General features: G+C 71.7%; 51 protein-coding genes (2 of these 51 running past the window's edge). 28 read left to right on the forward strand and 23 right to left on the reverse strand.

What is annotated here, in order from left to right; all coding sequences use genetic code 11:
• On the reverse strand, positions 1-171 hold the beginning of the coding sequence (locus tag PCA76_RS10190; RefSeq protein ID WP_272616920.1) for a DUF4331 family protein. 852 nt of this gene lie to the left of the window's left edge; the window shows 171 of its 1023 coding nt (coding positions 1-171); its start codon is at positions 169-171; the stop codon falls past the left edge of the window.
• Between the two features lie 175 nt (positions 172-346).
• The gene (locus PCA76_RS10195) at positions 347-1606 is read right to left on the reverse strand and encodes a family 16 glycosylhydrolase (protein ID WP_272616922.1); all 1260 of its coding nucleotides are present in this window, start codon (positions 1604-1606) and stop codon (positions 347-349) included.
• Positions 1607-1963: 357 nt separating this feature from the next.
• On the opposite strand from PCA76_RS10195, the gene PCA76_RS10200 reads away from it, so the two are divergent.
• Positions 1964-2362, forward strand: coding sequence for a hypothetical protein (locus PCA76_RS10200; protein ID WP_272616924.1), 399 nt, complete (start codon positions 1964-1966; stop codon positions 2360-2362).
• 121 nt (positions 2363-2483) lie between these two features.
• Here the strand turns inward: PCA76_RS10200 and PCA76_RS10205 are convergent, their stop codons facing one another.
• From PCA76_RS10205 to PCA76_RS10220, 4 genes are all read right to left on the reverse strand, one after another.
• The gene (locus PCA76_RS10205; RefSeq protein WP_272616926.1) at positions 2484-3950 is read right to left on the reverse strand and encodes an aminotransferase class V-fold PLP-dependent enzyme; all 1467 of its coding nucleotides are present in this window, start codon (positions 3948-3950) and stop codon (positions 2484-2486) included.
• Positions 3940-5625, reverse strand: coding sequence for an ATP-binding cassette domain-containing protein (locus PCA76_RS10210; RefSeq protein ID WP_272616928.1), 1686 nt, complete (start codon positions 5623-5625; stop codon positions 3940-3942). Before PCA76_RS10210 ends, PCA76_RS10205 begins: the two co-directional genes overlap by 11 nt.
• Before the next feature lie 203 nt (positions 5626-5828).
• Positions 5829-6659 (reverse strand): alpha/beta fold hydrolase, encoded by an 831-nt coding sequence (locus PCA76_RS10215; protein WP_272616930.1) that lies wholly within the window; start codon positions 6657-6659, stop codon positions 5829-5831.
• On the reverse strand, positions 6656-7240 hold the full coding sequence (locus PCA76_RS10220) for a TetR/AcrR family transcriptional regulator (protein WP_272616931.1): 585 nt from the start codon (positions 7238-7240) through the stop codon (positions 6656-6658). Before PCA76_RS10220 ends, PCA76_RS10215 begins: the two co-directional genes overlap by 4 nt.
• Positions 7241-7378: 138 nt before the next feature.
• Between PCA76_RS10220 and PCA76_RS10225 the strand changes: the two genes are divergently transcribed.
• On the forward strand, positions 7379-8545 hold the full coding sequence (locus PCA76_RS10225) for a glutathione-independent formaldehyde dehydrogenase (RefSeq protein WP_272616932.1): 1167 nt from the start codon (positions 7379-7381) through the stop codon (positions 8543-8545).
• Between the two features lie 63 nt (positions 8546-8608).
• On the opposite strand, the gene PCA76_RS10230 is transcribed toward PCA76_RS10225, so the two are convergent.
• A complete protein-coding gene (locus PCA76_RS10230; RefSeq protein ID WP_272616934.1) occupies positions 8609-9031 on the reverse strand; it encodes an acyl-CoA thioesterase in 423 nt (140 codons plus the stop codon).
• A gap of 252 nt (positions 9032-9283) precedes the next feature.
• Between PCA76_RS10230 and mmsA the strand changes: the two genes are divergently transcribed.
• The 9 genes from mmsA to PCA76_RS10275 all read left to right on the forward strand — a co-directional run bounded on the left by mmsA (position 9284) and on the right by PCA76_RS10275 (position 22102).
• The gene (gene mmsA, locus PCA76_RS10235; RefSeq protein ID WP_272616936.1) at positions 9284-10831 is read left to right on the forward strand and encodes a multiple monosaccharide ABC transporter ATP-binding protein; all 1548 of its coding nucleotides are present in this window, start codon (positions 9284-9286) and stop codon (positions 10829-10831) included.
• Positions 10828-12126 (forward strand): multiple monosaccharide ABC transporter permease, encoded by a 1299-nt coding sequence (gene mmsB / locus PCA76_RS10240; RefSeq protein ID WP_272616938.1) that lies wholly within the window; start codon positions 10828-10830, stop codon positions 12124-12126. The genes mmsA and mmsB overlap by 4 nt, the downstream gene beginning before the upstream one ends.
• Before the next feature lie 50 nt (positions 12127-12176).
• Positions 12177-13280 (forward strand): substrate-binding domain-containing protein, encoded by a 1104-nt coding sequence (locus PCA76_RS10245; RefSeq protein WP_272616940.1) that lies wholly within the window; start codon positions 12177-12179, stop codon positions 13278-13280.
• Positions 13281-13383: 103 nt separating this feature from the next.
• Entirely contained in the window at positions 13384-14646 is a 1263-nt protein-coding gene (locus PCA76_RS10250) for an ROK family transcriptional regulator (RefSeq protein WP_442930215.1), read from the forward strand.
• Positions 14647-14811: 165 nt separating this feature from the next.
• The gene (locus PCA76_RS10255; protein ID WP_272616942.1) at positions 14812-15816 is read left to right on the forward strand and encodes an ATP-binding cassette domain-containing protein; all 1005 of its coding nucleotides are present in this window, start codon (positions 14812-14814) and stop codon (positions 15814-15816) included.
• A gap of 5 nt (positions 15817-15821) precedes the next feature.
• Positions 15822-16646: an ABC transporter permease gene (locus tag PCA76_RS10260; RefSeq protein ID WP_442930251.1), complete on the forward strand. Its 825-nt coding sequence runs from the start codon at positions 15822-15824 to the stop codon at positions 16644-16646.
• An 80-nt stretch (positions 16647-16726) separates the two neighbouring features.
• The gene (locus PCA76_RS10265) at positions 16727-19507 is read left to right on the forward strand and encodes a DEAD/DEAH box helicase (RefSeq protein WP_272616944.1); all 2781 of its coding nucleotides are present in this window, start codon (positions 16727-16729) and stop codon (positions 19505-19507) included.
• A gap of 11 nt (positions 19508-19518) precedes the next feature.
• Positions 19519-20616 carry an SWIM zinc finger family protein gene (locus tag PCA76_RS10270; protein ID WP_272616946.1) on the forward strand — a complete coding sequence of 366 codons (1098 nt, stop codon included), beginning with the start codon at positions 19519-19521 and terminating at the stop codon, positions 20614-20616.
• Between the two features lie 397 nt (positions 20617-21013).
• The gene (locus PCA76_RS10275) at positions 21014-22102 is read left to right on the forward strand and encodes a DNA glycosylase AlkZ-like family protein (protein ID WP_272616949.1); all 1089 of its coding nucleotides are present in this window, start codon (positions 21014-21016) and stop codon (positions 22100-22102) included.
• Between the two features lie 46 nt (positions 22103-22148).
• On the opposite strand, the gene PCA76_RS10280 is transcribed toward PCA76_RS10275, so the two are convergent.
• From PCA76_RS10280 to PCA76_RS10290, 3 genes are read right to left on the reverse strand one after another with little or no spacing between them, the layout of a single operon-like run.
• Positions 22149-23138, reverse strand: coding sequence for a transporter (locus PCA76_RS10280; RefSeq protein WP_272616951.1), 990 nt, complete (start codon positions 23136-23138; stop codon positions 22149-22151).
• Positions 23135-24025: an ABC transporter ATP-binding protein gene (locus PCA76_RS10285; RefSeq protein ID WP_272616953.1), complete on the reverse strand. Its 891-nt coding sequence runs from the start codon at positions 24023-24025 to the stop codon at positions 23135-23137. The genes PCA76_RS10280 and PCA76_RS10285 overlap by 4 nt, the downstream gene beginning before the upstream one ends.
• Positions 24026-24045: 20 nt before the next feature.
• Entirely contained in the window at positions 24046-24453 is a 408-nt protein-coding gene (locus tag PCA76_RS10290) for a GntR family transcriptional regulator (RefSeq protein WP_272616955.1), read from the reverse strand.
• A gap of 219 nt (positions 24454-24672) precedes the next feature.
• Here PCA76_RS10290 and PCA76_RS10295 point away from each other — a divergent pair, with 219 nt between their 5' ends.
• Positions 24673-25941, forward strand: a complete 1269-nt coding sequence (locus PCA76_RS10295; RefSeq protein ID WP_272616957.1) for an Nramp family divalent metal transporter — start codon at positions 24673-24675, stop codon at positions 25939-25941.
• 77 nt (positions 25942-26018) lie between these two features.
• On the opposite strand, the gene PCA76_RS10300 is transcribed toward PCA76_RS10295, so the two are convergent.
• Positions 26019-26291: a hypothetical protein gene (locus PCA76_RS10300; RefSeq protein WP_272616959.1), complete on the reverse strand. Its 273-nt coding sequence runs from the start codon at positions 26289-26291 to the stop codon at positions 26019-26021.
• A gap of 273 nt (positions 26292-26564) precedes the next feature.
• Here PCA76_RS10300 and PCA76_RS10305 point away from each other — a divergent pair, with 273 nt between their 5' ends.
• Positions 26565-27677, forward strand: coding sequence for a lectin (locus PCA76_RS10305; protein WP_272616961.1), 1113 nt, complete (start codon positions 26565-26567; stop codon positions 27675-27677).
• Here PCA76_RS10305 and PCA76_RS10310 read toward each other — a convergent pair.
• On the reverse strand, positions 27663-28616 hold the full coding sequence (locus tag PCA76_RS10310; RefSeq protein WP_272616963.1) for a hypothetical protein: 954 nt from the start codon (positions 28614-28616) through the stop codon (positions 27663-27665). The two genes, PCA76_RS10305 and PCA76_RS10310, sit on opposite strands and share 15 nt — an antisense overlap.
• A gap of 146 nt (positions 28617-28762) precedes the next feature.
• On the opposite strand from PCA76_RS10310, the gene PCA76_RS10315 reads away from it, so the two are divergent.
• The 4 genes from PCA76_RS10315 (at position 28763) to PCA76_RS10330 (ending at position 32788) form a co-directional block, all read left to right on the forward strand.
• On the forward strand, positions 28763-29875 hold the full coding sequence (locus PCA76_RS10315) for a hypothetical protein (protein WP_272616965.1): 1113 nt from the start codon (positions 28763-28765) through the stop codon (positions 29873-29875).
• Between the two features lie 30 nt (positions 29876-29905).
• Positions 29906-30955 carry a nitronate monooxygenase gene (locus tag PCA76_RS10320; RefSeq protein WP_272616967.1) on the forward strand — a complete coding sequence of 350 codons (1050 nt, stop codon included), beginning with the start codon at positions 29906-29908 and terminating at the stop codon, positions 30953-30955.
• Between the two features lie 67 nt (positions 30956-31022).
• The gene (locus PCA76_RS10325; protein ID WP_272616969.1) at positions 31023-32117 is read left to right on the forward strand and encodes a cellulose binding domain-containing protein; all 1095 of its coding nucleotides are present in this window, start codon (positions 31023-31025) and stop codon (positions 32115-32117) included.
• Positions 32118-32131: 14 nt separating this feature from the next.
• On the forward strand, positions 32132-32788 hold the full coding sequence (locus tag PCA76_RS10330) for a CG0192-related protein (protein ID WP_272616971.1): 657 nt from the start codon (positions 32132-32134) through the stop codon (positions 32786-32788).
• Positions 32789-32846: 58 nt separating this feature from the next.
• Here the strand turns inward: PCA76_RS10330 and PCA76_RS10335 are convergent, their stop codons facing one another.
• Positions 32847-34883 carry a glycosyl hydrolase family 28-related protein gene (locus PCA76_RS10335; RefSeq protein WP_272616973.1) on the reverse strand — a complete coding sequence of 679 codons (2037 nt, stop codon included), beginning with the start codon at positions 34881-34883 and terminating at the stop codon, positions 32847-32849.
• 219 nt (positions 34884-35102) lie between these two features.
• Between PCA76_RS10335 and PCA76_RS10340 the strand changes: the two genes are divergently transcribed.
• The 3 genes from PCA76_RS10340 to PCA76_RS10350 all read left to right on the forward strand — a co-directional run bounded on the left by PCA76_RS10340 (position 35103) and on the right by PCA76_RS10350 (position 37229).
• A complete protein-coding gene (locus PCA76_RS10340; protein WP_272616975.1) occupies positions 35103-36200 on the forward strand; it encodes an NYN domain-containing protein in 1098 nt (365 codons plus the stop codon).
• Positions 36201-36469: 269 nt separating this feature from the next.
• Positions 36470-36691 carry a hypothetical protein gene (locus tag PCA76_RS10345; protein ID WP_030335934.1) on the forward strand — a complete coding sequence of 74 codons (222 nt, stop codon included), beginning with the start codon at positions 36470-36472 and terminating at the stop codon, positions 36689-36691.
• 367 nt (positions 36692-37058) lie between these two features.
• Positions 37059-37229 carry a hypothetical protein gene (locus PCA76_RS10350; RefSeq protein WP_272616982.1) on the forward strand — a complete coding sequence of 57 codons (171 nt, stop codon included), beginning with the start codon at positions 37059-37061 and terminating at the stop codon, positions 37227-37229.
• 167 nt (positions 37230-37396) lie between these two features.
• Here PCA76_RS10350 and PCA76_RS10355 read toward each other — a convergent pair whose 3' ends face one another.
• The 3 genes from PCA76_RS10355 to PCA76_RS10365 form a co-directional block, all read right to left on the reverse strand.
• A complete protein-coding gene (locus tag PCA76_RS10355) occupies positions 37397-38458 on the reverse strand; it encodes a Gfo/Idh/MocA family oxidoreductase (protein WP_272616984.1) in 1062 nt (353 codons plus the stop codon).
• 101 nt (positions 38459-38559) lie between these two features.
• On the reverse strand, positions 38560-39225 hold the full coding sequence (locus PCA76_RS10360) for a response regulator transcription factor (protein ID WP_272616986.1): 666 nt from the start codon (positions 39223-39225) through the stop codon (positions 38560-38562).
• Positions 39213-40502: a sensor histidine kinase gene (locus PCA76_RS10365; protein ID WP_272616988.1), complete on the reverse strand. Its 1290-nt coding sequence runs from the start codon at positions 40500-40502 to the stop codon at positions 39213-39215. Before PCA76_RS10365 ends, PCA76_RS10360 begins: the two co-directional genes overlap by 13 nt.
• A gap of 201 nt (positions 40503-40703) precedes the next feature.
• On the opposite strand from PCA76_RS10365, the gene PCA76_RS10370 reads away from it, so the two are divergent.
• From PCA76_RS10370 to PCA76_RS10385, 4 genes are all read left to right on the forward strand, one after another.
• On the forward strand, positions 40704-41399 hold the full coding sequence (locus tag PCA76_RS10370) for an SDR family NAD(P)-dependent oxidoreductase (RefSeq protein ID WP_272616990.1): 696 nt from the start codon (positions 40704-40706) through the stop codon (positions 41397-41399).
• Complete coding sequence (locus PCA76_RS10375; RefSeq protein WP_272616992.1) at positions 41393-43027, forward strand: MFS transporter; 1635 nt, start codon at positions 41393-41395, stop codon at positions 43025-43027. The genes PCA76_RS10370 and PCA76_RS10375 overlap by 7 nt, the downstream gene beginning before the upstream one ends.
• A gap of 153 nt (positions 43028-43180) precedes the next feature.
• Positions 43181-43558: a hypothetical protein gene (locus PCA76_RS10380; RefSeq protein WP_272616995.1), complete on the forward strand. Its 378-nt coding sequence runs from the start codon at positions 43181-43183 to the stop codon at positions 43556-43558.
• 78 nt (positions 43559-43636) lie between these two features.
• The gene (locus tag PCA76_RS10385; RefSeq protein ID WP_272616997.1) at positions 43637-44431 is read left to right on the forward strand and encodes a TetR/AcrR family transcriptional regulator; all 795 of its coding nucleotides are present in this window, start codon (positions 43637-43639) and stop codon (positions 44429-44431) included.
• Here PCA76_RS10385 and PCA76_RS10390 read toward each other — a convergent pair.
• Positions 44415-44762: a cupin domain-containing protein gene (locus PCA76_RS10390; RefSeq protein ID WP_272616999.1), complete on the reverse strand. Its 348-nt coding sequence runs from the start codon at positions 44760-44762 to the stop codon at positions 44415-44417. The two genes, PCA76_RS10385 and PCA76_RS10390, sit on opposite strands and share 17 nt — an antisense overlap.
• A gap of 210 nt (positions 44763-44972) precedes the next feature.
• On the opposite strand from PCA76_RS10390, the gene PCA76_RS10395 reads away from it, so the two are divergent.
• Complete coding sequence (locus PCA76_RS10395) at positions 44973-46154, forward strand: low temperature requirement protein A (RefSeq protein WP_272617002.1); 1182 nt, start codon at positions 44973-44975, stop codon at positions 46152-46154.
• Positions 46147-48315, forward strand: a complete 2169-nt coding sequence (locus PCA76_RS10400) for a hypothetical protein (protein ID WP_272617004.1) — start codon at positions 46147-46149, stop codon at positions 48313-48315. Before PCA76_RS10395 ends, PCA76_RS10400 begins: the two co-directional genes overlap by 8 nt.
• A 41-nt stretch (positions 48316-48356) precedes the next feature.
• On the opposite strand, the gene PCA76_RS10405 is transcribed toward PCA76_RS10400, so the two are convergent.
• The 3 genes from PCA76_RS10405 to PCA76_RS10415 form a co-directional block, all read right to left on the reverse strand.
• The gene (locus tag PCA76_RS10405) at positions 48357-48752 is read right to left on the reverse strand and encodes a hypothetical protein (protein WP_272617006.1); all 396 of its coding nucleotides are present in this window, start codon (positions 48750-48752) and stop codon (positions 48357-48359) included.
• Positions 48749-49198, reverse strand: a complete 450-nt coding sequence (locus PCA76_RS10410; RefSeq protein WP_272617008.1) for a hypothetical protein — start codon at positions 49196-49198, stop codon at positions 48749-48751. Before PCA76_RS10410 ends, PCA76_RS10405 begins: the two co-directional genes overlap by 4 nt.
• A 371-nt stretch (positions 49199-49569) precedes the next feature.
• Positions 49570-50448: an alpha/beta fold hydrolase gene (locus tag PCA76_RS10415; RefSeq protein ID WP_272617010.1), complete on the reverse strand. Its 879-nt coding sequence runs from the start codon at positions 50446-50448 to the stop codon at positions 49570-49572.
• Between the two features lie 137 nt (positions 50449-50585).
• Here PCA76_RS10415 and PCA76_RS10420 point away from each other — a divergent pair, with 137 nt between their 5' ends.
• Together PCA76_RS10420 and PCA76_RS10425 are read left to right on the forward strand one after the other, a co-directional pair.
• The gene (locus PCA76_RS10420) at positions 50586-53903 is read left to right on the forward strand and encodes a BTAD domain-containing putative transcriptional regulator (RefSeq protein ID WP_272617012.1); all 3318 of its coding nucleotides are present in this window, start codon (positions 50586-50588) and stop codon (positions 53901-53903) included.
• Between the two features lie 113 nt (positions 53904-54016).
• On the forward strand, positions 54017-55591 hold the full coding sequence (locus tag PCA76_RS10425; protein WP_272617014.1) for a Na+/H+ antiporter: 1575 nt from the start codon (positions 54017-54019) through the stop codon (positions 55589-55591).
• Between the two features lie 20 nt (positions 55592-55611).
• Here PCA76_RS10425 and PCA76_RS10430 read toward each other — a convergent pair whose 3' ends face one another.
• The 3 genes in view from PCA76_RS10430 to PCA76_RS10440 are tightly spaced (at most 39 nt apart) and all read right to left on the reverse strand, a layout consistent with a single transcriptional unit that may run on beyond the window.
• Complete coding sequence (locus PCA76_RS10430; protein ID WP_272617016.1) at positions 55612-56355, reverse strand: amino acid ABC transporter ATP-binding protein; 744 nt, start codon at positions 56353-56355, stop codon at positions 55612-55614.
• Positions 56352-57134, reverse strand: coding sequence for an amino acid ABC transporter permease (locus PCA76_RS10435; RefSeq protein ID WP_272617018.1), 783 nt, complete (start codon positions 57132-57134; stop codon positions 56352-56354). Before PCA76_RS10435 ends, PCA76_RS10430 begins: the two co-directional genes overlap by 4 nt.
• A 39-nt stretch (positions 57135-57173) precedes the next feature.
• On the reverse strand, positions 57174-57240 hold the 3' portion of the coding sequence (locus PCA76_RS10440; RefSeq protein WP_272617020.1) for an ABC transporter substrate-binding protein. The gene runs 794 nt beyond the window's last position; the window shows 67 of its 861 coding nt (coding positions 795-861); the start codon falls outside the window, past its right edge; it ends in the stop codon at positions 57174-57176.

The following is a 57240-nucleotide window of genomic DNA, read 5'->3' on the forward strand; positions in this document are numbered from 1 at the left end:
GATCTCGTAGCGCGCCTCGGCGTGGAAGCCGCGCTTGATGTCGGCCTTGGTCACCGAGCTGTTGACGTCCATCACGAACACCGTGGCGCGGTCGCCGTTGAAGACGTACAGGTCGTCGATGTAGAGCTGGCCGCCCTGGGCGGCCAGGGGGGTGTCGAGGTGGTGCGACATGAGTTCACTCCCGGAAATGCCGGATCTCTGGATGAATCCGAACATAGCCGGGCAAAAGCCCGCTCTCCGTGCCATCGGCCGAATCCGGCTCGCCTGCGCTGGCGGAGAACCAGCGGCACGCGGGGGTGGGCCGCCCGAGGCTTCTCGGACGGCCCACCCGCTCATGCCAGCGTCGTCAGATGCGCGACCACTTCTGGTTGGCCGCGCCAATGCAGTCCCACAGGTGCAGCTTGCCGCCGTTGTTGGGGTTGGCTTCCCGGACGTCCACGCACTTGTTGGCGTTGAGGTTTACCAGGTCGCCGGCCCCGTTGAGGGTGAAGCGCTGTGCCGGATTGCCATTGCAGGTGACCAGGTTGACCTCGGTGCCGTTCGCGGTGCCGGCCCAGGCGGGGTCCATGCACTTGCCCATCGCGCGGACGGTTCCGTCCGAGGCGAAGGTCCAGGCCTGCGCGGCGGTGGTGTTGCAGTCCCAGATCTGCAGCTTGGCGCCGTCGACCGGGTTGGCGCTGGGGATGTCGATGCAGCGACCGCTCTGCGTGCCCCTGATCCGGCTGGTGCCGGGAGCCGGGTCGCCCCCACCACCCGGGGTGTAGCCGGACACCCGCACGTAGTCGACGAGCATCTGCTGCGGGAACTGGGTGGAGCCGTCCGGGTAGCCGGGCCAGTTACCGCCGACCGCCACGTTGAGGATCATGAAGAAGGGATGGTCGAACACCCAGCGGTTGCCGCCGAGCCGGGCGGGATCGACCCGGTGGTACTGCACCCCGTCCACGTACCAGGTGATCACGTTGGGTTCCCAGTCCACCCGGTAGGTGTGGAAGCCGTCGGCGAGCGGCCCGCCGAGGGTGCGGCTGCCGGTGATGCCTCCGCCGCCGGAATAGCCGGGCCCGTGCACGGTGCCGTAGACGGTGTTGGGCTCCTTGCCGACGTTCTCCATGATATCGATCTCGCCGGCGTCGGGCCACCCGCCGCCGGTGCCGAGCATCCAGAACGCCGGCCAGATGCCCTGACCGCGCGGGATCTTGATCCGGGACTCGAACCGGCCGTACGTCTGGGTGAAGGTGGATGCCGTCAGCAGCCGCGCGGACGTGTACTCGCAGCGTCCGTAGTGGCACTGGTAGTTGGCGGGGTTGTCCCGGCGGGCGGTGATGACCAGGTTGCCCTGGCCGTCGTGGACGGCGTTGCTGGTGCTGTTCGTGTAGTACTGCCGCTCGTTGTTGCCCCAGCCGCTGCCGCCGATGTCGAACCGCCATTTGTTCTGGTCGACGGGCGTGCCGGCGGGGGAGTTGAATTCGTCCTGCCAGCTGATCGCGCCGATGTCGGCCTCGGCCCGGTCGGGGTGCGTTGGGAGGACGAGCGCCGCGGCGGTCGCGACGAGGGCGACCGCCGCGAGGGCGAGGGGGCGAAAGCGGAGGCGGGGGCGGGTTGTGAACACGTGAAGCTCCTCAGCAGGGGGGTGGCGGAGGCTGCGCGACGGAAGGTGCGGAGAGTCAGAGAGCGCTCTCCGTAACGAAGTATGTCGATATAAGGTCTTTCTGTCAAGAGTGTTTCCAATTCCCGCACCCCCCTCGTCACGCTCCGTGCAGTCGAGGCTCCGAGATGGACGCGACGGCCGTGGGGGCGAGCTCGTCGGACGTGGCCAGCGCCGCGCGGGCGAGCACCCGATAGCGGTCGAATCGACCCTTCCTATTGCCGTGGGGCGTCCACCCGGGACAGGATGGCGAGGCGTGCAGGAAACGTCCTCGTAACCTGCGCGCTGCTGGTCTCTGTCACAAGGAAGTGGGAGTCAGTCATGAGCGACGCGTCGGCGGCACTGGGTGTGCGCCTCTACCCGGACCTGGTCGAGCGGGGTGGTCTGGCCCCCGCGCTCCTCGAAACCGCTACCCGCCACGGGCTCGACGTCGGTCGGGTGACCGCCCCCGAGCAGGGTCGGAGCCGGTTCACCTGTGCCGAGCTGCACTCCGACCAGGGCGTGGTCTGCGTGGGGCTGGGATCACAGGCCCGCTACTTCATGATCGACCTTCGGATCGCGGGCGAGGTCCTCGCGCGGGGCGACGTCATGGACCTGGTGCAGGTCGCCCAGGTGGCCGCGGCCTGGCAGGCCGGGATGACGATCGCCGAGCTCACCGCTCGGTTCCCGTTCATGGAGGAGATCAAGCACCGCTCGGCGCCGGTGGCCCAGGTCAGCTAGCCGCAGGTCCCGGCGGGAATGGCTGTGGCCGTCCAGCGGATGGTCGCCGATCTGCACGCGGCCACGTCCTGAACATCCTCACTCACCCCCAGGCGTGACGGACGCACGACGACTGGGCAGATCAGCAGCGCTGCCGGGGTGGCAGAGGTGCGCCGGTGCCGACGCCACGGTTCAAATAGGTCGACTGGACGAAGGCGACGAGGCGTTCCGCGTCGGTCGCCGTGGAGGCCAGCCCGAAGGACACGCGGACCGCACCACCCGTCGGCAGCCGCAGCGCCGCGAGGTACTGGTCGATCGTGTCGACCCGCGCCAGCAGTCGCCGTCGGATCGAAGCCCGGCTGATCTCGAAGGCGCCCTCCGCCGCGCCCGGGTTGCAGAAGCAACCGGTACGCAGAGCGAAGCCCGCCGCCGCGGACTCCCGCGCGACGAGCCGCTCGTCGACCACGGTGCCGTCCGGGTGGCGGAGGTTGAACGTCACCGTGCCGCCGCGCCCGGCGCCCGTCGTCGGCCCGTACACCTGGACCAGCGGTCGGCCGCTGTCGTGCCGCAGCGTGGTCAACCGCTCCAGCAGCCATTCGGTGAGCAGGCCGACCCGGGAGTGGACGAGGTCCACGCCGATCGAGTCCAGCCAACGCAGCCCGAACTCCACGTCCGGGATGCTCAGGAAGTTGAGCGTGCCGTCCTCGAACGCCGACTCGTCGTCCATCGACCGGTGCCAGTCGCCCTGCACGCTGACCGCCCGGATCGTGCCGCCGGCGAACCAGGGACGGCGCAGCCGGGCCAACGCGTCACGGCGGGCCAGCAGCGCGCCGACCCCAGTGGGGTAACCGAAGAGCTTGTACCAGCTCAGGCACACGAACTCCGGCCGGACGACGCTGAGGTCCAACCGGTTCGTCGGCGCGAAGGCGGCAGCGTCGAGCAGCACGTCGTATCCGCGCTGGTGGGCCAGCTCCACCCAGGTCAGCGGGTGCTGCACGCCAGAGAAGTTGCTCTGCGCCGGGTAGGCGAACAGGCCGCGACGACCCGTCCGACCCCACCACCCCGTCAGCCCGCCCCGGCCGGCGTCGAGCACCGTGACCAGGTCCGACTCGGCGACCCGTAGCTCCGGCCCACTCAGCGGTACGTAGCGTGCGGACGCGCCGGACCTCCGGGCGTACTCGCGGATGCCGTTGACCGAGTTGTGGTTGTCCCAGGTCAGCACGAACGGCGAGGCCCGGCCGAAGTCGTACGCCTCGCCGACCAGTCGGCAGGCGCCGCTGGCGTTGGGAGTGAAGACGACCGCGTACTCGGCCGGGTCCGCGTGGAAGAAGTCGAGCACCGCGTGGCGCGCCGACTCCACCAGCGAACCAGCCGCCGCACTGGTGGGGTTCTCCGAGTGTGGGTTGCTGTACATGCCGGCGAGCAGCCGGTCGTGATGTTCGCGCACCTGGGCCTGTGCGGCAACCCCGGCCCCGGCGTAGTCGAGGTACACCTGCCCGTCCCGGTCGAGGTGTCGGTACTCGGTGGCGCGCAGGTCGTCGATCCGGGCGGTCGCGGTGTATCCCGGCAGCGCCGTGGGGGAGGTGTGCGGGGCCGGCTCAGGTCGCACCATGGGAGTCCCGCCGCACCAGCACCGCCCAGGTGGCGCCCAGGAAGAGCACCACGAAGCCGCCGAGCACCAGCCAGTTCACCCACACCGGCCGGGAGAAGGTGTCGCCGTACGTGGCCAGCAGCGGCGGGCCGAGCGGGGAACCGCCATCGCGCCAGAGCCGTTCCACCCCGGCGGTGTGCCCCAGGCCCTCGAACGCCCACCGGTTCGACATCGCGTAGCTGAGCCACTGCCCGCCGACCGCCATGGCCGGCACCGGCAGGATCGCGCCGACGAACAACACCTGCGGGAAGCAGAGCATCGGCAGCATGAGCGTCGCTTGGGCCGCGTCGGACACGGCCGCGGAACACAACAGGCCGAGGGCGAGCGCTGCCGCCGAGGAGAGCAGCAAGGTCGCGTACACGGCGGCGAACTCGGGACCATCGACCGGAGGCAGCCTGTCGATTCCGCGCAACACCCCGAGCAGGGCCAGGTCCACCAGGGCCAGCAGCGGCAGCAGCACCGCGACCTTTCCCATCAGGTACGGCACCAGCCGGACGCCCGCAAGCCGCTCCCGACGCAGGATCGGTAGCTCGGTGCAGATCTGCAGTAACCCGTAGGTCAGCCCGAAGAAGAAGCCGCCGAACGCGATCCAGAACAGGATCATCACGGTAACCGTCGGGCTCGGTCGTGTCGGCTCGAACGCCCCTGGACGAAACAGCAGTGCGAACATGCCGAGCACCATCAGCGGCGAGCCCAGCAGGATCGCCAGGGTCAGCCGATTGCGGACGACGATCTCCGCGTTGCGCGCGGTGAGGACGGCCCACTGGCGCAGCCGACCGACCTGACCGGGCACCGGCGCGGTGATGTCACCATCGTCGATGGTACGTGCCGTCGGGCCGGCGTCGCGCTGCGCGGAGAAGCGATCGGGCCACTCGGCCGGATGCGTCGCCTCGTCCAGCCGCAGGTGCACCTCGACGAGGGACCGCAGGCCGAAGAATTCCCGGGCGGCGGCAGGCGTACCGGTGAAGGCCAAACGGCCCTGGCGGGTCAGCACGACGACCCGGTCGCAGCGGTCCACGTCGGTGATCTGATGGGTGGTGAGCACGACGGTGGTCCCCGCGTCGGCGAGCGTGCGCAGCACCCGGAGCAACTCCACCGCGATCGCCGGGTCCAGCCCGGAGGTGGGCTCGTCCAGGAAGAACACACCGGGCCGGGTGAGCAACTCGACGGCGATGCTGGCGCGTTTGCGCTCACCGCCGCTGAGCAGGCCCACCGGCACCGCGGCCCGTTCGGTGAGCCGCAGCTCGGCGAGCACCTCCGCGACCCGCGCACTGACCTCGATCGACCCGGTCGCGGAGGGGAGGCGCAGTCGGGCGGCGTACCGCAGGGTGCGGGCCAGAGGCAACTCCCGGTGGATGATGTCGTCCTGCGGGACGAAACCGATCGCGCCAGCTCCGGCGATGCCGTCGTACGTCACGGCGCCCACCGTCGGTCGCCGTACCCCGGCGAGTATCTCCAGCAGGGTGGTCTTACCGGCGCCGCTGGCGCCGATGATCGCCACCAGTTCGCCCGGTGCGATGGCCAGCGAGATGGCGTCCAGGATCTGGCGACCGCCCCGCACACTCTGGCCCAGACCATTGGCAGCGATGCCGACGCTGGCACGTGAGGGAGACGTGGTCTGCTCGGTCGTCATGTCGAAGGCCCGATCCGGTCGGTGAGGGGTCCGCCTGAATATCGTGCCTCGCCGATGTTACTGACCACGGGGTCGCGGTGGCGATCTCAGACCCGCAGAAGCTGGGCCTGACCATCGAGCCTGGCCGGGTGCACTCGATGGGCTGACCGCCCAGGCTGTCGGCATCCAGGTCGGCGACGCCGTCGAAAACTCGGCGAGTTCGGCTACGCCGAGACCTCGGCGAAGAACTGCCGCAGAGCGTCGGCGACCAGGGTTGGTGCCGTCATGGTCACGAAATGCGACTGGCCCGGCCAGACGACGTGGCGTGCCGCCCGAATCGTCGTGGCGAGGGTGTTCATCGTCGTGGGCATCGGCTCCCACGTGTCGGCACCGGCCAGCAGGAGCGTTGGTACGGAGATCGAGGACCACCGGGCGACGTCTGTGCTGTCCCCGGCGAGGGCCTCGAGATCGTGCAGCCAGCCGATCGCCGAACGCCGCGCCTCGACCGGGTCGGGCGTCCGGTCGCCCGCCGCGGCGGCGAATGCGGCGACGATCTCCGCCGGAACCCGTGTCACGTCGTTCAACACCGCTGCCATCGCCTCGGCGTCGTCGCGCGCGAAGGCGGACCGGTACCTGCCGAGCAGGGGTGCGATCTCCGGTCCGGCCGCGAAGAGCGGGGGCTCGAAGATGGCCAGCGAGCGTATGTTGCGCGGATCAGCCGACGTGGTGTGCAACGCCAGGGTCGCACCGTAGGAAGCTCCAACGAGGTGGACCGGCTTGGCCGAGGGCCGGCGCGCCGCCGCGATGACGGCAGTCATGTCGGCGGTCTCGTCCTCGAAGGACTTGGTGCCGGGCGGGACGTCGCTGGGACCGTATCCGCGCCGGGCGGGCATCCAGACCTCGTGGTCGCGGGCGAGGTGATCCGCGACGCTGGCCCAGGAATGCAGCCCACCACCCGATCCGTGCACGAGGACGACGGGGTCGCCGACACCCAGGCGCCGGACCACCAGGCGGGTCCCGTCGGCCGACTCGACGTATTGATCGTGGCTGCTCACGTCTGCTCCCGTGTTCCGGTCGGCCAGTTGCTCAGAGTGGTGTGCACCGCGTCGAGGATCGAGCGCCACGACGCGTCGACATCGCGGGGATGCCCGAAACCGTCCACGGCTTCGAGACTCGCGAAGCCGTGGAAGGTGCTGCGGACGAATCGCATCGCGTCGGTCAGTGCCGGCTCGTCGAGCCCATACCCGCGCAGCATCGCGTAGCTCAGCTCGATCAGGCGCAGGTGCCCCGCCGAGTTCGTGCCGACTTCGGGTGGCAACTGGAGTTGGGTCGCGGCGTACTGCCCCGGGTGCTGGACGGCGAAGGCGCGCCAGGCGTCAGCGAACCCGACGAGGGCCTGGTGGCCTGCTCGACCAGCCACGGCGATCGCGAGTTGATCGGCGAACGCCGCCGCCGCCTGGACCGCGACGTGCTCGATCAACGCTTCGCGACTGCGGACGTGCACGTACAGCGCGGCGTCCGTGACCCCGAAGTGCCGGGCGACGGCGGCAACGGTCAACCGCGACAAGCCGACCGAGTCCGCCAGTTCGGCTGCGGCGGCCGAAACGCGCGCACGTGTCAAACCCTGCCGTGGCATACCGATCCTTTGACTCACTAGGATTTAACTTAGGGACCCTAAGATACCACCGCCGCGAGCGTGGTCTGCCGACCCGGGGGCATGAACGGCCCAGTCGGGGGAAGACCGGCCGTTCCGCCGCCGAACAGGAGAGCCCGGATGAGAGCCGTCGTCTACGCGGGCGTTCGGACCGTCGCAGTCCGGGAGGTGCCCGACGCGACGCTGGAGGCGGAGACCGACGCGATCGTGCGGATCACCTCCACCGCCCTGTGCGGCACCGACCTGCACATGTACGACGGAAGGACCGTGGCCGAACCCGGGCTGGTGCTCGGCCACGAACCGCTGGGTGTGGTGCAGGAGGTGGGCAGCGCGGTGCAGACCGTGCAGCCCGGCACCCGCGTGGTGATCCCCACGCACCTGTTCTGCGGGACGTGCGTGATGTGTGCCCGGGGCCTCTCCGCGGCCTGTCTACGGGCCCGGGCCGAGGGCCCGGGCGCGGCGTACGGCTACGCCGGAATGGGTCCGTACCGGGGTGCCCAGGCAGACCTGCTGCGGGTGCCGTGGGCCGACGCCAACTGCGTACCCCTGCCCGGCGAGCCGGGGGACGCGTACGAGGACGACTTCGTGCTGCTCGCCGACGCTTTCGTCACGGGGTGGCACGCCGCCGCCACCCTTGCCGGGGTCGAGCCCGGTGACACGGTGGCCGTGTTCGGTGCCGGCGCCATCGGCCTGTTGGGCGCCTACTCGGCGCTGCTCCGAGGTGCCCGGATCGTGTACTGCGTCGACGCCCGGCTCGACAAGGCCGGCGAGATCGGTGCCGTGCCGATCGACTTCCGCCGTGATGACCCGGTCGAGCAGATCCGCGCCGACCGGGCCCGGGCCGGGTTGCCGCTCGGTGAGGAGAAGCTGGGCGGAGTCGACAAGGTCATCGACGCGGTCGGGTTCCAGGCCCGCGACCGGGAGCATCCCGACCAGGAGCGCCCAGACCAGGTCATCTCCGACGCGGCCCGGCTGGTCAACCCCGCTGGCGCGATCGCGGTCGCCGGCGTGTACCCGGACACGGACCCGCACCCCGGCCCCGGCGCGGACGGCCATGAGAATCTGGTCGCGCCGTGGGGGACGCTGTTCAGCAAGGGCGTCGCCGTCCGGTTCGGCCGCACCCACGACCGCCGCTACACCGTGCTGCTGCGGGACCTGGTCGTCGCCGGCCGGGCCCGGCCCAGCATGATCGTCACCCACCACGGCAGCCTCGACGACGCGCCGGAGCTGTACCGCAGCTTCGACCGCCGTGAGCACGGGGTGATCAAGGCGGTGCTGCACCCGTGAGCGACGAGCCGGAAAGCGGCGTGACGGAGCACTTCGACCCGCCCCTTCCGGTCAACACCAGCCTCAGAGGCTGAGCGGCCCCGGGTCGGTGGCCAACTGCCGGAACCGTACGCGCGGGTCGGGCACCAGCCGCCGCGTCGACAGGTCCAGCAGCCCGCCCACCCCGGTCAGCCGGGCTACCGGAGTGCCGTCCACGAGGGTGTAGTCCTGCTCGATCTGGAACACCTTGCCCTCGCTCCAGTTGAACTGGCAGGACACGTCCACCTCGTCCCCGCCGCGCAGCTCCCGCAGGTACTTCAGGGTGGCCTCCAGAGCGACCGGTCCCACGCCGGCGGCCAGGAGCCGGTCCTGCGCGATGCCGGCGGCTCGCAGGCACTCCCACCGGGCGTGCTCGCCGTACTGGAGGTAGACGGCCTGGTTCAGGTGGCCCTGGGTGTCCAGCTCGTAACCGCGAACGGTGATGCGTACTCGGAAAGGATCTGCCATGCGGCAGAGGGTAGCGGGACGCCCCGACACATAATGCCGCCCGGCCGCGTCGCCTGATACCGCCGGGAGTGCAGGGGCTGGTGTTCCGGGCGAACACTGTGCCACGTCTATATTGCCGGATTGTTACATTTTCAACAGCCCCTCGCCTTGCGGATGGGCCTCTCGCCGCAATACGTTGCCGTCAACAACAAAACCAAGTGAAGGTCAAACCTTCCGGAGGCAACCGATGACGTTGGCGAGGTGGTACGAGCGATGAGCGACGTGCCCATCCTCCTTGAGATGCGCTCCATCACCAAGGAGTTCCCCGGAGTCAAGGCCCTCTCCGACGTCAACCTGGTGGTTCGCGCCGGCGAGATCCATGCCATCTGCGGCGAGAACGGCGCGGGCAAGTCCACCCTGATGAAGGTGCTCAGTGGGGTCTACCCACACGGCACCTATGACGGCCAGATCGTCTATCAGGGGTCGGAGAGCAAGTTCTCCGACATCCGGGCGAGCGAGAGTGCCGGGATCGTGATCATCCACCAGGAGCTCGCGCTCATTCCGGGTATGTCGATCGCCGAGAACATCTTCCTCGGCAACGAACCGCGCAAGCGGGGCGCGATCGACTGGAAGGCCGCGAACCGGATGGCGCTGGACCTGATGGCCCGGGTCGGTCTGCAGGAGGACCCGGACACCCTGATCAAGGACATCGGGGTCGGCAAGCAGCAGCTCGTGGAGATCGCCAAGGCGTTCGCCAAGGACGTGAAGCTGCTCATCCTGGACGAGCCGACCGCGGCTCTGAACGAGGCCGACTCCCGGCACCTGCTGGACCTGCTGCGTGGTTTCCGCTCTCGCGGCATCACCTCGATCATGATCTCGCACAAGCTGAACGAGATCGAGGCGATCGCCGACCAGATCACGATCCTGCGCGACGGCCGGACCGTGGAGACCCTGGACGTCAAGGCGGACGGGGTCGACGAGGACCGGATCGTGCGGGGCATGGTCGGCCGTGAGCTGGGCAGCCGGTTCCCGGACCACACACCGAAGATCGGTGAGGTCTTCTTCGAGGTCCGCGACTGGAACGTCCGGCACCCGATCTCCGCCGACCGGCAGGTCTGCAAGAACGAGAGCTTCGTGGTGCGCCGCGGCGAGATCGTCGGCTTCGCCGGCCTGATGGGCGCGGGCCGCACCGAGCTGGCGATGAGTGTCTTCGGCCGCTCCTACGGGGTGTTCGAGTCGGGCACGATCATCAAGGACGGCAAGGAGATCGTCCTGAAGTCGGTCGCGGACGCGATCGACAACGGGCTCGCGTACGTCAGCGAGGACCGCAAGGCGATCGGCCTCAACCTGCTCGACGACATCAAGTCGTCGACGGTGGCGGCCAAGCTGTCCAAGATCTCGCACCACGGCGTCCTGAGCGAGGTCGAGGAATACCAGGCGGCTGAGGCGTACCGCAAGGAGTTGCGGACCAAGGCCCCGACGGTCGACGAGAGCGTCTCGAAGCTCTCCGGCGGCAACCAGCAGAAGGTCGTCCTGGCGAAGTGGATGTTCACCGACCCGGACCTGCTGATCCTCGACGAGCCGACGCGCGGCATCGACGTGGGTGCCAAGTACGAGATCTACGGCATCATCCAGCGGCTCGCCGACCAGGGGAAGGGCGTCGTCGTCATCTCCTCGGAGCTGCCTGAGCTGATCGGGCTCTGCGACCGCATCTACACCGTGTTCGAAGGCGCCATCACGGGCGAGATCGCCCGGGCGGACGCCACCCCGGAAAACCTCATGAAGCAGATGACCTCGACGAAGAAGATGCTGACACGATGAGCCGATTGAAGGACCTTCAGAAGAACCTGTTCGGAGGCACCACCTCCAACGCTCGCCAGTTCGGGATGATCTTCACCCTGGTGGCGATCGTCGTCCTGTTCCAGATCCTGACCGATGGCCTGACCCTGCGGTCGGACAACCTGATCGCGCTGTTCCAGCAGAACTCGTACATTCTGATTCTGGCCATCGGCATGCTCATGGTGATCGTCGCCGGGCACATCGACCTCTCAGTCGGCTCTGTCGCCGCCTTCGCGGGCATCCTGGTGGCCAAGTCGATGGCCGACTGGTCGCTGCCCTGGCCCGTCGCCATCCTGTTCGGCCTCGGGATCGGCGCGCTCATCGGAGCCTGGCAGGGCTTCTGGGTGGCCTACATCGGGGTGCCGGCGTTCATCGTCACCCTGGCCGGCATGCTGCTGTTCCGCGGTGGCAACCAGTACATCGGTAACGCCAACACGATCCCGGTGCCGGAGGGCTTCCGGGAGATCGGCGCCGGCTTCCTGCCCGAGTTCGGCCCGAACACCGGCTACAACAACGCCACTCTGCTGCTCGGCCTGGCCGCGGCGGTGGCAGTGGTGTGGCGCGAGATCCAGGCCCGCAAGACCCGGCGGGCGATGGACGCCGACCCGGCGCCCATGTGGATCTCGATCCTGCGGATGGCCATCATGGTCGGGGTGATCGCCTTCGCGTCGCTGCGCTTCGCCAGCGGTCGCGTCGGTACCAGCTTCCCGATCTCCGGCATCATCCTGCTGGTCCTGGTGATCGCGTACTCCTTCTACACCCGCAACACGGCCGGTGGCCGGCACATCTACGCGGTGGGCGGCAACTCCCGGGCGGCCGAGCTGTCCGGTGTGAAGCTCAAGCGGGTCAACTTCTTCGTCATGATGAACATGTCCGTCCTGGCCGCGCTGGCCGGCATGATCTTCGTGGCCCGTTCGGCGGCCTCCGGACCGCAGGACGGCAACGGCTGGGAGCTGGACGCCATCGCCGCGGTCTTCATCGGTGGCGCGGCCGTCTCCGGCGGTATCGGCACCATCAGCGGCTCGATTGTTGGTGGTCTCGTCATGGCCGTGCTCAACAACGGCCTGCAACTGATGGGCGTCGGGACCGACCGCGTTCAGATCATCAAGGGCCTGGTCCTGCTGCTGGCCGTCGCGATCGACGTCTACAACAAGAGCCAGGGGCGGTTCTCCATCATCGGGAGTCTGATGCGGCCGTTCCGTCGCGACGACTCCGCCCCACCCGCCTCACCGCCGGACGCGGAGCGCGAGCCCGCCAAGGCAGCGGTGTCCGGCTGACGGCCACCGACCTCTCCACCCGTTCCAATTCCAGAAAGGCAAGTCCTCACATGCGTAAATTCTTTGGCACGTCGGTGGTCGCCATCAGCGCCGCCGCCATGCTGACCCTCGCGGGCTGCGGCTCCGGCCGCGACGGCGACTCCGACACCAAGGGCGAGGCCGCCAAGGGCTTCGCGGCGAACTCGCTGATCGGCGTGGCCCTCCCGGCCAAGACCTCGGAGAACTGGGTCCTCGCCGGTGACCTGTTCACCAGCGGCCTCAAGGAGGCCGGTTTCGAGGGCCAGGTGCAGTACGCCGGCGCGTCGACCACGGTCGCCGACCAGCAGGCGCAGATCACCGCCATGGTGACCAAGGGCGCCAAGGTCATCGTCATCGGCGCGACCGACGCCGCGCAGCTGTCGACCCAGGTCGCCGCTGCCCACCAGCAGGGCGTGAAGGTCATCGCGTACGACCGGCTCATCACCAACACGCCGGACCTCGACTACTACGTCGCGTTCGACAACTTCAAGGTCGGCCAGCTCCAGGGCCAGGCCCTGCTGGACGGCATGAAGGCCAAGAAGCCGAACGGCCCGTACAACATCGAGCTGTTCTCCGGCTCGCCGGACGACAACAACGCCGGTGTCTTCTTCAACGGTGCGATGGACGTGCTCAAGCCGGAGATCGACAAGGGCAACGTGGTCGTCGCCTCGAAGCAGACCGACGTGAAGCAGACCGCCATCCAGGGCTGGAAGGCCGAGGGTGCGCAGGCCCGTATGGACCAGCTGCTCACCTCGACCTACGGCAACAAGGAGCTGGACGGCGTCCTCTCCCCGAACGACACGCTGGCCCGCGCGATCCTGACCTCGGTCAAGGGTGCTGGCAAGCCGATCCCGGTCGTCACCGGTCAGGACTCCGAGGTTGAGTCGGTCAAGTCGATCGTGGCTGGCGAGCAGTACATGACGATCAACAAGGACACCCGCAACCTGGTGAAGGAGACCATCAACATGGTCAAGGCTCTCCAGGCCGGTAACGCCCCGCAGGTGAACGACACCAAGTCCTACAACAACGGCAGCAAGGTCGTCGACACGTTCCTGCTCCCGCCGGTCGCCGTCACCAAGGCGAACGCGGCTGAGGCGTACGCCAACGACCCGAAGCTCGCGCCGCTCACCAAGTAATCACCGCACGGTAGGCAGCAACGCCGATGGGTCCCGGATCTCCTCTTCCGGGACCCATCGTCGTCCTGGCACCCCTGGCACCGACCCGGAAGGAGGTCTGACCGTGGCAGCACCCGTACGGTCCAGGTCAGCCGGCGTCGGCCGCGACCCCGAGTCCCCGCTGCCGGCGGTCCCCGGCGCCAGCCAGGAGGAGATTCGACGGCAGAATCTCGGTGCCGTCCTGCGCTACGTCCACCTGCACGGGCCGACGTCCCGGGCCGAGTTGACCAGCCGGCTCGGCCTCAACCGCAGCACCATCGGCGCCCTCGCGGCCGACCTGGTGGCCAGCGGCCTCGTCACCGAGGAGGCGCCGACCACCGCCCGTCGCGCCGGCCGCCCCTCGCTCGTGGTCAGCCCTCGCTCCGACCGGGTCTACGCGCAGGCGCTGAGCATCGACGCGGACCGACTGCGCGCGGCCCGGGTCGGGCTCGGCGGTCGCATCCTCGATCTGCGCGAGGTCGCCCGCCCCAGCGGCATGTCGGCGGTCGACGCCGTCGGGCCGCTCGCCGACCTCGTCCGCGACATGGAACGCTGCGTGGCCGCCGACGCGCTGCTCGTCGGTGGAGCGGTCGCGGTCACCGACACCACCCGGGACGCGGACGACAGGATCCGGATCGTCGGCATCGACGGAAGCCTGGGCGCCGCGCTCAATGCCGAACTCTCCGCCGGCCCGGGTTTCGTGGCCGGCGACCTGGCCGACATCGCTGGCCTGGCCGAGCACGTCCGCGGCGTGGCGGTGGGCGTCGACGATCTCATCTACCTGCACGGCGGCCTGGGCATCAGCGCCGGCATCATCATGGGTGGCCGACTGGTGATCGGGCACCGGGGCCACAGCGGCAAGGTCGGCCACATGGTGGTCAACCCGAACGGGCTGCCCTGCGGTTGCGGCTCACGCGGCTGCTGGGAGACCGAGATCAGTGAGAGCGCGCTGTTGCGGCACGCCGGCCGGGACCCGGGCGACCGTGCGGCGGTGGCCGAGGTGCTGCGCGCGGCGGCGGCCGGCGACCGGACCGCCCGGGAGGCGGTCGAGCGGGTCGCCGACTGGCTCGGCTTCGGCGTCGCCAACCTGGTCAACGTGGTCAACCCGGACGCTGTGGTGTTCGGTGGATCGCTGCGCGACATCTTCACCGCCGGGGCGGACACGGTCCGCAGCCGGCTGGACGCCATGCCGCTGGCGGTCTCCCGAGAGCACCTGCGCCTGGAGGCGGCGGTGCTCGGCCCTGACGCCGTCCTGATCGGCGCCGCCGAGCTGGCCTTCGACAAGCTGCTGGCCGACCCGCTGAACGTCGGCGTCGCCGGCCAGATGGGGTCCGCCGACCCGGCGTAGCCGGAACTGTTCTCTGCGGCCGACGCGCCACGCTGGTCAGGACCAGCGATCACCTCGAACACATGACCGTCACCAACAGACGGCGCTGCCACGTGTCCACCACTCCCGTGCGTGCTACCGTACGACGTACGACAGTGGTGGCTACGGCATCGAGGGAGAGCGACGTTGACGACCGGCGAGGACGCGATAGTCGCGCAGGGACTGCGCAAACGGTATGGCGACCGGTACGCGTTGGACGGCTTCGACCTGCGGGTCCGGGCCGGCACCGTGTGCGGCCTGCTGGGTCCGAACGGTGCCGGTAAGACCACCGCCGTGAGGATCCTGTCCACCCTGCTCCGCTTCGACGAGGGGCGGGCCGAGGTGGCCGGGTTCGACGTGGCGCGCCAGCCCGAACAGGTGCGCTACCGCATCGGGCTGGTCGGGCAGCAGGCGGCGCTGGACGAGATGCTCAGCGCCCAGGAGAACCTCGTCATCTTCGGCCGGCTGTTCCACCTCGGCGCGAAGGCGGCCCGGCGGCGCGCCACCGAACTGCTGGAACGGTTCGGCCTCGCCGACGCCGGCGGGAAGCCGGTGAAGGCGTACTCGGGTGGCATGCGCCGGCGGCTGGACCTCGCCGTCGGGATGATCCTCACCCCGTCGGTGCTCTTCCTCGACGAACCCACCACCGGTCTGGACCCGCGCGGTCGCAACGAGGTCTGGGAGTCGGTCCGGGAGTTGGTACGCGCCGGCACCACCGTCCTGCTCACCACCCAGTACCTGGACGAGGCAGACCAGTTGGCCGACCGGGTCTGCGTGGTCGACGCCGGCCGGGTGATGGCCGAGGGCACCCCGGACGACCTCAAGGGCCGCCTCGGCGGCGACCGCCTCGACCTGGTCCTCCGCGACCGCTCCGATCTCGTCACCGCCCTGCCACGGCTCCGGCAGGTGGTCGGGGTCGAACCGACGGTCGACCACGACCGGCGGTTGCTCAGCGCCCGGATCGGGGACCGGGCCGCCACACTCACCGCGGTGCTACGGGCGCTCGATGAGGAGGGTGTGCAGGTGGCGGACGTGGCGCTGCGCCGCCCCACCCTGGACGAGGTGTTCCTGCACCTCACCGGACATCGACCGCAGCCCGCCGAGGCGCGCACGGTCGGTGTGCCCGCCGACAGCGAGGAGGTCTCGGCGTGACCAGTCTGACCCTGCCCGGCACCGGATCGCCGGCCCACCGGCCCGGCCGCCCCACCCTGCTGGCCGACAGCATCACCCTGACCTTGCGGGGCCTCGCCCACTGGCGCCGCGACCCCGGGCCGCTGATCGGCTCGCTCGGCTTCGACATCCTGATCGTGCTGATGTTCGTCTACCTCTTCGGCGGAGCGTTGGAGGTGCCGGGGGGCGGAAGCTATCGGGAGTTCCTGCTGCCCGGCATGTTCGTGATGACCATGGTGTTCGGCATCAGCCTCACCACCATCGCCGTCTCGACCGATCTGGACCGCGGGGTGACCGACCGCTTCCGGTCGATGCCCGTCTCGCCGCTGGCCCCGCTCATGGGCCGGGCAGCGGCCGACATGCTGTTCGCGTTGGTCACCCTCGTGGTGATGCTGTTGGCCGGTCTGGCGCTCGGGTGGCGGGCGCACGGCAGTGTCGGCGACACCCTCGCCGCAGTGGGGCTGATCCTGCTCCTGCGGTTCGCCCTGGTCTGGCTCGGCATCTTCCTGGGCCTGGTGATGCGGGGCCAGCAGGCGGTCGCCGGGGTGCAGATCCTGGAGTTTCCGCTCGGCTTCCTGTCCAACGCGTTCGTCGCACCGTCCACCATGCCCGCCTGGCTGGGGGCGGTGGCCGAGTGGAATCCCCTGTCGGTGACCGTCGGCGCGACCCGTGAGCTCTTCGGCAACGCCGGCTGGGGCGGCGACTCCTGGGTGGTCCAGCAGTACTCCTGGCTGGCCGTCGCGTGGCCAGTCGTGCTGGTCGCCGTCTTCCTGCCGCTCTCGGTGGCCCGCTACCGGCGGCTGAGTGGTTGAACCGGGGCTTGTCGAACGTCGTAGGCCACGATCGTCGGGTCGGTGGGCGGTCGCCCACCGACGATCCATCAGGAGGCAGAGTGCCGTTCGTGGTCGTCTTCACCCCGGGCGACCCGCCGCGGACCGGCGCGGTGCACGTCCACCATCCGAGCGGCGACGCGCTGCCCGAGGAGTTCGACGGGTTCGGCGAGGCCGGCGAACTGGGGCTGGTCCTTCCGCGCGACGGCCGGCCGGAACTGTGCGAAGTCCCGGTCCGGTCCATCGGCGTGGGCGACGCGGTCCGTCGGCTGGTGGCGTTGCGCACCGCCGACCAGGTCGACCCGGCCGCCGCGTTCTGGTCGGCGGTCGCGGTCACCGGGCTCCACCTCGTCGCCCGAGGGCGAATCCTGCCCGGAGTGTCCCCGCAGGGATACGACGCCTGGCGGGCCGGCCCGTTCGACGTCGAGGACGTGCGACGCATCCGGGCGTTGGCCTCCGCGATGCCCCCGACGGCGCGCGCGGTGCCGCTCGACCCCACGGCGCCACGGCTGGTCCTCCCTGACCCGGAGGAACTGGTCCGCGCCTTCCTCGACGCGGTGGCCGACACGCTGCCGCGCACCCCGGCCGCGCCCTGGCTCACCGGCGATCCCCGATTCACCGCCCCGGCACCCCAGCCGGCCGAGGAACTGCGCGACTGGGCCGGGCAGGTCTCCGCCGGGGTGGACACGGGCCTGCGGGTGGCGCTGCGAGTGGAGATGCGGGGGGATCTCGCCACCACCGCGCCCCGCGCCGTGGTCCGGCTCCGCAGTCTCGCCGACCCCACCCTGGTCAGCGACGCCGACGCCCTCTGGGCGGGTGACCAGCACGGTCTCGGCGACCGGGCCACCGTGGAGGCGATGCTCGCCGTACGACGCGCGGCCGCGCTGTGGCCGCCGCTGGAACGCCTCCTCGACGAGGCCGCGCCGGTCGAGTTGGAGCTGCTCGACGAGGACCTGGTCGACCTGTTCGACGGCGCCGAGGCACGGCTGGTCGCGGCCGGCGTCGACATCGAATGGCCGGCGCAGCTCTCCCGCGCGCTCGCCGCCCGGGTGTTGGTCAGCTCCCCGCCGGAGCAGCCCGCAGACCTGGCCGGCTTCTTCCGCTCCGCCGCGCCGGTGCCGCTGAGCTGGCAGCTGACCCTCGCCGGGGTTCCACTGACCGACGCAGAGGCGGACCTGATCGCCGGCGCCCGGCCGATCGTCCGGCTACGCGACGGGTGGGTTGCGGTTCCACCGGAGCTGGCCCGCCGGGCCGCCGAGCGCCGGCTCACCCCGCGCCCGGCGTACGAGGCCCTGGCGGCCACCCTGACCGGCAGCACCGAGGTGGTCGGCGAGCGGGTCGACGTGGTGGCCGACGGGTGGTTGGGCGCGTTGTGCGAACGGCTCGCGGACCCCGACGGCGGGTCGGAGCCGCTGACCCCGCCGGCCGCGCTCGGCACCAGCCTGCGCGGCTACCAGTTGCGTGGGCTGCGCTGGCTGGAGCGGATGACCTCGCTCGGTTTCGGTGGCTGTCTCGCCGACGACATGGGCCTGGGCAAGACGGTCACCGTCGTGGCCCTGCACCTGCGCCGCCAGCTCGACCGGGCCACCGCCGGCGCGACCCTGGTGATCTGCCCGGCCTCGGTGCTCGGCACCTGGGAGCGGGAGATCCGCCGGTTCGCCCCTGGCACGCCCGTACGCCGCTTCCACGGCAGCGCCCGGTCGCTCGCGGAGCTGGCCGACGGGATCGTGCTGACCAGCTACGGCACCATGCGCCTCGACGCCGACACCCTCGCCGCCGCGCGTTGGGGGCTGGTGGTCGCCGACGAGGCGCAGTACGTGAAGAACAGGCTCAGTGGCACCGCGAAGGCCCTGCGGACGATCCCCGCCCCGGCCCGGGTCGCGCTCACCGGCACCCCCGTGGAGAACGACCTCACTGACCTGTGGACGATCCTCGACTGGACCACGCCCGGCCTGCTGGGCGCGGCGGGGGAGTTCCGCGCGACCTGGGCCCGGCCGATCGAGGTGGACCGGGACCCCGCGAGCGTCGGCCGGTTGTCCCGCCTGGTCCGCCCCTTCCTGCTGCGCCGCCGCAAGACGGACCCGGGCATCGCCCCGGAGCTGCCATCCAAGACGGTCACCGACCACCTGGTCCCGCTGACCGCCGAGCAGACCGCCCTCTACGAGAAGGTGGTCGACGAGGTACTGACCGAGATCCGGGCCAGCGGCACCGGCATCGCCCGGCGCGGCCTGGTGCTCAAACTGCTGGTCGGGCTGAAGCAGGTCTGTAACCACCCGGCGCACTACCTGAAGGAGACGCACGGTTCGCTGCGCGGCCGGTCGGAGAAGCTGCACCTCCTCGACGACCTGTTGGACACCATCCTCGCCGAGGGCGGCGGTGCGCTGGTCTTCACCCAGTACGTGCGGATGGCCCGGCTGCTGGCCCGGCACCTGGCCGAGCGGGGCGTACCGGCGCAGCTGCTGCACGGCGGCACTCCCGTGCCGCAGCGCGAGGAGTTGATCCGCCGGTTCCAGGCCGGCGAGGTGCCGGTCTTCCTGCTGTCGCTCAAGGCGGCCGGCGCCGGCCTGACCCTGACCCGGGCCGACCATGTCATCCACTACGACCGTTGGTGGAACCCGGCCGTGGAGGAACAGGCCACCGACCGGGCCCACCGGATCGGGCAGACCAAGCCGGTGCAGGTGCACCGGCTGATCGCCCAGGGCACCCTGGAGGAGCGCATCGCGGCCCTGCTGGAGGCCAAGCGGGCCCTGGCCGACGCCGTGCTCACGGGCGGCGAGACGGCCCTGACCGAGCTGTCCGACGCCGAGCTGCTCCGGCTCGTCCGGCTCGGCGACCAGGAATGAGGGGACGGGACGTGACCGGCGACGAGGATTTCGACGACCTGTGGGACGACGACGCCGAACCGGTGCGGGACGACGGACGGGCCCGCAGCTTCCGGACCTTCGCACCGGACCGCCGGATCGGCCGGACGTTCGCCGCCACCTGGTGGGGCACCGCCTGGATCGACGCCATGGAGCGGGCCGCGTTCGACCGTGGGCAGCTGAGCCGGGGCCGCCGGTACGCGCTCGCCGGTCAGGTCGGCCCGATCACCGTGAGCCCGGGGCGGATCTCCGCCCCGGTCCACGATGGCGACCCGGACCTTCCGCACGACACCGTGGTGCGCGTCGGCCCGCTCTCCGAGCGCCAGTGGGACCGGCTGCTCGACGCGCTCGCCGCGAAGGCCGGGCACATCGCCGCGCTGCTCGATCGGGAGATGCCGCCTGAGCTGGTCGACACCGCCGAGGACGCCGGCGTACGCCTGCTGCCCGACCACGGCGACCTGGAGTCGGAGTGCGACTGCCCGTCCTGGGACCAGCCCTGCCGGCACGCCGTGGCGCTGGCCTACCAGATGTCCTGGCTGCTGGATCGCGACCCGTTCGTGCTGCTGCTGATGCGTGGGCGGGCCGAGGCCGAGCTGGTCGAGGAACTGCGTCGCCGCAACGCCCGGCGGCAGATCGCGGTGGCGGACGACGCCCCGCCGGCCGGCACCCCGGCGGAGCAAGCCTGGGCCGCGGCCCCGGTCCCGCTACCGGCCCCACCCGCGCCGCTGCCCGGCGTACCGCTGGCGCTCGCCCCGATCCTCGCCGGACACTCCGCGCCCGGCGTCGACGCCGAGGCGCTCGGGCTGCTCGCGGCCGACGCCGCTTCCCGGGCCCGGCACCTGCTCGCCGCCCCCCGCGCGGAGCTGCTCGCGCCGGAGCCCGACGCCTGGCCCGACGCCGTCCGGCTGGCCGCCCATGCGCCGCGTTCGGCGGCCGTCGAGCGGCTCGCCGAGGCCAGCGGGCGAGCGGCGGAACTGCCCCGGGCCGTCCGGGCCTGGGAGTACGCCGGCGCGGCCGGCCCGCCTCGCACCGACCCGACTGATGCCCCGCTCGACCTGCCGCCGGAGGGGTCCGACACCGAACGTCGGTGACGTAGGCGCGGCCCCCGGGTGTTCGCTCCGCTGCCCCTGCCGGCGTCCGAGCAGGCGCAGGCGCGGAACTCCTCGTCCGGACGTGCGGCGCGCCCCGGTGACCGACCACCGGGGCGCGCCACGGATCAGCCGGCCGGGCGCAGCACCCGGCCCGGGCCGGCGGCGTTGTCCGCCCACACCTGGCTACGGGTGGCGCCGGTGACACAGACGAGGTCGCCGGGAATCTTGACCTTCACGCGTGCGCTCCCATCCCTGTGGCCCGCCCGGCGCAAGCCCTGCGGCCCACATCGGAGCACTCATGGTGTTCGAGTGGGCACTTTCGGTCGCGATGGCGACGGGCCGGGAATCCGACTCCGCTGGTCGGCGCCCTGTCGGTGGTGACCGTTAGGCTCGCGGCGTGGTTCCCCACCAACTCGATCGGGTGCAGGCACGACGGATCGCCGTGCGGGCCCAGTTGCTGGCCGATCCGCGACCGACCGACCTGCTCACGGTGGTGCGTCAGCTGACGCTGGTGCAGATCGACCCGACAGCGGCCGTCGCGCCCAGCGCGGATCTGGTCTGCTGGAGCCGGCTCGGCTCGTCGTACCAGCCGTCGCACCTGCGGCAGGCACTGGAACAGGACCGGACGCTCTTCGAGCACCAGGCGATGGTGCGACCGATGGACGATCTCGGTCTCTACCTCGCGGCGATGGCGGCCTGGCCCAGTCACGAGCGGCAGCGCGAGTGGCTGCGCGGCAACGACTCGTTCCGGCGGGACGTGCTCGACCTGCTCGGCCGCTCCGGGCCTCTGCTCTCCCGCGACATCCCAGACACGTGTTCGGTGCCCTGGCCGTCGTCGGGCTGGACCAACAACCGCAACGTCACGCAGATGCTGGAGTTCCTGGTCCTACGCGGCGAGGTCGCTGTCGCTGGCCGGCAGGGCCGACAGCGGTTGTGGGACGTGTCCGAGAGGGTCTATCCGGCGGGTACGCCGGTGGTCCCGTTGGAGCAGGCGCACCGGGTCCGCAACGAACGCCGGTTGCGCGCACTGGGCATCGCACGGGAGCGGGCGATGGTGGTGCCCGGCGAGCCGGCGGAGGTCGGTGACGCTGGCGAGCCGGCGGTCGTCGAGGGCGTGCCAGGGGTCTGGCGAGTGGACCCGGCCGCGCTCGGGCAGCCCTTCACCGGGCGTACCGCGCTGTTGTCGCCGTTCGACCGGCTGGTGCACGACCGGGTCCGCCTCGCGGACCTTTTCGAGTACGAGTACGTGCTGGAGATGTACAAACCGAAGGCGAGTCGACGGTGGGGCTACTTCGCGTTGCCGATCCTGCACGGCGACCGGTTGGTGGGGAAGGTCGACGCCACGGCCGACCGCCGGCGGGGCATGCTCACCGTGCACGCCATCCATGAGGACGTGCCCTTCACTTCGGAGTTGACCCGGGCCGTGCATGACGAGCTGCACGACCTCGCGTCCTGGCTCTCGCTGACCGCCGAGGGCCTGCGCTGACGGGTGATCGCCAGGCCCGTGGCCCCGGCGATCACCCGTTGTCGAGCTACGCGATCCGGCGGACCCGGCGTACGGCCAGGTAGAGCAGGAGCAGGGCAAGGGCGACGAAGATGCCCGTCTCGATGCCCTGGAACAGCCAGAACCGGTCCGCCGGCTGGTACAGCTGCCAGTTGTACGCGCCCGGTTCGAGGCCCAGCTCGGAGCCGCAGACATCACCGTTGGGTCCCTTGCCACCCGGCGGGCACTGGATCCGGGTGTCCTCCGCGATCATCGTCCCGTCGGGGTTGCGGATGCCCTGGCTGAGGACCCAGTCGCCGCGCCTCATGGCGGCCTCCGTGACCCCCTCGGTCGGGAAGGTGAGGGTCTTGGCGGACTGGTAGTGCGGCCGGGCCAGGATCGCCACGGCCGCCCGTACGCCGATGAACCCGGCCAGGGTGATGCCCATGGCGGGCAGCATCCGCTTCCAGACGGTGCCGGCGAAGATGCCGAGCGCCACGGCGAAGAGGGTGTAGCCGATCGGGGCGACGCCCTGCAGGTCGAACACGATCAGGCCGAGCCGGCCCTCGCTCGCGGCCTGGGTCAGTGGCTCGACCCACCACGACATGCCCAGCCCGTAGCAGACCGCCGCGAGCACCGTCGCCGCGCCGACCAGGCCGAACTTCACCAGCGCCCAGCGGGCACGGCCGACGCCCTGGGTCCAGACGAACCGGTGCGTGCCCTGCTCCACCTCGCGGGCGACCAGAGGGGCACCCCAGAACAGGCCGACCAGCACCGGCAGGGTGAGCAGCAGTACGGCCACCAGGTTCAGGCTGCCGTACCGGTTGGTGAATCGGCGGAAGCCCGCGTCGCAGGTCTCCCGGGTCGCGTCGGCCACGTTCGTGCCGGCAAGCTGGCGTGCGCAGTCCGCCAGCCCGAGGTCGGCGAAGCTGTGCCGCATCGACAGGCCGATCGGCACCATCAGGGCGGCCAGCGCCGCGAAGCCCAGCAGGGTGAAGAACGCCTGCTTGCGGTGTTGCCGCCAGGTCAACCAGATCATGCTGGCACCCCCCACTCGCTGTGACTGGTCTGCGTGGTGCCATCGGCCAGGTAGGCCAGGACGACGTCCTCCAGGCTGACCTCGCGCACCGTCCAGCCGGGATCGGTGATCGGGCCATCGGTGCGGACCAGCATTGTGGACTGCCGGTCGGTGTGGCTGGCCCGGATCACGGCGGCGACGCCCCCGATAGCGCCGCCGTCGTGCCGTGGGCCGACCAGTTGGCGGTGTTCGGCGACCAGGTCGTCGACCGCGCCGGTGAGCTGTACCTGGGAGGCGTTGAGCACGATCAGGTGGTCGCAGACCCTTTCCAGGTCGGCCAGCAGGTGCGAGGAGAGCAGGACGGTGGTGCCTGACTCCGCGACGCTGCCCATCAGCGACTGGAGGAACTCCCGTCGGGCGAGCGGGTCGAGGCTGGCGACCGGCTCGTCGAGCAGCAGCAGCCGGGGCCGCTTGGCCAGCGCGAGGGCGAGCGCCACCTGGGCCCGCTGCCCGCCGGACAGCTTGCCGACCGGCCGGTCGGGCGGGATCCCGAGCTGCGCCAGCCGGGTACGGGCCAGCGCCGCGTCCCACCGCCGGTTGAGCTTGCCGCCGGCAATGACCAGCTCGGCTGCGGTGAAATCCCGGTACAACGGGGTGTCCTGGGCGACGAACCCGATGTCGGCCAGGCCCTCCGTGTCGCCGTACGGCGACCTGCCGAACACCCGGACCGCGCCCGCGTCGGGCTTGAGCAGCCCGACGGCCAGGTGCAGCAGCGTGCTCTTGCCCGCGCCGTTCGGCCCGACCAGCGCGGCGATCCGGCCGGCCGGCAGATGCAGCGAGCAGTCCCGCAACGCCCAGGTGCTGCCGTACCGCTTGCCGAGCCGGTCTGCTTCCAAGACCATGTCCATCCCTTGTCCTCTCGTTCCGCTCACGCGGGCTCCTTCTGGGGGGCGTCGTCGGCGAGGGTGGCTCGCAGCGTGGTCTCCACCAGGGCGATGACGTCCTCGGCCGTGAGGCCTGCGGCCTGCGCCCGGTGCAGCCAGGCGACCAGGTCGTCGCGCAGCTCGGCCTGGTTGGGCAGGGACGCGCCGGCCAGGGTGCGCCGGACGAACGTGCCCACCCCGGGTCGGCCGCCGACCAGACCCTCGATCTCCAGCTCCCGGTACGCCTTCAGCACCGTGTTCGGGTTGATCGCCAGCGACTGCGCGACGTCCCGGACTTTCGGCAACTGGTCGCCCGGCACCAGCAGGCCAACCCGCAGTGCCTGTTTCACCTGCTGCACGAGCTGCATGTAGGTGTTCACCTTCGACCGGCTGTCCAGCACAAACTCGATCACTCGAGACGATCCTTCCTGTTGTCCTACGACAGTAGGACTAATAGACAGCTTCATCGGGAGCCCGATCGCTGTCAAGGGCGGCGCGGCGAATCGCCCCGAACGGGTGAGGTCCCGGGCTGGTCGGCGGTGTTGGCACCGGAAGGCCACCCGTTGGCACCGACGGGTCAGCGGGCCGGGAAGGAAACCGGCACGCGATCCATCCGGACGAGGAGGTGTTCGATGGTCACCAACGAACTCACGGCGTCGACGACAACGCCGTTGCAGGCCGCCCGCGCCAGGGGTCGGGTCCGCGGGCGGCTGATCCTGCTCGGCCCGGCGTTCGTCGCCGCCGTCGCCTACGTCGACCCCGGCAACTTCGCCACCAACTCCGCCGCCGGAGCCCGCTACGGATACCTGTTGGTCTGGGTCGTGGTGGTGGCCAACCTGATGGCGATGCTGGTGCAGACACTCACCGCGAAACTGGGTCTCGCCACCGGGCGCAGCCTTCCTGAGCTCTGCCGGGAACGCATGCCTCGGCCGGTGAACCGGCTGATGTGGGTGCAGGCCGAGTTGGTCGCCATGGCCACCGACCTGGCCGAGGTGATCGGTGGTGCGGTCGCCCTGTACCTGCTCTTCGGCATCCCACTGCTGCCCGGCGGGATCATCATCGGCACGGCCGCGTTCGCCGTGCTCGCCCTGCGCTCGCGCGGCTACCGCGCCTTCGAGGTTGTCATCGCCGTCCTGCTCGGGGTGATCGTCCTGGCCTTCGCCGCCAACCTGCTCGCCTCCGGCTCCGACCCTGCCTCGGCCATGGCCGGTCTGGTGCCGCGCCTACAGGGCACGGACAGCGTGCTGTTGGCCGCCGGCATCCTCGGCGCGACCGTCATGCCGCACGTCATCTACGTGCACTCCGCGCTCACCCGCGACCGCATTCCCGCCGCCGACGACACCGAGCGTCGGACCCTGTTCCGCGGCCAGCGCACCGACGTGCTGCTCGCGCTGAGCGCGGCCGGGGCGGTCAACCTCGCCATGCTGCTGATCGCGGCGGCCAGCTTCCGTGGTGGCGGCCCGGGTGGCGCGGACAGCCTGGAGGGGGTGCACGCCGGGCTCGGCCAGACCATCGGCACCGCCGCGGCGTTCGGGTTCGCCGTCGCCCTGTTGGTCTCCGGGCTCGCCTCCACGAGCGTCGGCACCTATGCCGGCGAGGTGATCATGCAGGGCTTCCTGCGGCGGCGCATTCCGCTGCTGCTGCGCCGGCTGGTCACCCTGCTGCCCGCTCTGGCCGTGCTCGCCATCGGCCTCGACCCGACCCGAGCCCTGGTGCTGTCCCAGGTCATCCTCAGCTTCGGTATCCCGTTCGCGCTGATCCCGGTGGTCGCCTTCACCCGCCGTCGCGACCTGATGGGCAACCTGGTCAACCACCCGCTCACCACCGCCGCTGCGTCCCTGGTGGCCATCCTGGTGGTCGCCCTCAACGCCTTCCTGCTCTGGCAGATCGTCGCCGGCTGACCCAGCTGAGCCGGCCGGGCCGGCTCAGCCGGTTGACCCAGCCCGGCCGGGCGGACCGCCCGCCCGGCCCGGCGCGCTCAGGTCCGACGGCCTTCGTCGCGGGTGGAGATCTCCTGGCGCTGTTCGAGGGCGTCCGCCGGGTTGGCGTCCTCCGGGAGCGACGTCACCTCCTCGAGCGTGCCCGCCGGCAGGGCGCCCTGTTCGGCCAGGTCCGCCTCGGATGCTTCGGGGTCGACGTCACCCGACACCCGGTCCGGCGGCCCGTAGTCGACGGCGTCCTGCCGTTGCTCGAGGGCATCCGCCTCCGGAGGAGGAATCGGATCACCCTGGTCGTCCCGGTACGTGCTCATCGCAGCCTCCTGCCCGACGGGTGTCGACAAGCCGCCGGGCCGCTGCCTACCCGGCATCGACACACTCAGGCATCCGATCCGCATCCATGCTGTTCTTGCGCGGATAGCCGCTCCGACGGTGCCCGGACGGGTCCGGTGCCGGGTGGTCTTCGGGACCGCTCGGCGCAGCCAGCCCGGCGTTCGGCTCGCGCCCGTGCCGCCCGGGTCCGGACCGCCCATACATCGCAAAGCATGAATGGATGTTTCCACGATCTGCGAGGAGAGGGATCAACCATGCGATGGAACGTACGACGGGTCGCCGCCGGGGGCTTCGGGCTCGTCCTCGGCGCCGTGCTGGCGTTGGCCCAGGTCGCGCCCGCGCAGGCCGAGTCGAACGGCGGGGTACGGGTGATGCCGCTCGGTGACTCGATCACCGACGGGTACAACGTGCCCGGCGGATACCGGATCAACCTGTGGCAGCGGCTGGCCGGTGGTGGCTACACCGTCGACTTCGTCGGCTCGCAGTTCAACGGACCGGCCAGCCTCGGCGACCACGATCACCAGGGCCACTCGGGGTGGCGGATCGACCAACTCGACGCCAACATCGTCGGCTGGTTGCGGGCCACCGATCCGCGTACGGTGCTGCTGCACATCGGCACCAACGACGTGAACCAGAACTACGATCTGGCCAACGCGCCGGCCCGGCTGTCCGCGCTGATCGACAAGATCAGGTCGACGGTGCCGGCGGCCGAGGTGTTCGTCGCCACCATCACCCCGGAATCCGACGCGACCCGGGAGGCGCGGGTGCAGGCGTTCAACGCGGCGATCCCCGGCATCGTGGCGCAGAAGGGCAGCCAGGTGCACCTGGTCGACATGCACTCCGCGCTCGGGACCGCCGACCTGGCCGACGGCGTCCACCCCAACGCCGGTGGGTACGACAAGATGGCCGCCCGCTGGTATGACGCGCTGCGGTCCGTGCCCGGCAGCCTGGTCCCGGTGGGCGGGCCCCCGGTGGGCACCCCGGTCAACCTGCTCAACCCGAGCTCGGGGCGCTGCCTGGACGTCTCCGGCGCCAGCACCACCGCCGGCGCCCAGGTCATCATCTGGGACTGTCACGGCGGCGCCAACCAGCGTTGGACCCGTACGGCGGCAGGGGAGTTGCGGGTCTACGGTGACCGGTGCCTGGACGTGGCGGGCGGCGCGAGCGCCGACGGCACCAAAGTGCAGATCTGGACCTGCAACGGCAGCGGCGCACAGCGCTTCACCTTCCGTTCCGACGGGGCGATCGTGCTCACCGCCGCCGGCAAGTGCGTCGATGTGGCATCCGCCGGCACGGCCAACGGCACGACCGTCCAGCTCTGGACCTGTAACGGCAGCGTCGCCCAGCGCTGGTCAGTCCGTGGGTGAGCTGGCCGAGCGGGGCACGGCCAGGGCCAGTGCCAGTGCCGTGCACACCGCGCCGACCAGGAAGAGCAGCGAGGCCGCTGGCTGACCCAACCATTCCCAGAACGGGTGCCAGGCCGGGTGCGGCTCGCCGAGGTGGTGCCGCAGCAGCTGCGGTGCGGCGAGCAGCACCGGCAGCCACCACAGCACCACGGTCACACCGATCAGTATGTTCACCGGGCTGCGACGCCGGCGTCCCTCGACGCGTCGGCTGACCCAGCCGAAGACCAACCAACCCGCCACCGCGCCCAGCAGCGTGCCGAGCACCCCGGCGGGGACCACCAGGGGCGGTGGCGCGCGATGTAGCTCGACCGACAGATAGGTGGCGTCGAAGGCTGTCTGTGTGGAGATCGAGGCGTTCAGGATGGTGTCGCCACGTCGGGCGATCACGGTGGTGTTGGTGATCGCCTGCGGCGTGGCGCACATCTTGTCCGCGCAGGTGAAGCCACCGGACACCTGCGGGGCGTACACCCGCCAGCCGGCACCGGTCAGGCGTTCCTGGGCCACCGCGACGATCTGCTCGGCGGGCACCGGTGGCGCGCCGAACGCGGTGGCGCCGGTGGCGCTCTCCTGATATTCGCCGCCGTCACCGAACACCAGGGTCTTGACGGTGTTCAGGCGCAGCGCGTGTCCGTAGACGACGAAGAGCGCGGGCGGGGTGTCGATGTCGCCGAGGTCGTGCCCAGGGAAGACCTCGGTCAGGATCGCGGCGGCCTCGGCCCGGTCGGGTTGCGGTCGCGAGGTCTCCCAGGCGGCCCGGCTGGCCAACGCACCGGTGAAGAGGCCACAGATGACCGCGGCGAGCGGCACCCAGGCGACGGCGGCGCCCCTGGATGGGCGACCGAGGCCGGCGCGCAGTAGCCGCCCGAATCGACGGGCCACGGACGTGTCGGTCGCGGGCATGGCCACCCTTCAGATCCAGAATCAGGCGGAGCGACAGTACATCGACGAGGGGTGTGGGCGTGTACCCGCGATGACCACCGCCGGTGGCCGGGATCGGCCAGGATGGGCGGGTGGCCGGGTCACGGCCGCGACGAGGAGGGTGGGCGATGCGGGTACGCGGGCGGTTGACCTGGGGGCGGCGTTCCCGTGCGGGGGCGGCGTTGGCTGCCCTGCTTGCCGGGGTGGTGCCACCGGCCGTGCTGCCGACACCGAGCGCGGCGGCGGGCACGGCGGCGGCCGGGACGCCGGTGTGCCAGGTGCGCGACGACCGGCTCCGCGAGATCTCCGGGATGGTCGCCACCGATGACGGGTATGTGGTTGTCAACGACGGCGCCGACGACGAGGCCCGCCGCCGGATCTTCTTCCTCGACCAACGCTGCGCGGTGGTCCGGACGCTCTCCTACCCGTCGCGGCCCCGCGACACCGAGGACCTGGCCATCGGCCGGGACGGCACCATCTGGGTCGCCGACATCGGCGACAACGACCGTTCCCGACCGACGGTCGCCATCTGGCGTCTCGCACCGGGGACGGACAAGCCGGTGCTGTACCGGCTGGCGTACCCGGACCGCCCGCACGACGCGGAGGCGTTGCTGCTCGACGCGGACGACCGGCCCCTGATCATCACCAAGGGCGGCAGCGGCACCGTCTTCCTGTACGCGCCGACCGTCGCGCTGCGGCCCACCGCGACGACGGCGCTGGCCTCGGTCGGCCAGGTGACCCTGCCGACGACCAACACCAGCAACCCGTTCTCGTTCCTCGGCCGGGGTGTGATCACCGGTGCGGCGAGCGCACCGGACGGCCGTCGGGTGGTGCTGCGCAGCTATGCCGACGCTTTCGAGTACGACGTGCCCGATGGTGATGTGGTCGCCGCGTTGACCTCCGGCACCCCGCGGATCACCCCGTTGCCGGACGAACCCCAGGGTGAGTCGATCACCTACAGCCGCGACGGCCGGTCGTTGCTCACCGTCTCCGAATCCGCCGACCAGCCGGCGGGCACCCGTCCGACGATCCTGCGCTACCCGGCCACGGCCGCGACGGCCACCGCCGTACGCCCGACGGATTCCGTTGACGCGGTGGCGCCCACGGCGGCACCTCCGGCCGCCGAGGAGGTCGGCGGAGCGGGCGACCGGACCTGGCTGCTGGCCGCCGGTGCCGGGACGCTGCTGGCCCTGCTCGCGTTGGCCGGTGTGTTGCGGTGGAGGCACACCGCGCGCCGGTGAGCGAACGGGGCGGTGCGGCAGGATGGGTGGATGTCCGTGCTGTCCACGTTGCGTCACCCGATCATCGCCGCCCCGATGGCCGGCGGCCCGTCCACGCCAGCGCTCGTGGGAGCCGTCTCCGCGGCCGGCGGGCTGGGCTTCCTGGCCGCCGGCATGATCGACACCGAGCGGCTGGTCGGCGACATCGCCGATGTCCGCGCGCGTACCGACCGGCCGTTCGGCGTCAACGTCTTCCTGCCCGACCCTGGCGGCGTCGACGAGGCCGCCATCCAGGCGTACGCCGAACGGCTCGCCCCGCAGGCAGCCCAGCGCGGGGTGAGCCTGGGTGAGCCGGTGGGCGGCGACGACGCGTACCCGGAGAAGCTGGCCGCGCTGCTCGCGGACCCGGTCCCGGTCGTGTCCTTCGTGTTCGGGCTGCCCGATCGGGCAGCGGTGGCCGCCCTGCGCGGGCGGGGCACCGAGGTGTGGGCCACGGTCACCCGCCCGGACGCCGTGACGGCCGCTGTCGACCTGGGTGTGGACGCGGTGGTGGTGCAGGGCACCGAGGCCGGTGGGCATCGCGGCGGTCTGCCGGACGACGACGACTACGCGCTGCTGCCGCTGCTCCGGCTGGCCGCCGCCCGCTGCGACCGGCCGCTGGTGGCCGCGGGCGGCGTCGTCGACGGCCCGGGAGTGGCCGCTGTGCTGGCTGCCGGTGCCGCCGCCGCGCAGCTCGGCACGGCGTTCCTGCACTGCCCGGAGGCGGGCAGTTCGCCGATGCACCGGGCGGCGGTGGCCGGTGCGGCGCCGACCGCGTTGACGCGGGCGTACACCGGCAAGCGGGCCCGTGGCGTGGCCAACGACTTCCTGCGCCAGCACGACGTGGCGGCGCCGACCGGTTACCCCCAGGTGCTGCACCTGACGCGTCCACTGCTGGCCGCCGCGCGGCGCGACGGGGACGCGTCGGTCGCGAACCTGTGGGCCGGGCAGGCGCACCCGCTGGCCCGGGACCTGCCGGCGGCCGAGGTGGTCGCCGAGGTGAGTGCCGGTGCCCGAGCCGCGCTGGCGGCAGTGCTCGATCGATCGACCCGCTGGGGATGACCAGGGCGCCGGCAACCGGTCCGGGCGGGCGGGACAGGCCGGGCGGGGAACCCGTTAGAGTCTCGCCGTGATCGAGATCGGTGCGCAGGTCGACCTGTCCCACCCGCCCGACCGGGTCTGGCTCGCATTGACCGATCGGACGTTGCTCGGCCGGTGGTTCGCCGAGGCCGAGATGGTGGAGGGCGTACGGGACCGGCTGCTGCTGCACTCGGCCGGGCTGCCCGGCTTCGAAGCCAACGTCGAGGTCGAGGTGACCGAGCGGCAGGTGCCGGAACTCCTCGTGCTGGCCTGCGACGAGGCCGGCCGGCTCAGCGAGCTGACCTGCACGGTCACGGCCACGAAGCAGGGCTGCCGGCTGGAGGTACGGGAGGTCACCACGCACGGGGCGTGGTCCGCCGAGCAGCACGAACCACGCGAGCAGCAACTCCGGCAGGCGCTGACCGTGCGACTGCCCGCCATTCTCGACTGGGTCGCCTTCCAGCAGGTCGACCTGCGCCGCGACGACGGCGGGATGACCACCGAACTACCGCTGATCGGGGCGTTCGGCAAGGGCCCCGCCCGCGCGCGTCGGCGTCGTCGCCGGATGGCCGCGGTGCTGGCCGGGGTGGTGGTCATCGGAGGACTGGCCGCGTGGGCCGCGTTCCCGGGTGACACGAACCAGAGCGCCGCGCCGCCCGCGTCGCCGTCGCCGTCGCCCTCCGTGACGGCCGCCGCGCCTATCGACACGCCGACGGCGACGACCTCGGTACGCCCCTCACGGACGGCCGCGTCGGCGACCGCCCGACCGAGCCGGAGTCCGTCGGCGAAGCCGTCGCGCACCCCCGAGTCGGCGCCCCCGCCCCCGCCTCCGCTGCCGCTGACCGCCAGCTACGACACCGACTCCAGCCGGCTGTTCGGCTACACCGGCGAAGTGGTGGTCGGCAACCCCGCGGGCACACCCGTGGGGGGCTGGGTCGTGGTGGTCAACCTCGCCGACGGCAGCACTGTCGACGACGTCGACGGCGCGGACTGGCGACAGAATGGGCAGACGGTCACCTTCACCGGGGCGGCCGTGCCGGCCGGAGGGTCGCAGACGTTCCGCTTCGACGTCCGCGACAACCGGCCGAAGGCCAGGGAACCGGAGACCTGCACCGTGAGCGGTAACCCCTGTACCGGCCTCTGACCTAGGCTGCCGTCATGGCACTGCTGCACCGCGCGACCCTGCGCCCCACGAAGCTCGATCTGCTGGCAGCCTGGCTGCCCGGCCGACCCTGGTTCGCCGGGCCGACCGGCGTCTCCGCAGCGCCGGCCGGCGTCGATGTGGTGAGCCGGGCCGCTTACCGCTTCGACGACCCGGCCGGCGAGGTCGGTATCGAGACGATGCTGGTCGGCGTCGCGGACGGGCCGGTCCATCAGGTTCCGCTCACCTACCGCGCCGCGCCGCTCGACGGTGCCGACGACTGGCTGGTCGGCACCACCGAGCATTCGGTGCTCGGCCCGCGTTGGGTGTACGACGGCTGCGTCGACCCGGTGTACGTCGCCGCGCTCGCGCACGCGATCCTCACCGGCAGCGGCCAGGCCGAGCAGTACGTCGAGGTCGACGGCCGGCGGGAACTGCGTGAGCCGACGGTGACGGTCGTCGTCAGCGGCGCTGGCGACCTCGACGTGCCCCCGGTCGGCGCCGTGCGACGGGTGGTCGACGAGGATCGCACGCTCATCGACACCGATTCCGTCGAGCTGGTCGTCGTCCGCCGGCCCGGCGCCGGGGCCGACGGGGCAGCCGGGGTCACCCTGAGCGGCAGGTGGGACGGTCAGCCGACGACCGTGCCGCTGGCGTACGCCAAAAGGCTCTGACCTGCGCGTGCCTTGAGTGTGCGGTGGGCGGCCCGAAGGTTCGGACCGCCCACCGCGTTCACCACTGCGCCGGAGGCGGGGGCGGCGACACGGGTGGCCGGTCGTCGCAGGTGATGGTGTTGGGCAGCAGCCACGGAGCGAGCCATCCGCCGTCGTTACCGCCCAGGTCGGTCAGGGTGAATTCCGAACCGGCCGGGGTGAAGTGGAACGAACCGCAGTTGTTGACCCCGACCGCTCCCACGTTGCGGGCGTCCACGTTGGCGAACGAGGCGGACCCCGCCGAGCGGGCGCTGACCACCGAGGTGCCGGTGCCGTCGACCCGGATGTCCCGGAACTGCACGTTGTTGATCGAGTAGAGGTCCTTCACCGGCCAGTCGCTGACCAGCATGATCGCGTTGTACGTGCTGTCGAGGTATGCGTCGCCGGTCACCTGGATGCTCGCGTCGATGCTCCGGTCCAAGGCGAAGATCCAGATCGCGCCCAGCCCGATGTTCCAGTTCAGCTCGTACGTGCCGGCGCGGGCCGTGGTGTTGTTGGTGATCCGCAGGTGCCCGGTGAACGGTTCCGCGCCGAAGCGGGAACCGGCGTGGATGCCGCTGCCCTCGCGAACCGGATCGGCGATGAGGTTGTGCGAGACGGTGGTGTCCGTGCCGCCGTAGATGGCGATGCCGTTGGCCAGGGTCGGTGACTGCACGGTGTTGTGGTCGAAGGTGTTCCGCGCATTGGCCGTCTTCTCCGACCACATGGCCAGGCCGTCGTCGCCGGTGTTGCGGACGAAGTTGTGTGCCACGACGGAGTCGGTCACACCGGTGTGGAAGTTGAGCGCGTCGGCGATCTGGTCGACGATGATGTTGTTGGTGACCCGGACGTTCCGCATCGGCCCGTCGAACCACAGACCGGCCTTGGTGTGCTGCACGTAGAGCCCGTCGATGGTCGAGTCGCTCATCGCACCACCGACCGCGTTGACCTGGTCGGTGTCGATGCGCTCCCGGACGTCTCCCGCGATGGTGAAGCCGGAGAGGTGGACGTTGCGGCTGCCGCCGTCGGCGGCGTCCCGGCCGTAGAACCCGACGCCGGTGTGCACCGAGCCGTCCGGCGCGGGCGTCGGCAGGGCGACCTCGCGGCCCTTGATGATGGTGTACCAGTTGCCGGCGCCCTCGATGGTCACGTCGTCGACGATGATGTGCCGGTTGACCTGGTAGGTGCCTGGCGGGATGTACACCTTCAGGTGGGTGCGCCGGGCGAAGGCGATGGCCCGGTCCAGTGCGTCGGCGGAGTCCCGCCGGCCGGTGGGGTCGGCGCCGAAGGCCAGCACGTTCGCCGCGAGCAACCGGATGCGCGGCGGCGCGACCAGTTCGGAGTCGAGCAGGTCGATGACGGTCCAGGCGGCGGCGCTGCCGGGCGGCGCGGTGAGCCGGATCTTGTCACCGGCCCGGTAGGTGCGTCCAAGCAGGAGTCGCTGCTCGTCGTAGAAGTGGGTGGGCCGGAACGGCGTGCTGATGCTCGGGAACGGCGTGGTGGCCGACGGCACGCACTGGCACTCGGTGATCCACCAGTCCGGGTGCAGCAGCCCGGCCCGGGGGTCGTTCGAGAACGGGTACTGGTTGTAGAGCCACGAGTACTGCGACGTCAGCGTCATGGTGCGCACGTGCTTGCCGTTGGCCGCGACCCGCAGCGGCGCCGTGATCCCACCGCCCTGCGGCGCGTCCGGGATGCTGTACCGCACGGTGATCGCGTTCGTCGCGCTGGGCAGGACGAACTCCACGTACTCGCCGGGGGTGAGCCGGACCGCCCGGCGGCCGGAGGCCTCCGCCGGCAGCGTGTAGGCGGACCGGTCGGGCCCGATGATCTCGCCGGTGGTGCGGGCGTTCTCGGCCTCCTGCTCGACGAAGTCGACGTCCGCGCCGCGCCCGGCGACCAGCGCCGGGTCGAGAGCGGCACGGGTGACCACCGGCGCCGCGCCGGAGGACGCGGGTGGGCCGGCGACGGCCACGGCGGGGCCGATGACCAGCAGGGTGAGGCCGGTCGCGAGCGCGGCTGTGGTGGCGGCCGGCCGGCCTGGGCGTCCCCGCGCCGGCATGATGGTCCGAAACATCGGTGACCCTCCTCGGTGGGTGGTGGTGGGAGGTCCGCCCGGCGCCCCCGACGCCCGACATTGATCGTCATGATGCCAGCACCGAACACTGCGTTGCAAGACAACAATCGAACAGCGAAAAGAACCGACAATCAGGCCGCAAGAAATGGACGGTTGTCGAGTTGAGGTGGCGCGCGTCGCCTGCCCCCAGCCGCTCACGGCCGGCGTAGGCTGGTCCGCGTGGATCAAGAAGACCGAATCGCCCTGTTCCTCGACTACGAAAACCTCGCGTTGGGCGCGCGCGACCACCGTGGCGGCGCGGCCTTCGACTTCCGGCCCATCGCCGACGCGCTGGCCGAACGAGGTCGGGTGGTGGTCCGCCGGGCATACGCCGACTGGTCCTACTTCGACGAGGACCGCCGGATGCTCACCCGGTCCCACGTCGAGCTGATCGAGATCCCGCAACGGATGGGCGCGTCCCGTAAGAACGCCGCCGACATCAAGATGGCCGTCGACGCGATCGAGTTGGCGTTCGAGCGCGACTACATCTCCACGTTCGTGATCTGCAGTGGAGACAGCGACTTCACCCCCCTGGTGCACAAGCTTCGCGAGCTGAACAAGCGGGTCATCGGCGTCGGAGTCGAGGGGTCGACGTCTGCGCTGCTCCCGCCGGCGTGCGACGAGTTCCTCTACTACGACCGGCTGGAGGGTGTCGACATCCCGCCAACCCGCAGCCGGCGCGGGCGCCCGACCCGCCAGGCCGGTCCGGACCAGCGCCCGCCCGAGCCGGAGCAGGAGCTTGAGCGGGAGCCGGAGGTCGACCTGCGACCCGCCGGCGAGGAGCCCGGACGGGACGTGGACGCACTCGCCGTGCTGGTCGCCCAGACGGTGGCAGGGCTGCAGGGCAGCGCCAACGGCGAGGTCACCGCGTCCCGGCTCAAGCGCACCCTGCTCCGCAAGGACCCGACGTTCAGCGAGTCCGACTACGGTTTCCGTACCTTCGGTGAGCTGCTGCGGCACCTCGCCGAGCACAACGTGATCGAGCTGGCCGAAGGCCCCGCGAAGGGTGACCCCGAGGTCTCACTGCCCGAGCACGGCGACCGGGAGGTGGCCTTCGGCCTGCTCCGTGGCGTGGTGGCGGATCTCGGCAGCAGCGGAAACCCGGTGGCGCTGTCCGGGTTGAAGAACCAGTTGCGCCGGGCGCGGCCCGACTTCAGCGAGAAGAAGCTCGGCTATCGCAGCTTCCTCCAGTTTTGCAAGGCCGCCGCCACGGGTGGAGTGGTCGACCTTCGATGGAGCCCCGAAGCCGACGACTACCTACTCACCACGCAGGGGTGAGCCCGTTCACCCTGGGTGACGTCCAGAAACCGCAGAGTGCGGCTCGCCACACCGCAGGCCCTCGGAGCAGACGCGCTGATCACCCTCGCCGGTGTGCTCAACGGTATGTGAATTGCACCCTGATTCGTTACTCAGGACGGGAAGGGGCCGCCGTCGCGGTTCCTCCCCGTCAACGCATAGGTCGAAGTGCGCCTGAATTACGGCTATCGCCCTGGTATCCACCCAGCTGCGCCGTACCCTCGGCGCAAAAATTGCTATACGGTCGGCGAATGAAGGTCGAGGAGCATTGGTGGAACGGAGACACGACTCCGCGCGGACGGCGGGACGTGTACATCCGTACTGACGGGCAGGGTTGGGAGGTCCGCGCCCAGATCGGTGGGGCGTCGGGTCGTGAGCGGGTGCAGCAGTGCCCCAGCCGGGCCTCGGCGGCCATTCTCGCCGACGCGTGGCGCGGCACTCACCCTTCCTGGCGCGAGCTGAAGCAGCGCTGATCCGGCACCGGGCCGGGCCGGCAACGCTCCTGGGCTCCAGCCCGGTGCGCTCCCCGGCCGGCCCGGCGCTCGGTTCTCACCCCGCCGCAGGCATTACCTGCCACCGCTCGTAGGTCACCGCTCCTGAAACATGACGGCGCGGCATCTGCCACAACTGCCGACGCCCAATCATGCCGTGCCGCGAGCAGTTGTCGCGGCCCTTGCACTCCACGCATCCGCCTGCACGCCAAGGCGTGCCAAGAGTCCGACTCCCGTGAGCGTCGAGTTCGCGCCAGGGGAACACCCGCCGTGTTGACATGATTGCTTGCGTCTCGTGTGCCCGGGGTCAGTCGGGGTAATCCGCCGGGGCGTTCGATGGAGGTCGCTCATGTCCCAGGGTCGTGACGAGGAGAACCCGAGGATCGACGAGGAGGTCCGGGCTGCCGAGCGGCAGCTCGCCAGCCTCTCCGGCCAGCCTGACGACGCGCTGACCGACGAGGACGCCCGAGTCCCGGACGACGCCCCCTCCGAGCAATCTTCCGAGCAGGACGCCTCCTGAGCGGCGTCGTGAAAGGCGCGTCAATCAAACCGGCGAGATCCCTGCACGCAGGTCCCTTCCAGGAACGCCCCGCCGATCTTGCAGTTTCGGTCGCCGAGATGCGTGGAATGTCCCCTAAGTCGCGGCAGTAAGTGCAAGATCGCGGGTCGGGGGTGGGGGTGGGGCGGTTAGGCGGTTGGGACTGGCAGCACGACGCCCTCGGCCGCTGACCGGTGTGCCAACTCGATCAACTCGACCGTGGCGACCGAGTCGCGCGGGTCCACGGGCATCGGCGTGCCGTCGCGCAAGGCCGTCGCCACCTGCGCGTAGAAGCTCTGGTACGCGCCGGGCTCGGTCGGCACCGGCCGCAGCTCACCGTCGACGCCGAGCATGCCGTAGCGCTCCGGCGGGACCTCGCCCCAGCCCGGCTGGCCCGGACGGCCGCCGTCGTGCAGCGCCGCCTCCTGCACGTCCAGCCCGTACGTCGTGTAGCCGGCCCGGTCGCCCAGCACCCGCAGCCGGGGCCCGAGTTGAGCGGTCACCGCGCCCATCCACAGGTGGGAGTGCACCCCGTTGGCGTGGGTCAACGCCACGAAGGCGTCGTCGTCGACAGCCGCACCGGCGCGGCGACGGTCCACCTCCGCGTAGACGCGATCGACCCGGCCGAACAGCTGCACCGCCTGGTCAACGAGGTGTGCGCCGAGGTCGAAGAGGGCACCGCCGGCCTCGTCCGGACCGGCGAGCTCCCGCCAGCCCGGCTTGATCGTCGGACGGAAACGCTCGAACCGGGACTCGAAGCGCAGCACCTGCCCCAGCTCGCCCTGCTCGACCAGCCGGCGGGCGGTGAGGAAGTCACCATCCCAGCGCCGGTTCTGGAACACCGTCAACGGCACCCCACGCTCGGTCGCCTCGTCGACAAGCGCGCGGCCTTCCTCGGCGGTCGGGGAGAGGGGCTTGTCGACGACGACCGGCAGGCCGGCGGCGAGTGCCGCCCGGGCCATCGGCACGTGCTGCCGGTTCGGCGTCGCCACCACGACCAGGTCCAACGCGTCCGGCGTACGCCACAGCTCGTCGGCGTCGTCGACCAGGCGGGCGTCGGGGTGCTGCTGCCGGGCCTGCTCGCGCCGCTGCGGATCGCGGGTCACGATGGCGTCGAGCCGTAGCCCGGCGGTCGCGGCGATCAGCGGTGCGTGGAACACCCGGCCCGCCAACCCGTACCCCAGCAGACCGACCCGCAGCGCCTCCGCCATGCCGTACCCCTGTCTTCCCGGTCCGCGCCCTGAGTGACGGCGGTACCGCTGAGGGAAATCTACGCCCTGGGCGGTCCTGCCCGACCTCGGCCCGGCGCTGGTCAGCTCGCCGGATCGGCGCGCAGGTACGTGAGTACCGCGAGCACCCGACGGTTGGTGTCGTCGCTGGGCGGCAGGTCGAGCTTCAGCAGGATGTTGCCGACGTGCTTGCCGACCGCCGCCTCGCTGACGTACAGGCGGGCGGCGATCGACGCGTTGGACCGGCCCTCCGCGAGCAGCGCCAGCACCTCGCGTTCCCGAGTGGAGAGCGCGGCGAGCGGGTCGCGTGGCCGGTGTAGCAGTTGCCGGACCACGTCCGGGTCGATGGCGGTGCCGCCGGCGGTGACCCGGCGCAGCGTGTCGACGAACTCGGTGACCTCCGCCACCCGGTCCTTGAGCAGGTAGCCCACCCGCTGGCCGTCGCCGCTGTCCAGCAGCGCCGCCGCGTAGCCGGTCTGTACGTACTGGCTGAGCACCACGACCGGCAGGTGGGGTCGTTCGGCGCGCAACGCGACGGCCGCGCGCAGCCCGTCGTCGCGGCGGCCCGGCGGCATCCGGATGTCGGTCAGCACCAGGTCCGGTTGGTGTTCGCGCGCCGCGTCCAGCAGCTCGGGCGCGGTGCCGACGGCGGCGCACACCGCGAACTCGAAGCGGGTCAGCAAGGCCACCAGGCCCTCGCGCAGCAGCACCTCGTCCTCCGCGAGCACCACCCGGGTCACCGACGGCACGGAAGCTCCACCCGGACCAGGGTAGGCCCGCCGGGCGGGCTGGCGAGCAACAGCCGGCCGTCCGCGGCGGCGACCCGGTCGGCGAGGCCGGTCAGACCGGTGCCCCGGGCCGGGTCGGCACCGCCGTGGCCGTCGTCGGACACCTCGACGACGAGGTCCCCGCCGGCCCGGGTGAGGCGTACGTCGGCGCGGGTCGCCTCGGCGTGCCGGGCGATGTTGCCCAGCGCCTCGGACACCACGAAGTAGGCGGTGGTCTCCACGATCTCCGGCAACTCGCCGTGGAGGTCGGCGTGCACGGTGACCGGGATGGTGGCCGCGTCGGCCAGCTCGCGTACGGCGCCGGCCAGGCCGAGATCGGTGAGGCTCTGCGGCCGGATGCCGTGCACCAACTGCCGCAACATCACCATCAGGCCCCGGGCCTGGTCGTGCGCGACGGCGAGGGGCCGGGCGGCGGGGGAGTCCTCGGGTACGTCCAGCCGGGCCAGGCCCAGCTGGAGGGTGAGGCTGGTCAGCCGGGGTTGTGCGCCGTCGTGCAGGTCACGCTCGATCCGTCGCCGTTCGGCCTCGTACGCGCCAACCAGCCGGGTCCGGGACCGGGCGACCTCGCGCAGCGCCGCGTCCACCGGCCGGGCCAGCAGCCACCGGGCCACGGCGGCCTGGACGGCGGCGAGCAGCCCGGCCGCGTACCAGAGCACCGGGATGAGCAGCACGCCGACGATCGCGTACGGAATGGCCTCACCGGGGGTGTGCACCGTCCGCCAGATCACGACGGGCTGGTTGGCGTCCCCGGCCAGCCAGGGGCTCGTGACCATGCCGAGGTCGAGCAGTACGAGCAGTAGGAAGACCCAGTACGCGACCGGCGCGAACCCGCCCAACCAGAACAGGTACGCCACCTCCCGCCAGGTCGCGGCGGCACGGTAGCGGGCGGCCAGGCCCGGCCACGGTGACGCGGGCAGTGGGCGGCCGTCCACGAGCCTCAGCCGCCACCGTTCGATGGCGGCCACCGGGAAGCTCACGATCGGGGCCAGCGCCAGCAGGATGAGGCTGCCGGCTGCCAGGAACAGCATCAGCGCGATGCTCGGCGGTCGGTTGTGCTGCCGGAACGCGTTGGCGGCGGCCAGCATGGGTGCGCCGATGACGAGCAGCCCGATGGTGAGCATGCCGGCGATCGGCACGGTGCTGATCAGGTAGGCCAGTGCCCGCCAGGGCCAGCCGGAGATCAACCAGTCGCGGCGGCGCAGCGCCTCAGCCAGGTGCGGAGGGTGTTCCGAGGTCATGCCGCAGACGCTAGTCATGACGACCGGGCCGCCCCAGCCGTCCAGATCCACTTCCGGGGTATGCCCAGCCCTACCGTCGCCGCCCACGGCGGTCCGGGCGAACGGGTGCGGTGCGGGCGAACGGGTGTGGTGCGGCCGGAAAGGGGAAGAACGCGCCGTCACGCGGCTCGCGTGACCTGTGCTGGCGGCGGCTGGAGAGACATGGGTGCCAGAACCTTCGTGGTGGTCGGCGGTACCAGCGGGCTCGGCCTCGCGGTGGCCCGACTGCTGGTGAACGAGCACCAGGTCGTGGTGTTCGGCAACGTGCCGGCCGAGGTCGCCGCGGTGACCGACGAGCTGGGTTGCGACGGGGCGCTCTGCGACATCTCCTCCTACGAGCAGGTCCGCGACGGGTTCGCCGATGTGGCGGAGCGCTACGGCACGATCGACGGCGTGGCGGCCTGCGCCTCGATGTGGGCGGGCGGCGACCTCATGGACCTGTCGGTGGAGCACATCCGCCGGGCCGTGGAGATCAACGTTTTGGGCATCACGTACCTGCTGCGGGAGGCGGTGGAGCACCTGCACCGGCAGGGCCACGGGAACCTCGTGTACATCGGCGCGCTGGCGCTGGCGGCACCCCGGCCCGGCATCCCCATCTATCGAGCTACCAAGAGCTACGGCACCAGCCTCGTCGATTCGCTGGCCGAGGCCCAGCACAGCAACCGGGTGAAGGTGATGCAGCTACATCCCGGGCCGATGCCGACGCGGCTGCAGGAACGGGTCGGCGCCGAGTTCCTGGACGAGGTGTACGCCATGCCCGAACAGGTCGCCACCGAGGTCGTCCGGCTGCTGCTGCTCGAACCCGACGATCTCTACGTCTCCGGTGAGCGCGTGTTGCGCGCGGACGGGCGGTGGTGACGGCCGCAGCCGGACCCGACGACCGTCCGGCCTCGGCGTGGGCGCCGCTGCGGACGGCGGCCTACCGCAACCTGTGGCTGGCCCTGCTCGCCGCCAACATCGGCACCTGGATGCAGACCGTCGGCGCGCAGTGGCTGCTGATCCACCACTCCAACGCCTCCACCCTGGTCGCGCTGGTCCAGACCGCCAGCCTGCTGCCGGTGCTGCTGCTGGCGTTGCCCGCCGGGGTGTTGGCCGACAGCTTCGACCGCCGGCACCTGCTGATCGCCGTGCAGCTGTTCCTGGTGGCGGTGGCGGTGGCGTTGACGCTGCTCACCCTCACCAACCGGATGCCTCCGGCGCTGCTGCTCACCCTCACCTTCGCGTTCGGGGTCGGGCAGGCGCTCACCCTGCCGGCCTGGGCGGCGGTGATCCCCGAGCTGGTGCCGCAGGACCAGCTGCGATCGGCCTCCGCGCTCGGTTCGATAAGCGTGAACGTGGCGCGGGCGGTCGGACCCGCGGTGGCCGGTGTGCTGATCGCCCGCACCGGCGTCACCCCGGTCTTCGGCCTCAACGCCGTCGCGTTCCTGATCTTCACGTACGCGTTGTGGCGCTGGCGGCCCGGTAACGCCCGCGCGGTCGAGGTACCCGAGCGGTTCACCGCCGCGTTGCGCGCCGGTAGCCGATACGTCCGCCACTCGCCGATCGTGCGCCGACTGTTGCGTCGTGCACTGGTCTTCGTGGTCCCGGCCAGCGCGCTGTGGGCGCTGCTGCCGTTGGTGGCCAGCCGGCGGCTGGGGCTGGGCTCCGGCGGGTACGGGCTGCTGCTGGCCGCCCTCGGCGTGGGCGCCATCGCGGGCGGTGTGCTGCTCGCGGTGATCCGCACCCGGCTGTCGGCCAACCAGCTCCTGCTGATCGCCGGGGCGCTGTTCACCGTGGCGCTGACCGTGGTCGCCACCGTGCGGTCGGTGCCGCTGGTGCTCATCGCCCTGCTGCCCGCCGGGGCGGCCTGGGTGACGGTGCTGGCCAACGTCAACGCCGAGATGCAGCTCTTCCTGCCCAGCTGGGTACGGGCCCGAGGACTGGCCGTCTATCAGGTGTGTTTCGCGGGCGGGCAGGCGGTCGGCGCGCTGGTCTGGGGGCTGGTGGCCGACATGGCCGGGCTGGAACTCGCCTACCTCGCGGCGGCGGCGCTGATGCTGGTCGGCACGGTGACGAGTCGGATCTGGCCGTTGCCGAACCTGCGGTCGGTGAATCGCGAACCGGCGGCCTACTGGCCGCAACTGCACCTGGCGCACGAGCCGGACCCGGGGGTGGGGCCGGTGCTGGTGACCGTGCAGTACACCGTCCGGCCGGAGCACACCCAGCCGTTCCTGGCGGCGATGGACCTGGTGCGCGGTGCCCGGCAGCGGACCGGCGCGATGCGCTGGGGTCTGTTCCGACCGGCCGAGACGACGGACCGGTTCGTCGAGGTGTACCTGGTGCCGTCCTGGGGCGAGCACCTGCGCCAGCACGGCGGCCGGTTGACGGGCGAGGACCGCGCGGCCGAGGAACGGGCCCGGGAGCTGACCGACGGCGAGCTGCTGGTACGACACCTGGTGCCCGCCGCCGCCGGCCCGGCGCTCTCCGACGACCGCGAGGCCGTGTGACCGGGTCGCCGCCAACTGCGTCAACGCGGCGTCACGATCGCGGCGATCGGCGTAGCGGAAGCGTGAAAACACTGGCCGGCACCGCCCCCGTCGCGGTGCCATTGCCTTCGGCGGGCCCGAGGTACGGGCCGTCGCCCTCGCCGGAGGCGTGCTGTGGTTGTCGATCAGAAGCAGAAGACCGCGGTGGTCGACGAGCCGACCCCGACCGGGGTGAGCGTGGCGATCGGGTGGACGGTGATGATCGGTGCCGCACTGCTCGCCGGAGGGGTGTTCTCCTCGGCCGAGCTGCCGGCCCGGACGCTGGTCATGTGTGTCGCCGCCGGCGGCTACGCGGCGGTGGTGGCCGATCTTCGCGCGGTCGCCGCGGTGACCGGGCTGGGCATGGCGACCTTCGTCGGCTTCCTGGCCCACCACTTCGGTGATCTGAGCGCAGGCGGGGACGCCTGGTCGTACGCGGTGGTGATCGCCTTCGCGGCCACGCTCGGCGCTGGCTACCGCTGGCTGCGGTCGATGACCCCGGCAGCGGACTGACCGACGCCAGGGCAGGGGCGGCCGGCCCCCAACAGGGCGGCGTACGCCGTACGTCCGCGTTGTTAGGATGGCCGCACCATGGCGAGTGAGCGCAAGGCGACCGCGGACCCGGCCCGCAGCCTGGCCATCCTCTGGCGCACCCGGGAGCCGACCAGCCGCAGCGCCGGGCCCGGGCTCAGCGTCGACCGGATCGTCCGAGCCGCGATCGACATCGCCGACGCCGAGGGTCTCGACGCGCTGACCATGCGCCGGGTCGGCGAGGCGCTGGGTGTCGGCACCATGTCGGTCTACACCTACGTGCCGGGCAAGGCCGAACTCGTCGACGTCATGATCGACACCGCGTACGGCGAGATGCCGCGCCCAGCCGTCGAGGGAGACTGGCGGGCCCGGCTGGAGCGGATCGCCCGCGACAACATGGCGCTCTACCAGCGGCATCCCTGGATGCTGCGGGCCGAGACGACCCGACCGGTGCTCGGCCCCCACCTGGTGGCCAAGTACGACCACGAGCTCGGGGCGGTCGTCGACATCGGGCTCACCGACGTCGAGATGGACGCGGTGCTCACGCTCGTCCTGGGCCACGTGAAGAGCGCCGCCCGGGCCGCCTCCGAGGTGGTCGACCTGGAGCGCGAGACCGGCATGACCGACGGCCAGTGGTGGCAGTCGCACGCGCCCTGGCTGGAGACGTTCATGACGGCCGGCAACTACCCGACCGCCTCCCGGGTCGGCACCGCGGCCGGCCAGCAGCACGGTGCCGCGTACGGCCCGGAGTACGCCTTCGAGTTCGGTCTGCAACGCGTCCTTGACGGGATCTCGGTGGTGGTCGCCGAGCGGGCGACCGCCGGCTGGCCCGGCCCGGTCAGGGGTACTGCGTAACCAGGGGCTCGTCCGCCTCGACGACGTACGTCGAGAGCATCATCGTGGTGGTGTCGTCGGTGACGTTGCGGGCGTTGTGGATCGTCCGGGGCGGGATCAGGAACGGCTCTCCGGCGTGGATGGTCAGTGTCGGCCGGTCGTCGAACTCCATGTCCACCGTGCCGCGGATGAGATAGCCGACCTCCTCGCCCGGGTGGCTGTGCCGTCCTGACGCCAGCCCGACCGGTATCTCGAAGAGGGTCTGCACGATCAGACGGCCCGGTGCGGAGGCCGGATGGCGCTGCAGTTCGGTGCGCTTGACGCTGGGGGCGCCACCGGAATCGCTCGCCACAGTTGCTGCCTCCCTGACGCAGATACGGCAAATCTAGTGTGATCTGTTCCCGTCTGCGGCCGGAACGGCCGCGCTGCCCACCGCCTCCCGGGCCAGTCACCACCGGCCGCTGACCTCGACGGCCGGGCGAGGCGGAACCCGCCCGGGGGTGGTCGTCCGGGTGGTACGACTGGGGCGGCGGTGGCCGCTGCGGGCCGGGGAAGGGTGGTGATGGCGAACGGGCTTCCGGGGCGGCTGCTGCAACGGCGCGAGGACTCCCGCCGGGCGTCGTTCCTGGAGCTCTTCTTCGACCTGGCGTTCATCTTCGCGCTGACCCGGCTGTCCCGGGCGCTGCTCGACGACCCCAGCCTCAACGGCGGCTTCCAGGTGCTGGTGATGCTGGCGGCGCTCTGGTGGGTGTGGTTCGTGACCGCCTGGTCGGCGGACTGGTTCGACCCGCGTACCCCGCTGATCGTCGCCCTGCTGCTCTGGGTGATGTTCGGTGGTCTGCTGATGGCCGCGGCCGTGCCCACCGCGTTCACCGAGCACGCCATGGTGTTCGCCGTCGCCTACGTTGCCATCCACCTGGGCCGGGCGGCGCTGCTGATCCCCGCCCTGCGGGGGCATCCGCTGCAACTGCGTACCGTGCGGGTGGCGGTCTGGTTCGCGATCTCCGGCGTGCTCTGGGTGGTCGGGGCGGTCGTCGCCCCGGCCCGGGGGGTGCTCTGGGCGCTGGCCCTGGTGCTGGAGTATTCGCTGGCTCGGCTGCGCTGGCCGTTCGTACGGCTCGGGCGCAGTTCCTGGCCGGACCTTCAGGTGAACGGCAGACACCTCTCCGAGCGCTACCAACAGATCTTCATCATCGCGCTCGGTGAGCTGATCCTGATGTCCGGAGTCACCTACAGCGAATCCGGCCTGGACCGGGGCAGCACCATGGCGTTCGCCCTGGCGTTCGTGACCGCGGTGGCTCTCGCCCGGCTCTATCTCGTACCCGCCGGCGCGCGGCTGGGCGCCAGCATCGAGGAGGCTGGCCCGCCCGGCAGCAAGCTGGCGCTCACGGCGGGCTACCTGCACCTGGTCATGATCGCCGGCGTCCTGGCCACCTCCGCCGGTTTGGAGATGTCGATCGACGACCCCGGGGCGCGGGAACCGGAGCGAATGGTCGTGACCGTCGCCGGTCCGGCGCTCTTCCTGACCGGCCGGATCCTGCTGTCGGCTGCCGTCGACGCCAGTTTGCCCTGGGCCCGGCTGGTCGGCCTACCGGTCATCATCCTGGCCGGTGTCGCGAGCGTGAAGCTTCCGCTGGTCGGCGGCAACGCGGTCGTCACCGGTGTGCTCCTGTTGATCGTCGTGCTCGATGCGATGCCCGGCGCAGGGGGGCCGGGTCGACCGGCTGGGCGGACCGATGGATGAAAGCTCACCGCCGCGCCGTGAGCGGCCCGGACGGCACGACATCGTGGAGTTGCGAGTGCACGGCGTGTCGGGTGCGCGACCGGAGAAGGTCCTCGGCCGGGCACACGTCCGGCAGGTCGCGGGTGACGACAGCGGTGGCTTCCACCGCCCCACCGGGTCGGACGGCACCGGGCCGGACGGGGTGACGCTGGAGGCGTATCGATGGGGTGACCTGCCCTCGGGCACCGTGGCCCGGACGTTCTCCCTGGTCTTCCTGCTGCCGTTCATGCTCAGCAACGTGGCGGTCTGGATGCGGCCGACCGGCCGTCGTAGTGGCGCCGGCGTCACCGTGCTGTGCCGGCTCCTCGCGCTCAACCTCACCGTGCTGTACGTGGTGTCCATCGCGGGGGTGGCACTCGACCTGCTCGCCTGGCGCTGTCTGGGCGTGGCCCGGTGCCGCGCTCCGTTCGACACGATGGCCGGGCTGGATGGCCGGCAGGTCGGGCCGCGGTTGGCGGTGCTGGCTCTGCTGCCGATCGCCGCCGTCGCCTTCCTCCGACTGCTGGGCACCCGCCGGCCCCGCCCGGCCGGCAACCCGCTGTGGGCCGTCGAGCCGATGGTGGGACGGCTGCGGGCGATCCACGTCGCCGCCGCGCTCGCCGTGCTCAACCTGGTGCTGCTCACGGCCCGTACCGTTGGGGGTGGGACGCTCTCGACGACTGTGCTCCTGACGCTCAGCGGAGCGGTGCTGCTGGCCTGCGCCGGGCTGCTCGCAGTCCCCGGAATGTTGGACCGGGCGGCGATCAGACCGACGGTCACCCGGGCCGCCAGCACGGTGGGTGCGGTGGCCGGTGGCCTGAGCGTGGCCACCATCCTCACCGTCGCCCTGGACCGGCGCGCCTGGCCGTCGTCGGCCGGGCTGCCGGGCTACGACGGGATCGCCAGCTGGGCACTGTTCAGCCAGATGTCGCTGCTGGTGGCGCTGAGTGGACTGGTGCTGTGGCACCACGGTCGGGGAGAACGCCGTAACGCGCTGCCGCGGGGGTTGGGCGCGGCGGTGGTCGCGGCCATCGCGGTCGGCCTGGGCAACGTGTTCTCCGCCAACCTCGTCTATCAGAGCGGGAACCTGCTTGGCGGGTACCGCGGCGACGGTGGGCCGCCACTGCCGTACCAGTGGACGATCCTGGCGTTCTTTCTGCACGTGAGCGCGGGCGTGGTGCTGTGTGGTGCGATGACCCTCCTGTCCCGGCGACGCCGGTGGCGTGCGGCGGCGGCGATCACCGCCCGCGACTTCCCGGCGGTGCCGCCGAAGGGCGCTGGGCGGCTGCGACAGGTGACGGAGGCGGTCGCCCGGGCGCGGTTCGCCGAGTGGCTGGGACTGCTCGCTGTCACGTATGCGGCGCTCGCGGCGATCGGCCTGGCCACCGCGCTGCTGCGGGTGTTCGACCTGGCACCGGACCAGCTGGCACAGCAGGTCTTCGGGCTTCCGGCCGGGGCCGTCGGAATGGGGCTCGCCGCGGGCAGTTACTTCGCCGCCGCGCTGGTCCTGGCCCTGCTCCTGGGTGGGATGTTCGCCTACCGTACGGCGTGGTTCCGCCGGCACGTCGGCATCCTGTGGGACCTGGGCACCTTCTGGCCCCGGGCCGCGCACCCGTTCGCACCCCCGAGCTACGCCGACCGGGCGGTGCCGGAGTTGGCCGACCGGATAACCCACCTGACCGAGCGACACAACGGGGTGCTGCTCTGTGGGCACAGCCATGGTTCGGTGCTGCTGGCCCTCGCGGTGCTGCGGCTGCCCCCGCCGGTACGCCAGCGCGTCGCGCTGCTCACCTACGGGTCGCCGCTGGACCGCCTGTACGCCCGGCTCTTTCCGGGCTACCTCAACCAGGAGGTGCTGCGCACGGTGGGGGAGCGGGTCGAGTGGCGGTGGCTCAACCTGTGGCGGGACACCGACCCCGTCGGTGGTTGGATCTTCGCCGCGCATCGACCCGGCGATCCGCTTCCGGACCCGGCCGATCCGGCCGGCCGTGTCGACCGGCGGTTACGGGACCCAGGGGACCTGCTGCCTCCGCCGGGTGAGGACCGTCCGCCGCCGGTGCGGGGGCACCATCCGGGCGAGTCCGACCCCGAGTTCCGGGCGGCGGTGCGCGAACTCGCCGGTCGCCTCCGTGGCTCCGACTGAAGTTCCGTGGCTGCGCTGCCGATGTGCTGGGACGGGCGCGGTCAGGGATCCTCGGGCATGCGGTCGGTCTCCGCCACTGTCGCTCGGACCTTACGCAGGGTGGCGTCGGGCGCGCGGATCGCGGCACGCCAATGGTCCAGCGTCCGGGTGAGCACCCGGACCACGAACTGCAACTGGTTGACCTGCTCGCGGAGCACACCCAGCTCGGATCGTGCGTTGAGCGCCTCGCCCTCCAACTGGGTGATCCGAGTCTGCAACGGCTGGACCAGGGTGAGAGCGGCCTCGGTGAGGGTGTCGGCCGCGTCGGCCTTGAACTTGCCCCGCTGCACCACCACGGTCGCGATCGCGGCCAGGCCGGTGCCTCCACCGAGGATGCCGAGCACACTGAGCGCCACCTGCACCCAGGGCGGTGCGGCGGGCGCCGGGGAGGTATTCACGTGACACCTGCCTGCAGCTGTTCGTAGTTCACAGATTCGCAGGCCCGGGCCAGGCGTTGCAGGTCGACGGCGATCTGCGCGGCCCGCCAGAGCGACCCGACCGACACTGCCACGACGAACGACGCCGCGGCGACGGATTGTCGGCCCGACACGGCCACCATGGCCACCGCGTACATGCCGGTGATCGTGCCGAGCATCAGGACCGACGCGAGTTCGACGCCGAGCCCGGTGGAGAGCCGACCGGGCCACAGGATGCCCAGCAGCCCGCCCACACCCACCGCGATCAGACCCACCTTCCAGGCGATCTGGATCGGCACGGGCATGGACGTCTGAACGGAGGTTGGTCGGACATCGAGGGTCAACATCAGAATGCCGCAGACGGGTGCCGCGGCCAGGACTGCCACCTCGTACGGCTGGCGCTGGGACCGGAAACGTAGGTGCCCCACGGTAACTCCCTGGTCGAGGACCGTCATCCAGCAGCGGCCGGTGGGCCGTTGCCGTTCGGTGGGTCGCGACCGTGGTGCGGCGGTCCGTGCGGCGAAGCCCGATGGTGGGGTGCGGGGTGGACGGTCGTTGGTCGAGGAGGTTAAGCGACTGGCCGTCGTTGGCTGGCCGATATCTGCCTGTGTATCACCGATGACCGGTTGTCGTCCACCTGGCGTGACGTCGCATTACCGCAGGTCAGAGCCCATCAGGAGTGGCCGGCGTGTGCAAAGTTGGGCGCAGCGCGGCGACCCGGTCGCACCGACACCTCAGTGACAGTGAGTGTCAGATTTATTGCTGAGGGTGATATCGATGCGATCGGGCCGCCGACCGGTCAACGGGCGAGCAGGGCGCGCAGCGCCCGGACCACCTCGGCCGGCGCCTCCTCCGCCATGAAGTGCCCACAGGTGACGGTCCGGTGCTCCAGATCGGGAGCCCAGGCCCGCCAGACCGCGGCCGCGTCGTAGCCCAGCGCCGCGCCCCAGTCCTGCTGAAGCACGGTCACCGGCATGCGCAGGCGACTGCCGGCCGCCCGGTCCGCGGTGTCGTGGGCGACGTCGATCCCGGCCGACGCCCGATAGTCGGCAACGATCGAGGTGACCGCGTTCCGGGACGCGCGCAGGTACACCGCCCGCACGTCCGCCGGCAGGGCCTCCGGATCACGCGTCCAGACGTCCAGGAAGTAACCGAAGAAGGCGTCCGGGCTGGCGCCGATCAGCTCCTCGGGCAGGCCGGGCGGCTGCGCCATCAGGTACAGGTGAAACGCGACCGCGGCGGTGGTGCCGTTCAGCACGTCCCACATGTCCAGGGTGGGCAGCACGTCGAGCAGGGCGAGCTGGCTGATCGCCGCCGGATGGTCGAGTCCGGCCCGGAACGCGACCAGGGCACCCCGGTCGTGCCCGGCCAGCGCGAACCGCTCGTGGCCGAGCGCGCCGGCCAGCGCCACGATGTCGGCGGCCATGGTGCGCTTGGCGTACCCGCTGCCGTCGGTGTCGAGGGGCTTGTCGCTGTCGCCGTAGCCGCGCAGGTCGGGGCAGATGACCGTGTGGTCCGCGGCGAGGTCGGCCGCGACGTGCCGCCACATGAGGTGGGTCTGCGGAAAGCCGTGCAGCAGCACGATCGCCGGCCCGGAGCCGCCCACGGCGGCGTTGAGCGTCACACCGTCGGCGACGGTCACGCGCCGGTAGTCGAATCCGTTGATCCTGGGGTCCACGGAGAACCTTCCTGGTGAGCAGTGCCGGCTGGGGCAGTTGCCGTCGCCGTCGTACGTCGTCGAGCCTGCCCGTTGGTGATCAGCAGGTGGTCAGCGTCGAATCAGTGCGGGCCGACCGACCCGCCTAGATTGGTGTCATGACCAGGCAGCCGGCGGCACCGGTCGCGGTGACCTTCGGCGTACTCGGGCCGGTGATCGCCGCGACCGAACGTGGCCCGGTCCCGCTCCGGGGGCACCGGCAGCGCCTGGTGCTGGCCCGGCTGTTGATCGCGCACGGTCGGGTGGTGCCGGTGGATCGTCTCGTCGACGACCTGTGGGAGGTCCCGCCGGACGGCGCGGTGGGCGCGATCCGGACCTTCGTCGCCGACCTGCGCCGGGCACTGGAGCCCGATCGACCACCCCGGCAGCCACCCCGGGTCCTGGTCACCGAGCCACCCGGGTACGTGTTGCGGGCCGTCCCGGACGCGGTGGACGCCGGACAGTTCGAGGCGGCCGTCGGCGCGGCAGGCCAGCTCTTGGCGGCGGGACGTCCCGCGCCGGCCCTGACCGCGCTGGACGGGGCACTCGGGCTCTGGCGCGGACCCGCGTACGCCGACTGCGTCAACGAGGCCTGGGCGGTCGCGGAGATCAACCGATTGGACGAGCTGCGGATGCTCGCCGTCGAGCGGCGGGCGGAGGCGCTGTTGGCGTTGGGTCGGCCGGACGAGGCCGCAGCCGACCTACCGGCCCACCTGGCCAGCTATCCGCTGCGCGAGGACGCCTGGCGGCTCCTCGCGGTGGCCCGGTACCGCGCCGGTCGGCAGGGCGACGCCCTGGCCGCGCTGCGTACGGCCCGGGACGTCCTGGTGAGCGAGCTGGGCGTGGACCCGGGGCCTGAGCTGCGGCGGCTGGAAGCCGACATCCTGGCCCAGGCCCCGCACCTCAGTCCACCCCTCGAAGGCGCCGCCACCCCCAGCCTCGCGCGACCTGTGCGACCCGTCGGGCCGGGTTCGACGGGGCAGCGTCCGTTCGTCGGCCGCGACGCGGAGCTGGACCGGCTGCGGCGGGCCGCCGAGGCCGCGTCCCGACGCCAGCAGCCCACCCTCGCCCTGCTCAGCGGTGACCCGGGCGCCGGCAAGACCGCGATGGCCGAGACCCTGACCCAGCAGCTCGCCGCCGATGGCTGGACCACGGCGTGGGGACGCAGCCCGGAATACGAGGGCGCCCCGGCTGCCTGGCCGTGGACCCAGGTCACCGACGCGCTCACTGGGCCGGCGGACGCCGTGGAAGCCGTCGAGCAGCCCGGCGGCTCGGCTGACCCCGCCGGGACCCGGTTCCGCCGGCACCGCGCGGTGGCGTCGCTGGTCTCGGCGGTCGCCGACCGGGGGCCGGTGCTACTGGTCCTCGACGACCTGCACCGCGCCGACGGTGACACCCTGGACCTGCTGACCGCCCTGCTCACCGGCCCGCAGCCGGCCACCGGTCCGGTGCTGATCCTCGGCACCTACCGGGCCACCGAGATCAGCCCGGAGCTGACCGCAGCCCTGGCACGCGCCGCCGGGTTGGAGCCGATCCGGGAGTATCTCGCCGGCCTGTCCGCGCCGGCGACCGGCGAGTTGGCCCGCGCCGTCGCCGGGGCGGACCTGGCCCCGGGCACCGCCCAGTTGATCCACCACCGCAGCGGTGGCAACCCGTTCTTCGTCCGCGAGCTGGCCCAGTTGTACGCAAGTGAGGGGGAGCCGGCACTGGCCGCGGTGCCGCCCGGGGTGCGCGACGTGATCCGGCACCGGTTGGCACAGCTGCCCGCGCCGACCCGTACCGTGCTGCGGCAGGCAGCCGTGCTCGGCCGGGACCTCGACCCGGAGGTGCTCAGCGCGCTGGCCGGTGATCCGTCGGCTGTGCTGGACGCCGTGGACCGCGCACTGCAGGCCGGATTCCTCACCGAGCGGGAGACCGACGGCCGGCTGCGCTTCACCCACATCCTGGTCCGCGACACGCTCTACGCCGACCTGTCCGCGCCGCGCCGCGCCGCCTGGCACGCGGCCGTCGCCGAGGTGCTGCGGCACCGCGAACCCATCGATCCCGCCGCCCTCGCGCACCACCTGCTCCGCGCAGGTGGACCGGTCGCTGCCGGTCGCGCTGCGGCGTACGCCCGCACGGCCGCCGAGCGCGCCGAACGGGGCGGCAACCCGCACGAGGCGGCCCGCCTGTGGGGGCAGGCGATCGACGCGTACGACCGTGCCGGTGGGGTCGAGCAGCGCGAGCGGTTGACCGCGCTGCTGGGCCTGGGGCGCGCGCTGGCGGTGACGGGCCGGCTGGCCGAGGCGCGGCGGCGGCGGGCCGAGGCGATCGCCGCCGCCGAGTCCGTCGGCGATCCCCTGCTGATCGAGGAGGTGCTGGCGGGCTTCGACGTGCCCGCCATCTGGACGCGCAACGACGACGATCTGCTCTCCGGGCACATCGTCCGGGCCGCCGAGCACGCCCTGACCGCTCTCGGCTCGACCGGCTCGGCGCAGCGCAGCAGGCTGCTGAGCACCCTCGCGCTGGAGTTGCGCGGCACCACCACCGACCGTGGCCGAGATGCGGCGAACGAGGCCGAGACGATCGCCCGGACCGTCGACGACCCCGGGCTGCTGGCGTTCGCGCTCAACGCCCGCTTCATGCACGCCTTCCCACGCGTCGGTCTGGCCGGTGCGCGGGCCCGGATCGGCGCCGAACTCGTCGACCTGGCCGCCCGGCACCAGTTGGTGACCTTCGAGGTGCTCGGCCACCTCATCCTGGTCCAGGCAAACTGCGCGCTGGCCGACCGGCCCGGCGCCGACGCGCACGCCCGCGCCGCCGATCGCCTCGCCGAACGGTACGAGCTGCCGTTGGTCGGCGTCTTCACCCGGTGGTATGCCGCACTGCGCCTGGCGCTGGACGGCGAGTCGGCCGCGGCGGCGGACGCGTACCGGGCGGCTGATGAGCGGCTGACCGTCGACGCCATGCCGGGCCTGACCCGCGGGCTGCTCCCGCTCGCCCTGCTCGGCCTGCGTCTGGCCGAAACCACCGGAGGTGCCGACCAGCCCGTGCCCGTGCCGGACGGTGCGGACTGGGCGGGCCTGGACTGGGGTCCGCACGAGCCGTGGGTACGGCCGTTGCTGCTGCTCGCCGCCGACGACCGGGACGCGGCCGCGGCCGCCCTGCGGACTGTGCCGAACGGGCCGCACGATCTGCTGCGGGAGGTGCGGCTCTGCCTCGTCGGCCGGGCGGCGCGCGCCCTCGGCGACCGGGTCACGATGGAACGGGTCTACGTCGAGCTGCTGCCGGCCGCCGACGAACTGGCCGCCGGCAGCGGGGTGCTCACCGTGGGCCCGGTGGCCGCGCACCTCGCCGATCTGGCCAGCGCGTTGGGCCGCGACGAGGAGGCGGCCGGGCACCGTCGTACGGCCCGCGCGGTCACCGACCGGGCCCGCGCCGCCGCCTCCTCGTCCTGACCGCCGCCCACTGCCCGCGGCGACTTGCCGGTTTCCGTCGGAACCCGCGGGTGGGTGCGGTCAGATGGAACCACCGGCGCGTCCACCGCCGGCCACGGTTCGAGGGGGTACGCGTGGAGGCGCTCGTCCTGATCGTGGTGCTGGGCGTCACCGTCCTGGTCGGCACCACCCTCGGTGGTCGGTACCGCGTCGCCCCGCCGGTCCTGCTCATCGCGTTGGGGGTGCTGCTCGGGCTCACGCCGCCGCTGTCCGGGCTGACCCTGGAACCGGACCTGGTGCTGCTGATCTTCCTGCCGGCGATCCTGTACCGGGAGAGCCTCACCATCAGTTTGCGCGAGATCCGGGCCAACCTTCCGGTTATCGGGCTGCTCGCCGTGGTGTTGGTGGTGCTCACCATGGTCACGGTGTCGTTCACCGCGCAGGCGTTCGGGGTGAACCCCGCCGCCGCGTGGGTGCTCGGCGCGGTCCTCGCGCCCACCGACGCCGCCGCGGTCACCGGGCTCGCGAAACGGTTGCCCCGGAAGCTCCTCACCACCCTGCACGCGGAGAGTTTGATCAACGACGGCACCGCCCTGGTGGTCTTCGCGGTGGCCGTGGGCCTGCTCACCGGGGCCGCGGACTCGGGCGCGCTGGGCATCAGCGAGGAGTTCGTCGGGGCCAGTGTCGGTGGCGTGCTCGCCGGTCTGCTGGTGGGGGCCGCCGTGGTGCTGATCCGCAAGCGGCTCGACGATCCGCTGCGCGAGGGCGCGCTGAGTGTGCTGACGCCGTTCGCCGCGTTCCTGCTCGCCGACTCGGTGCACGCCAGCGGTGTGCTCGCGGTGGTGGTCGCCGGCCTGATGCTGTCCTACGCCGGCCCACGGGTGATCCGCGCCCGGTCCCGGGTGCTGGCGTACGCGTTCTGGGACCTGTCCACATTCCTGATCAACGGCGGGCTGTTCGTCCTGCTCGGCACGCAGATACCCCGGGCGGTGCGGGGCATCTCCAGCACCTCGCCGGGGCGTGCTCTGGTGATCGTGCTGGTGGTCACCGTGGTCGTCCTGGCCACCCGGCTGCTCTTCATCTACCTCACCGCGGAATCGGCGCGACTGCGGCGCCGCCGGATCGTGGACGACGGCGAAGGTCCCTCAAGCTGGCGGGTGGGGACCGTCGCCGGCTGGTCCGGTTTCCGGGGCGCCGTGTCGCTCGCCGCCGCCCTGGCCGTCCCGACGGTGACGGTCGCGGGCCGACCGGTCGTCGAACGCGACCTGATCATCTTCGTCACCGCACTGGTTATCGTGCTGATCATGCTGATCCAGGGCACCACCCTGCCGCTGGTGGTGCGCTGGGCGGGACTGGTTGGTGACCCCGAACGCGTCGACGAGGCCCGCAGTGCCCGGCGACGGGCCACCGAGGTGGGCCTGACCGCGCTGCCCCAGGTCGCCGCCGAGGTCGGCGCCCAGACGGACGCGGTGCGTCGGCTGCAAGACGAGTACCAACGGCACCTGGAGGACCTCAACGAGAACGGCGGGAGTACCGCCGAGGAGCGCCGGCTGGAACGCCGGCTGCGCCTCGGGGTCCTCGCCCACAAGCGGCGGGAGGTCACCCGACTGCGGGACAACCGGGAAATCGACGACCTCGTGCTGCAAGAGCTCCAGGCCGCGCTGGACAACGAGGAGATCCGGCTGCTGGGACGCGGGCCCAACGACTGAACGCCTACTGCCCGCGCGGATCAGAGCACCTGGTCGAGGAACCGGCGAAGCCGGGGATGCTCGGCCCGCTCGAAGATCGCCTCCGGAGGGCCAGCCTCCAACACCACGCCCCGGTCCATGAAGGCGACGGTGTCGGCGACCTGCCGGGCGAAGCCCATCTCGTGGGTGACCACCACCATGGTCATGCCCGCGGCGGACAGGTCGGCCATCACCCCGAGCACGCCCTTGACCAGTTCCGGATCGAGCGCCGAGGTGGCCTCGTCGAAGAGCATCACCTCGGGCCGCAGCGCCAGTGCCCGGGCGATCGCCACCCGCTGCTGCTGACCACCGGAGAGCTGCGCCGGCCGCGCGTCGGCCTTGGCGGCCAACCCCACCAGCTCCAGTTGGGCCCGGGCGACGGCCTCCGCCTCGTCCTCGCCGAGCTTGCGGAGCCGGCGCAGTGCGAGGGTGACGTTGCGCAGCACGCTCATGTGCGGGAAGAGGTTGAACTGCTGGAAGACCATCCCCACCCGCTGCCGCAGCGCGTCCGGGTCGTCGCCCCGCACGCTGCGCCCGTCCAGCAACACGTCGCCGCGGTCCGGCTCGATCAGCCGGTTGATGGTGCGCAGCAGGGTGGACTTGCCCGACCCGGACGGGCCGATCACGCAGGCCGTCGCGCCGCGCGGCACCGTGAGGTCGACGCCGCGCAGCACCCGGTTCGGCCCGAAGGCGAGGTGCACGTCGCGGACGTCGAGGCTGACCGAGGTGGTCGTGGCAGTGGTCATCGCCGGTCTCCTTCGGTCGCGGCGGGCAGCGCCGACGCGAAGTCGTCCTCGTCCTCGTCCGTCGGCGCGGTGGCCGGCCGACCGTTGCGCAGCCGCCGGTCGATCCAGTTGACGACGTGCGTCAGCGGGACGGTCAGCGCCAGGTAGAAGAGGCCGGCCAGCAGCAGCGCGGACTCGTTGCCGGTGGTGGCCGCGTAGTCCTGCCCGATCCGGAACAGCTCCCGCTGGCTGGCCACCAGGCCGAGGAAGTAGACCAGGCTGGAGTCCTTGATCAGCGCGATGAGCTGGTTCACCCAGGCCGGCAGCACCCGTCGGATGCCCTGCGGAATGATCACCAGGCGCATCGCGTCGGGCCAGGAGAAGCCGAGAGCACGGGCGCCCTCCAACTGGGCGGCCTCCACCGACTGGATGCCGGAGCGGAAGATCTCCCCCATGTACGCCGCCGCGATCAGCGACAGCGCCAGAATCCCCAACGGGTAGGGGTCGGGGCCCCAGACCTGCATGCCCAGTGGGGCCAGACCGACGCCGATCAGCAGGATCGTCGCCGCGGCCGGCAGCCCCCGGAACACGTCGGTGTAGACCCGCGCCGGCCAGCGCAGCCATCGGCTGCGGGAGATCCCGGCGACGGCCAGCAGCAGACCCAGCACCGAGCCGAGCAGGGCGGCGGAGACCGCCAGGATCAGCGTGTTCGGCAACCCGACGGTCAGCATCTCGGGCAGCGCCTCGCGCATCGCGTCCCAGTCGAAGAACGTCTCCCACAGGGTGCTCAACGGATCCATCGGTCGCCTCTCCTACCGCCCTGCTCGCTCGTCACCGGTTCAGGACGCGGCCGACGCGGACGCCGACGGCGTCACCGTTCCGCTGCCCGGCTTGAAGTCCGCCGGG

The organism is Micromonospora sp. LH3U1 (genome assembly GCF_028475105.1).
Taxonomy (GTDB): Bacteria; Actinomycetota; Actinomycetes; order Mycobacteriales; family Micromonosporaceae; genus Micromonospora.

Bases quoted from the DNA above. Each gene is read 5' to 3' on its own strand.
- mmsB (WP_272616938.1), top strand. From the start codon at position 10,828: ATGAGCCGATTGAAGGACCTTCAGAAGAACCTGTTCGGAGGCACCACC.
- PCA76_RS10220 (WP_272616931.1), bottom strand. From the start codon at position 7,240: ATGCCACGGCAGGGTTTGACACGTGCGCGCGTTTCGGCCGCCGCAGCC.
- PCA76_RS10330 (WP_272616971.1), top strand. From the start codon at position 32,132: ATGGCACTGCTGCACCGCGCGACCCTGCGCCCCACGAAGCTCGATCTG.
- PCA76_RS10245 (WP_272616940.1), top strand. From the start codon at position 12,177: ATGCGTAAATTCTTTGGCACGTCGGTGGTCGCCATCAGCGCCGCCGCC.
- PCA76_RS10305 (WP_272616961.1), top strand. From the start codon at position 26,565: ATGCGATGGAACGTACGACGGGTCGCCGCCGGGGGCTTCGGGCTCGTC.
- PCA76_RS10435 (WP_272617018.1), bottom strand. From the start codon at position 57,134: ATGGATCCGTTGAGCACCCTGTGGGAGACGTTCTTCGACTGGGACGCG.
- PCA76_RS10385 (WP_272616997.1), top strand. From the start codon at position 43,637: ATGGCGAGTGAGCGCAAGGCGACCGCGGACCCGGCCCGCAGCCTGGCC.
- PCA76_RS10310 (WP_272616963.1), bottom strand. From the start codon at position 28,616: ATGCCCGCGACCGACACGTCCGTGGCCCGTCGATTCGGGCGGCTACTG.
- PCA76_RS10280 (WP_272616951.1), bottom strand. From the start codon at position 23,138: ATGATCTGGTTGACCTGGCGGCAACACCGCAAGCAGGCGTTCTTCACC.
- PCA76_RS10295 (WP_272616957.1), top strand. From the start codon at position 24,673: ATGGTCACCAACGAACTCACGGCGTCGACGACAACGCCGTTGCAGGCC.
- PCA76_RS10350 (WP_272616982.1), top strand. From the start codon at position 37,059: ATGTCCCAGGGTCGTGACGAGGAGAACCCGAGGATCGACGAGGAGGTC.
- PCA76_RS10225 (WP_272616932.1), top strand. From the start codon at position 7,379: ATGAGAGCCGTCGTCTACGCGGGCGTTCGGACCGTCGCAGTCCGGGAG.
- PCA76_RS10420 (WP_272617012.1), top strand. From the start codon at position 50,586: ATGACCAGGCAGCCGGCGGCACCGGTCGCGGTGACCTTCGGCGTACTC.
- PCA76_RS10285 (WP_272616953.1), bottom strand. From the start codon at position 24,025: ATGGACATGGTCTTGGAAGCAGACCGGCTCGGCAAGCGGTACGGCAGC.
- PCA76_RS10210 (WP_272616928.1), bottom strand. From the start codon at position 5,625: ATGACGACCGAGCAGACCACGTCTCCCTCACGTGCCAGCGTCGGCATC.
- PCA76_RS10315 (WP_272616965.1), top strand. From the start codon at position 28,763: ATGCGGGTACGCGGGCGGTTGACCTGGGGGCGGCGTTCCCGTGCGGGG.
- PCA76_RS10355 (WP_272616984.1), bottom strand. From the start codon at position 38,458: ATGGCGGAGGCGCTGCGGGTCGGTCTGCTGGGGTACGGGTTGGCGGGC.
- PCA76_RS10395 (WP_272617002.1), top strand. From the start codon at position 44,973: ATGGCGAACGGGCTTCCGGGGCGGCTGCTGCAACGGCGCGAGGACTCC.
- PCA76_RS10345 (WP_030335934.1), top strand. From the start codon at position 36,470: ATGAAGGTCGAGGAGCATTGGTGGAACGGAGACACGACTCCGCGCGGA.
- PCA76_RS10365 (WP_272616988.1), bottom strand. From the start codon at position 40,502: ATGACCTCGGAACACCCTCCGCACCTGGCTGAGGCGCTGCGCCGCCGC.
- PCA76_RS10200 (WP_272616924.1), top strand. From the start codon at position 1,964: ATGAGCGACGCGTCGGCGGCACTGGGTGTGCGCCTCTACCCGGACCTG.
- PCA76_RS10320 (WP_272616967.1), top strand. From the start codon at position 29,906: ATGTCCGTGCTGTCCACGTTGCGTCACCCGATCATCGCCGCCCCGATG.
- PCA76_RS10370 (WP_272616990.1), top strand. From the start codon at position 40,704: ATGGGTGCCAGAACCTTCGTGGTGGTCGGCGGTACCAGCGGGCTCGGC.
- mmsA (WP_272616936.1), top strand. From the start codon at position 9,284: ATGAGCGACGTGCCCATCCTCCTTGAGATGCGCTCCATCACCAAGGAG.
- PCA76_RS10400 (WP_272617004.1), top strand. From the start codon at position 46,147: ATGGATGAAAGCTCACCGCCGCGCCGTGAGCGGCCCGGACGGCACGAC.
- PCA76_RS10335 (WP_272616973.1), bottom strand. From the start codon at position 34,883: ATGTTTCGGACCATCATGCCGGCGCGGGGACGCCCAGGCCGGCCGGCC.
- PCA76_RS10430 (WP_272617016.1), bottom strand. From the start codon at position 56,355: ATGACCACTGCCACGACCACCTCGGTCAGCCTCGACGTCCGCGACGTG.
- PCA76_RS10230 (WP_272616934.1), bottom strand. From the start codon at position 9,031: ATGGCAGATCCTTTCCGAGTACGCATCACCGTTCGCGGTTACGAGCTG.
- PCA76_RS10300 (WP_272616959.1), bottom strand. From the start codon at position 26,291: ATGAGCACGTACCGGGACGACCAGGGTGATCCGATTCCTCCTCCGGAG.